The 55,709-nt window shown below is 66.2% G+C and carries 58 protein-coding genes (2 of these 58 running past the window's edge); 43 read left to right on the top strand and 15 right to left on the bottom strand.

From position 1 onward, the window contains the following. The 4 genes in view from prfA to CXQ90_RS00780 are tightly spaced (at most 20 nt apart) and all read left to right on the top strand, a layout consistent with a single transcriptional unit that may run on beyond the window. Positions 1-598, top strand: partial view of a peptide chain release factor 1 gene (prfA, locus tag CXQ90_RS00795; RefSeq protein WP_104136229.1) — the 3' portion only. The gene continues 476 nt to the left of window position 1, outside the view; 598 of the gene's 1,074 nt are visible here — the last part of the coding sequence; its start codon lies off the left edge, out of view; the stop codon is at positions 596-598. 20 nt (positions 599-618) lie between these two features. Next, positions 619-1,518: a peptide chain release factor N(5)-glutamine methyltransferase gene (gene prmC, locus CXQ90_RS00790; RefSeq protein ID WP_258064261.1), complete on the top strand. Its 900-nt coding sequence runs from the start codon at positions 619-621 to the stop codon at positions 1,516-1,518. Between the two features lie 15 nt (positions 1,519-1,533). Beyond that, positions 1,534-2,307, top strand: a complete 774-nt coding sequence (locus tag CXQ90_RS00785) for an L-threonylcarbamoyladenylate synthase (protein ID WP_104136228.1) — start codon at positions 1,534-1,536, stop codon at positions 2,305-2,307. Then, on the top strand, positions 2,304-3,062 hold the full coding sequence (locus CXQ90_RS00780; protein WP_104136226.1) for a WecB/TagA/CpsF family glycosyltransferase: 759 nt from the start codon (positions 2,304-2,306) through the stop codon (positions 3,060-3,062). Before CXQ90_RS00785 ends, CXQ90_RS00780 begins: the two co-directional genes overlap by 4 nt. 52 nt (positions 3,063-3,114) lie before the next feature. On the opposite strand, the gene CXQ90_RS00775 is transcribed toward CXQ90_RS00780, so the two are convergent. Beyond that, positions 3,115-4,011 (bottom strand): glycosyltransferase, encoded by an 897-nt coding sequence (locus tag CXQ90_RS00775; RefSeq protein WP_104136224.1) that lies wholly within the window; start codon positions 4,009-4,011, stop codon positions 3,115-3,117. 299 nt (positions 4,012-4,310) lie between these two features. Between CXQ90_RS00775 and CXQ90_RS00770 the strand changes: the two genes are divergently transcribed. The 12 genes from CXQ90_RS00770 to CXQ90_RS00715 all read left to right on the top strand — a co-directional run bounded on the left by CXQ90_RS00770 (position 4,311) and on the right by CXQ90_RS00715 (position 13,881). Next, complete coding sequence (locus CXQ90_RS00770) at positions 4,311-5,423, top strand: MraY family glycosyltransferase (RefSeq protein WP_104136223.1); 1,113 nt, start codon at positions 4,311-4,313, stop codon at positions 5,421-5,423. A 92-nt stretch (positions 5,424-5,515) separates the two neighbouring features. Further along, positions 5,516-6,001, top strand: coding sequence for a hypothetical protein (locus CXQ90_RS00765; protein ID WP_104136221.1), 486 nt, complete (start codon positions 5,516-5,518; stop codon positions 5,999-6,001). Beyond that, entirely contained in the window at positions 5,994-6,332 is a 339-nt protein-coding gene (locus CXQ90_RS22760; protein ID WP_104136220.1) for a hypothetical protein, read from the top strand. The genes CXQ90_RS00765 and CXQ90_RS22760 overlap by 8 nt, the downstream gene beginning before the upstream one ends. Before the next feature lie 81 nt (positions 6,333-6,413). Then, positions 6,414-7,214, top strand: coding sequence for a F0F1 ATP synthase subunit A (gene atpB / locus CXQ90_RS00755; RefSeq protein WP_104136218.1), 801 nt, complete (start codon positions 6,414-6,416; stop codon positions 7,212-7,214). Between the two features lie 77 nt (positions 7,215-7,291). Continuing rightward, positions 7,292-7,495: an ATP synthase F0 subunit C gene (gene atpE, locus CXQ90_RS00750; protein ID WP_009356484.1), complete on the top strand. Its 204-nt coding sequence runs from the start codon at positions 7,292-7,294 to the stop codon at positions 7,493-7,495. 54 nt (positions 7,496-7,549) lie between these two features. After that, complete coding sequence (locus CXQ90_RS00745; protein ID WP_104136217.1) at positions 7,550-8,101, top strand: F0F1 ATP synthase subunit B; 552 nt, start codon at positions 7,550-7,552, stop codon at positions 8,099-8,101. Continuing rightward, positions 8,101-8,928: a F0F1 ATP synthase subunit delta gene (locus tag CXQ90_RS00740; RefSeq protein ID WP_104136215.1), complete on the top strand. Its 828-nt coding sequence runs from the start codon at positions 8,101-8,103 to the stop codon at positions 8,926-8,928. The genes CXQ90_RS00745 and CXQ90_RS00740 overlap by 1 nt, the downstream gene beginning before the upstream one ends. Positions 8,929-9,011: 83 nt before the next feature. After that, complete coding sequence (gene atpA, locus CXQ90_RS00735) at positions 9,012-10,649, top strand: F0F1 ATP synthase subunit alpha (RefSeq protein WP_104136846.1); 1,638 nt, start codon at positions 9,012-9,014, stop codon at positions 10,647-10,649. Positions 10,650-10,725: 76 nt separating this feature from the next. After that, positions 10,726-11,616 (top strand): F0F1 ATP synthase subunit gamma, encoded by an 891-nt coding sequence (locus tag CXQ90_RS00730; RefSeq protein WP_104136214.1) that lies wholly within the window; start codon positions 10,726-10,728, stop codon positions 11,614-11,616. A gap of 82 nt (positions 11,617-11,698) precedes the next feature. Further along, positions 11,699-13,153, top strand: a complete 1,455-nt coding sequence (gene atpD / locus CXQ90_RS00725) for a F0F1 ATP synthase subunit beta (protein WP_104136212.1) — start codon at positions 11,699-11,701, stop codon at positions 13,151-13,153. Between the two features lies 1 nt (position 13,154). Continuing rightward, positions 13,155-13,439 (top strand): F0F1 ATP synthase subunit epsilon, encoded by a 285-nt coding sequence (locus CXQ90_RS00720; RefSeq protein ID WP_104136211.1) that lies wholly within the window; start codon positions 13,155-13,157, stop codon positions 13,437-13,439. 10 nt (positions 13,440-13,449) lie between these two features. Continuing rightward, positions 13,450-13,881, top strand: coding sequence for a DUF2550 domain-containing protein (locus CXQ90_RS00715; RefSeq protein ID WP_104136209.1), 432 nt, complete (start codon positions 13,450-13,452; stop codon positions 13,879-13,881). A gap of 140 nt (positions 13,882-14,021) precedes the next feature. On the opposite strand, the gene CXQ90_RS00710 is transcribed toward CXQ90_RS00715, so the two are convergent. Both CXQ90_RS00710 and nucS read right to left on the bottom strand, forming a co-directional pair. Next, complete coding sequence (locus CXQ90_RS00710; protein ID WP_011692441.1) at positions 14,022-14,225, bottom strand: cold-shock protein; 204 nt, start codon at positions 14,223-14,225, stop codon at positions 14,022-14,024. 288 nt (positions 14,226-14,513) lie between these two features. After that, entirely contained in the window at positions 14,514-15,209 is a 696-nt protein-coding gene (gene nucS / locus CXQ90_RS00705; RefSeq protein WP_104136844.1) for an endonuclease NucS, read from the bottom strand. Between the two features lie 116 nt (positions 15,210-15,325). Here nucS and CXQ90_RS00700 point away from each other — a divergent pair, with 116 nt between their 5' ends. Then, on the top strand, positions 15,326-15,682 hold the full coding sequence (locus CXQ90_RS00700) for an ATP/GTP-binding protein (protein WP_104136207.1): 357 nt from the start codon (positions 15,326-15,328) through the stop codon (positions 15,680-15,682). Between the two features lie 63 nt (positions 15,683-15,745). Continuing rightward, complete coding sequence (locus CXQ90_RS00695; RefSeq protein ID WP_104136206.1) at positions 15,746-16,546, top strand: alpha/beta hydrolase; 801 nt, start codon at positions 15,746-15,748, stop codon at positions 16,544-16,546. 70 nt (positions 16,547-16,616) lie between these two features. On the opposite strand, the gene CXQ90_RS00690 is transcribed toward CXQ90_RS00695, so the two are convergent. Then, positions 16,617-17,921 (bottom strand): AI-2E family transporter, encoded by a 1,305-nt coding sequence (locus tag CXQ90_RS00690; protein WP_258064242.1) that lies wholly within the window; start codon positions 17,919-17,921, stop codon positions 16,617-16,619. A 191-nt stretch (positions 17,922-18,112) separates the two neighbouring features. Between CXQ90_RS00690 and CXQ90_RS00685 the strand changes: the two genes are divergently transcribed. The 8 genes from CXQ90_RS00685 to CXQ90_RS00650 all read left to right on the top strand — a co-directional run bounded on the left by CXQ90_RS00685 (position 18,113) and on the right by CXQ90_RS00650 (position 27,586). After that, positions 18,113-19,870 (top strand): hypothetical protein, encoded by a 1,758-nt coding sequence (locus CXQ90_RS00685; RefSeq protein WP_104136203.1) that lies wholly within the window; start codon positions 18,113-18,115, stop codon positions 19,868-19,870. Positions 19,871-19,978: 108 nt separating this feature from the next. Then, the gene (locus tag CXQ90_RS00680) at positions 19,979-20,977 is read left to right on the top strand and encodes a tetratricopeptide repeat protein (RefSeq protein WP_104136201.1); all 999 of its coding nucleotides are present in this window, start codon (positions 19,979-19,981) and stop codon (positions 20,975-20,977) included. Further along, entirely contained in the window at positions 20,977-22,080 is a 1,104-nt protein-coding gene (locus CXQ90_RS00675) for an NADH:flavin oxidoreductase/NADH oxidase (protein WP_104136200.1), read from the top strand. The genes CXQ90_RS00680 and CXQ90_RS00675 overlap by 1 nt, the downstream gene beginning before the upstream one ends. 129 nt (positions 22,081-22,209) lie before the next feature. Then, the gene (locus CXQ90_RS00670) at positions 22,210-22,974 is read left to right on the top strand and encodes an ABC transporter ATP-binding protein (RefSeq protein ID WP_104136198.1); all 765 of its coding nucleotides are present in this window, start codon (positions 22,210-22,212) and stop codon (positions 22,972-22,974) included. Further along, positions 22,956-24,527, top strand: a complete 1,572-nt coding sequence (locus tag CXQ90_RS00665) for a transporter (protein WP_104136197.1) — start codon at positions 22,956-22,958, stop codon at positions 24,525-24,527. The genes CXQ90_RS00670 and CXQ90_RS00665 overlap by 19 nt, the downstream gene beginning before the upstream one ends. A gap of 79 nt (positions 24,528-24,606) precedes the next feature. Continuing rightward, entirely contained in the window at positions 24,607-25,389 is a 783-nt protein-coding gene (gene nagB / locus CXQ90_RS00660) for a glucosamine-6-phosphate deaminase (RefSeq protein WP_104136195.1), read from the top strand. A 77-nt stretch (positions 25,390-25,466) separates the two neighbouring features. Next, entirely contained in the window at positions 25,467-25,808 is a 342-nt protein-coding gene (locus tag CXQ90_RS00655) for a DUF3039 domain-containing protein (protein ID WP_104136194.1), read from the top strand. Continuing rightward, positions 25,808-27,586, top strand: coding sequence for a DEAD/DEAH box helicase (locus tag CXQ90_RS00650; RefSeq protein WP_104136192.1), 1,779 nt, complete (start codon positions 25,808-25,810; stop codon positions 27,584-27,586). Before CXQ90_RS00655 ends, CXQ90_RS00650 begins: the two co-directional genes overlap by 1 nt. A 12-nt stretch (positions 27,587-27,598) precedes the next feature. On the opposite strand, the gene CXQ90_RS00645 is transcribed toward CXQ90_RS00650, so the two are convergent. After that, complete coding sequence (locus CXQ90_RS00645; protein WP_104136191.1) at positions 27,599-28,234, bottom strand: isochorismatase family protein; 636 nt, start codon at positions 28,232-28,234, stop codon at positions 27,599-27,601. Further along, positions 28,234-29,562: a nicotinate phosphoribosyltransferase gene (locus CXQ90_RS00640; RefSeq protein ID WP_104136189.1), complete on the bottom strand. Its 1,329-nt coding sequence runs from the start codon at positions 29,560-29,562 to the stop codon at positions 28,234-28,236. Before CXQ90_RS00640 ends, CXQ90_RS00645 begins: the two co-directional genes overlap by 1 nt. 37 nt (positions 29,563-29,599) lie before the next feature. Here CXQ90_RS00640 and clpS point away from each other — a divergent pair, with 37 nt between their 5' ends. From clpS to rdgB, 6 genes are all read left to right on the top strand, one after another. Then, positions 29,600-29,980 (top strand): ATP-dependent Clp protease adapter ClpS, encoded by a 381-nt coding sequence (clpS, locus tag CXQ90_RS00635; RefSeq protein ID WP_104136187.1) that lies wholly within the window; start codon positions 29,600-29,602, stop codon positions 29,978-29,980. Continuing rightward, positions 29,973-30,539, top strand: coding sequence for a DUF2017 domain-containing protein (locus CXQ90_RS00630; protein ID WP_104136185.1), 567 nt, complete (start codon positions 29,973-29,975; stop codon positions 30,537-30,539). The genes clpS and CXQ90_RS00630 overlap by 8 nt, the downstream gene beginning before the upstream one ends. Positions 30,540-30,657: 118 nt before the next feature. After that, positions 30,658-31,665, top strand: a complete 1,008-nt coding sequence (gene murI, locus CXQ90_RS00625; protein ID WP_104136183.1) for a glutamate racemase — start codon at positions 30,658-30,660, stop codon at positions 31,663-31,665. After that, entirely contained in the window at positions 31,662-32,459 is a 798-nt protein-coding gene (locus CXQ90_RS00620; RefSeq protein ID WP_104136182.1) for an MBL fold metallo-hydrolase, read from the top strand. The genes murI and CXQ90_RS00620 overlap by 4 nt, the downstream gene beginning before the upstream one ends. Before the next feature lie 68 nt (positions 32,460-32,527). After that, positions 32,528-33,286 carry a ribonuclease PH gene (gene rph / locus CXQ90_RS00615; RefSeq protein ID WP_104136180.1) on the top strand — a complete coding sequence of 253 codons (759 nt, stop codon included), beginning with the start codon at positions 32,528-32,530 and terminating at the stop codon, positions 33,284-33,286. A 32-nt stretch (positions 33,287-33,318) separates the two neighbouring features. Further along, complete coding sequence (gene rdgB, locus CXQ90_RS00610) at positions 33,319-33,996, top strand: RdgB/HAM1 family non-canonical purine NTP pyrophosphatase (RefSeq protein ID WP_104136842.1); 678 nt, start codon at positions 33,319-33,321, stop codon at positions 33,994-33,996. A gap of 80 nt (positions 33,997-34,076) precedes the next feature. On the opposite strand, the gene CXQ90_RS00605 is transcribed toward rdgB, so the two are convergent. Next, entirely contained in the window at positions 34,077-34,853 is a 777-nt protein-coding gene (locus tag CXQ90_RS00605; RefSeq protein WP_104136179.1) for a DedA family protein, read from the bottom strand. A gap of 68 nt (positions 34,854-34,921) precedes the next feature. On the opposite strand from CXQ90_RS00605, the gene CXQ90_RS00600 reads away from it, so the two are divergent. Both CXQ90_RS00600 and CXQ90_RS00595 read left to right on the top strand, forming a co-directional pair. Further along, on the top strand, positions 34,922-35,926 hold the full coding sequence (locus CXQ90_RS00600) for an exonuclease domain-containing protein (protein ID WP_104136177.1): 1,005 nt from the start codon (positions 34,922-34,924) through the stop codon (positions 35,924-35,926). A gap of 38 nt (positions 35,927-35,964) precedes the next feature. Then, positions 35,965-36,501, top strand: coding sequence for a DUF4395 domain-containing protein (locus CXQ90_RS00595; protein ID WP_104136175.1), 537 nt, complete (start codon positions 35,965-35,967; stop codon positions 36,499-36,501). Here CXQ90_RS00595 and CXQ90_RS00590 read toward each other — a convergent pair. After that, a complete protein-coding gene (locus CXQ90_RS00590; RefSeq protein WP_104136174.1) occupies positions 36,488-37,618 on the bottom strand; it encodes an ADP-ribosylglycohydrolase family protein in 1,131 nt (376 codons plus the stop codon). The genes CXQ90_RS00595 and CXQ90_RS00590 overlap by 14 nt on opposite strands. Positions 37,619-37,824: 206 nt before the next feature. Here CXQ90_RS00590 and CXQ90_RS00585 point away from each other — a divergent pair, with 206 nt between their 5' ends. The 4 genes from CXQ90_RS00585 (at position 37,825) to CXQ90_RS00570 (ending at position 44,664) form a co-directional block, all read left to right on the top strand. Beyond that, a complete protein-coding gene (locus CXQ90_RS00585) occupies positions 37,825-38,808 on the top strand; it encodes an MIP/aquaporin family protein (protein ID WP_104136172.1) in 984 nt (327 codons plus the stop codon). 187 nt (positions 38,809-38,995) lie between these two features. Continuing rightward, positions 38,996-40,177: an exonuclease SbcCD subunit D gene (locus tag CXQ90_RS00580; protein WP_104136171.1), complete on the top strand. Its 1,182-nt coding sequence runs from the start codon at positions 38,996-38,998 to the stop codon at positions 40,175-40,177. Next, the gene (locus CXQ90_RS00575) at positions 40,174-43,203 is read left to right on the top strand and encodes an AAA family ATPase (RefSeq protein WP_104136170.1); all 3,030 of its coding nucleotides are present in this window, start codon (positions 40,174-40,176) and stop codon (positions 43,201-43,203) included. The genes CXQ90_RS00580 and CXQ90_RS00575 overlap by 4 nt, the downstream gene beginning before the upstream one ends. Positions 43,204-43,308: 105 nt before the next feature. Continuing rightward, the gene (locus CXQ90_RS00570) at positions 43,309-44,664 is read left to right on the top strand and encodes an MFS transporter (protein ID WP_104136168.1); all 1,356 of its coding nucleotides are present in this window, start codon (positions 43,309-43,311) and stop codon (positions 44,662-44,664) included. A gap of 67 nt (positions 44,665-44,731) precedes the next feature. On the opposite strand, the gene CXQ90_RS00565 is transcribed toward CXQ90_RS00570, so the two are convergent. Next, positions 44,732-45,466 carry an IclR family transcriptional regulator gene (locus CXQ90_RS00565; protein WP_104136166.1) on the bottom strand — a complete coding sequence of 245 codons (735 nt, stop codon included), beginning with the start codon at positions 45,464-45,466 and terminating at the stop codon, positions 44,732-44,734. A gap of 193 nt (positions 45,467-45,659) precedes the next feature. On the opposite strand from CXQ90_RS00565, the gene CXQ90_RS00560 reads away from it, so the two are divergent. The 3 genes from CXQ90_RS00560 to CXQ90_RS00550 all read left to right on the top strand — a co-directional run bounded on the left by CXQ90_RS00560 (position 45,660) and on the right by CXQ90_RS00550 (position 49,183). Beyond that, positions 45,660-46,190, top strand: a complete 531-nt coding sequence (locus tag CXQ90_RS00560; RefSeq protein ID WP_104136165.1) for a flavin reductase family protein — start codon at positions 45,660-45,662, stop codon at positions 46,188-46,190. Positions 46,191-46,246: 56 nt separating this feature from the next. Beyond that, positions 46,247-47,701, top strand: a complete 1,455-nt coding sequence (gene hpaB / locus CXQ90_RS00555; protein WP_104136164.1) for a 4-hydroxyphenylacetate 3-monooxygenase, oxygenase component — start codon at positions 46,247-46,249, stop codon at positions 47,699-47,701. 150 nt (positions 47,702-47,851) lie between these two features. After that, positions 47,852-49,183, top strand: a complete 1,332-nt coding sequence (locus CXQ90_RS00550; RefSeq protein ID WP_104136162.1) for an MFS transporter — start codon at positions 47,852-47,854, stop codon at positions 49,181-49,183. Positions 49,184-49,262: 79 nt separating this feature from the next. Here the strand turns inward: CXQ90_RS00550 and CXQ90_RS00545 are convergent, their stop codons facing one another. The 6 genes from CXQ90_RS00545 to CXQ90_RS00520 form a co-directional block, all read right to left on the bottom strand. Continuing rightward, positions 49,263-49,916 carry a phosphoribosyltransferase gene (locus tag CXQ90_RS00545; protein WP_104136161.1) on the bottom strand — a complete coding sequence of 218 codons (654 nt, stop codon included), beginning with the start codon at positions 49,914-49,916 and terminating at the stop codon, positions 49,263-49,265. An 83-nt stretch (positions 49,917-49,999) separates the two neighbouring features. After that, positions 50,000-50,827 (bottom strand): alpha/beta fold hydrolase, encoded by an 828-nt coding sequence (locus CXQ90_RS00540; RefSeq protein ID WP_104136839.1) that lies wholly within the window; start codon positions 50,825-50,827, stop codon positions 50,000-50,002. Positions 50,828-50,831: 4 nt separating this feature from the next. Beyond that, positions 50,832-51,161, bottom strand: a complete 330-nt coding sequence (locus tag CXQ90_RS00535; protein ID WP_018775751.1) for a biotin/lipoyl-containing protein — start codon at positions 51,159-51,161, stop codon at positions 50,832-50,834. Then, positions 51,154-52,146, bottom strand: coding sequence for an alpha-ketoacid dehydrogenase subunit beta (locus CXQ90_RS00530; RefSeq protein WP_258064336.1), 993 nt, complete (start codon positions 52,144-52,146; stop codon positions 51,154-51,156). Before CXQ90_RS00530 ends, CXQ90_RS00535 begins: the two co-directional genes overlap by 8 nt. 97 nt (positions 52,147-52,243) lie before the next feature. Continuing rightward, a complete protein-coding gene (locus CXQ90_RS00525; protein ID WP_104136159.1) occupies positions 52,244-53,281 on the bottom strand; it encodes a thiamine pyrophosphate-dependent enzyme in 1,038 nt (345 codons plus the stop codon). A gap of 149 nt (positions 53,282-53,430) precedes the next feature. Next, complete coding sequence (locus CXQ90_RS00520) at positions 53,431-54,828, bottom strand: amino acid permease (RefSeq protein ID WP_104136158.1); 1,398 nt, start codon at positions 54,826-54,828, stop codon at positions 53,431-53,433. A gap of 177 nt (positions 54,829-55,005) precedes the next feature. Here CXQ90_RS00520 and CXQ90_RS00515 point away from each other — a divergent pair, with 177 nt between their 5' ends. Then, a complete protein-coding gene (locus tag CXQ90_RS00515; protein WP_104136837.1) occupies positions 55,006-55,485 on the top strand; it encodes an Lrp/AsnC family transcriptional regulator in 480 nt (159 codons plus the stop codon). 116 nt (positions 55,486-55,601) lie between these two features. Then, a protein-coding gene (locus CXQ90_RS00510) for an NUDIX domain-containing protein (protein ID WP_104136836.1) crosses the window boundary here: on the top strand, positions 55,602-55,709 show its 5' portion. Its footprint extends 612 nt past the window's final position; the window shows 108 of its 720 coding nt (coding positions 1-108); the start codon lies at positions 55,602-55,604; its stop codon lies beyond the right edge, outside the window.

Here is a 55,709-nt window from a genome sequence, read left to right as displayed (position 1 = left end):
CAAGGGAAGCTCGAACGATCCCGCCGAAGGCGTCTATGCCCGGCTGAAGTTCGAAGGCGGCGTGCACCGCGTGCAGCGCGTCCCTGTAACGGAGTCCCAGGGGCGCATCCACACGTCGGCTGCCGGCGTTCTCGTGCTGCCGGAAGTGGACGAGCCCGAAGAGCTCGAAATTAACCAGAACGACCTCAAGATCGACGTCTACCGGTCCTCGGGCCCGGGCGGCCAGTCGGTGAACACGACCGACTCCGCCGTGCGCATCACGCACCTTCCCACCGGCATCGTGGTGGCCATGCAGAACGAGAAGTCCCAGCTGCAAAACCGCGAAGCTGGCATGCGCGTTCTCCGCGCCCGCATTCTGGCCCACCAGCAGGAGCAGATCGACGCCGAGAACTCCGCCCAGCGCAAGTCGCAGATCCGCACCATGGACCGTTCGGAGCGGATCCGCACCTATAACTACCCGGAAAACCGGATCGCGGACCACCGCACCGGGTACAAGGCGTACAACCTGGACCAGGTCATGAACGGCGACCTCGAGCCGGTCATCCAGTCGGCCATCGAGATGGACGAGCAGGCACGCCTGGACGCCATCGGCGACTAGCCAGGAACACTGAAAACTCCATGACGTCCGAGTACATGGCGGCAGGCACCGCCCAGTCCCTGGCCGATGCCGTCAGCGAGGCCACGGCGATTCTTGCCGATGCCGGCGTGCCCAGCCCGAGGGTCGACGCCGAACTGCTGGCCGAGCATCTGTTGGGGGTCGGTCTCGGACGGCTGCGCGCCATGCTGCTGGGCGATGCCCCGGCGCCTGCGGGCTACGCGGAGCTGGTGGCCGAACGGGCCCGCCGCATTCCGCTGCAGCACATCACCGGCATCGCGCATTTCCGCTATCTTCAACTCGCGGTGGGTCCCGGCGTCTTCATTCCCCGCCCGGAAACCGAGTCCGTGGTCCAGCTGGTCATCGACCGGCTCCGGGAACTTGTCCGCGCCGGCGTGGCCCGACCCAAGGTGGTGGACCTGGGCACCGGATCCGGGGCCATCGCAGGGTCCGTGGCGCACGAGGTACCCGAAGCGGTGGTCCATGCGGTGGAGCACAGCGAATTTGCCCATGCGTGGGCGGCAAAAAACCTCCAGCCGCTGGGCGTCACTCTCGTTAGGGGGGACCTGCGGGACGCGCTGCAGGAGCTTAACGGAACCTTCGACGTCGTCGTGTCCAACCCGCCGTACATCCCCGCCGAGGCAATTCCGAACGAACCCGAAGTGGCCCTCCACGATCCGCCGGAGGCCTTGTACGGCGGCGGAGCCGACGGCATGGAACTTCCGACGGCGGCCGTGGCTTCTGCTGCCAGGCTGCTGGTGCCGGGCGGCTACTTCGTGATGGAACACGCCGAAGTCCAAGCTGCCTGGATTTCCGCCACGCTGGCCGGAACTGGGCAGTGGTCAGAAGTGACCACGCACCGTGACCTCAACGGCAAGGAACGGGCAACCAGCGCCGTCCTTGCCTCACCGCCCGCGCAGTAATGAAAGAATGAGGCAGTGACCACTACGTATAACTGCACAGCCGATGACGAGCGCACCGCAGGACTGGCCCACGCACGGCGTGCCATCCTCGAGAAGAAGTGCGTGGTCTTCCCCACGGATACCGTCTACGGGATTGCGGCGGACGCCTTTTCGCCGCAGGCCGTCACCATGCTGCTGGTTTCCAAAGGCCGCGGCCGGAACATGCCCCCTCCGGTGCTGATTCCGCGCCTCAACGCCCTTGATGGCCTGGCCACGGACGTGTCTGCGGAGGCACGTCAGCTGGCCGAGGCCTTCTGGCCCGGAGGCCTGACGCTGATTTTCCACGCCCAGCCGTCCCTTGACTGGGACCTGGGCGAGACGAAGGGCACCGTGGCCCTCCGGATCCCCGCGGATGAAGTGGCCCAGGACTTGCTGACTCTGACCGGGCCGCTGGCCGTCTCGTCAGCCAACAGGACCGGGCAGGCTCCGGCCCAGACCGCGTTCGAGGCCCGCTCCCAGCTGGCGGAATCCGTCGAAGTTTACCTCGAAGGCGGCTTCCGCCCGGTGGAAGGAACAGACGCCCTGCCGTCCACGATCGTGGACGCGACCTCCCTGCCGCTGCGGGTTGTCCGCGAGGGCGCCGTGAGCCTGGAACGGCTCCGGGAAGTGGTCCCGGGGGTGCTCGATATCGCTGGCAACGCGTCGGAGTCGTCCGGCGGTGCAGGTAATGACAGCGCCGCAGAAACTGACGGCGCAGCAGAGACAGAGGGCGCAGCGGAAACCGGCGACAAAGCACCCGGCGCGGAATGAAACTGCAGCGGCAGCAAATTCCCGTCCTCGGTGTGGACGCCACTCCGCTGGACGTCGCCGGACTCACGGAAGTCCTCGACAAGTTCGTGGCTGACGGAGGCACCCGGACCGTCGTCGGCCACAACCTCCATAGCGTGACGCTCTTCCATTCCGAACCGGAATTCCGCACGTTCTACGAGAACAGCGACGTCGTGCTGATCGACGGCGCACCCGTCCTGTGGCTCTGGGGGAGGGGCCGAAAGCTGGCCGGGCCCGTCATGGACTACCGGCTGGGTTCGACGGACTGGATCCCCGCGCTGGGGCAGGTCAGCGGCCTCAGGCGCATCGCCGTCGTCGGGGCCGGCCCCGTGGCCAACGCCAGGGCCGTCGCCAAGCTTCAGGCTATTGCGCCCGCGGCGTCAGTGTCCGGCATGCCGGGGGAGGGCTGGGACGAGGAACTCGAAGAAGAGGTGACCGCCTGGCTGGCCGAACAGCGCCCGCAGCTGGTACTCATCGGGCTGGGAATGCCCTTGCAGGAAAAGGTGCTGCGCCGCCGCCTCGACTCCCTTCCTCCCGCGGTCTACTGCGCCGTTGGCGGGGCCATCGAGCAGATCGCGGGAATCCAGAAGCTGGCGCCGCGCTGGCTTGGCCGCCTCGGCCTGGAGTGGGCGTGGCGGCTTCTGCTGCATCCGCGGCGCGTGGCATACCGCGTCTTCGGAGAGCCCTGGGTACTGCTCGGGCTCCTGGTTCGGCGCCGGCTCCGCGGGCAGCGCTAGCGGCTACGAAGCCACGACCAGCAGCTGGCCCCACCCGACGCCGGCGCCAATGCTAGAACTTCTGGTCCTTCAGCGGACCAAACCCCTTGCCGCGGAGTCCTGCCGAAAATGCCCTGAACCAGTCGGACAGACCGCGGAAATCGCCCCGGCGCAGGAAATAGCCGAGATACCCGCCGACGTCGGCAATCAGTGACTTGACCCGGACGTGGCGCCGGATCAGATAGCCGCGGTTGCGGTAGTAGTAATAGCGCTTGAACGCCGTCTCGGGGACGATGACGTGCCACCGGGCGCCAAAGACGTGCTTGGTTTCGGAAAATGCGTGCGGATGCGTGATGGCTGCCGTGGTGACCGTGCCGAAGCGGATGCCCGCCTTCCGCAGCCTGATGGTGAAGTCCACCTCGTCGCCCCGGATGAACAGGCGCATGTCCGGCAAGCCAACCTTGAAGAAAACATCGGAGCGGATTAGCGCCCCGTTGAAGAAGTGGCCGTCGTTCGGAAGGAACCCCACCTTTTCCAGTGCGCCCCGATCGTGGGTCACTTTGCCGTCCAGGCGGAAGAAAAAGGAGAGCCTGTCCGGGTGGCCGGGCGCCACCACAAGCGGAACAACTGCCTCCAGGTTCCGTGCTTCCGCCTCGCGGATCAGCGTGGCGAGGCATTCGGGGTCTGCCGGCTCGGCGTCGTCGTCCATCATCCAGATCCAGTCGGCCCCGCTGGCCACCGCCTTGAGGACGGCCAGGGAAAATCCGCCGGCCCCGCCGAGGTTGGCTTCAGAGCGGATGTAGTCCACATTTTCGTGCTGTCCGGCAACGTCTGCTGCCGGCACGGTGCCGCTGTCAACAAGGCAAATGGATGCCACGGGCGCGGTCTGGCCATTGATGGCTTTCAGGAGGACGGCGAGCTCATGGGGACGGTCAAACGTCACGGCAGCAACTGCGACCGACACTGGCATTGCGGGTTCCTTTCAGCACAGCCGCCGGCAAGTTTCCCGCCGGCATGAGGCCGTGTGACGCGAAGCCATGTAGCCGTTGGCGTTAGTATCTTGACTAGAGTCCACTGTAATACAGCCCTGTCAGGCACTATGTACTGCCTGTCTGTGCGCGCATGGCGACGGAGAAGTTTCATTTATTGCACGTCAGATCTACAGCTATTGAGCCCCCACAGTCCCCCAAGCCTCGTCGCGAACCTGCGGCAGCCTGAAGCCCGGTGCCATGCTGCTCCACGGCGGGTCAGCGGAGCAGGTGACGCGCCGTGATCATGTACCTGCTCATGATGCTGACCGCAGCCGTCGTCTCGTACGCGGCAACATGGGGCGCACGCCTGATAGGCAACCGGCTCGAGCTGTTCACGCCGATCCGCAGCCGTGACATGCATTCGAGCCCGGTGTCCCGGCTCGGCGGCCTCGGGATCTTCGCGGGAGTGCTGGTGGCACTGGTGGTCGCGAACCAGTCTTTTTTCGTCAAGGACATCTTCCACGGCAATTCGGCCCCCTGGGGCGTGCTGGCGGGGGCAGGCGTCATCGTCCTCGTTGGCGTTGCGGACGATCTCCTGGATCTGCGGTGGTGGGTCAAACTCATCGGGCAAAGCATCGCCGCCCTGGTAGTGGCGGTCTGGGGCGTCCGGATGACCATCATTCCGTTCGTTCCCGAGCCCATCCGCTTCGATTCGGACCCAGTCAACGTCCTCCTCACCGCCGGACTTATTGTCACGACGATGAATGCCTTCAACTTCATCGACGGACTGGACGGGCTGGCTGCGGGCGTGGCGATCATCGGCGGTTCGGCCTTCTTCCTCACCGCGTACTGGGTGCACCGGAACGCGCCGCTGCTTGACCGTTCAGACCTTGCGACGCTCCTGACGGCGGTGCTCGTGGGCAGCTGTCTGGGGTTCCTGCCCCACAACTGGTTTCCCTCGAAGATCTTTATGGGTGATTCCGGGGCGATGCTCATCGGCCTGCTGATGGCTTCGGCGGGTGTGGTCTCGACCGGCCAAATCAGCTCGGGGCTCTATGACCGCGTGAACGGTATCCCCACGATCGTCCCCATCCTGCTTCCCTTCGCCGTGCTCTTCCTGCCGCTGCTGGATCTCGGCCTTGCCGTCGTCCGGCGCACGGCCGTCGGCAGGTCGCCCTGGTCCGCCGACCGCGGCCACCTGCACCACAAGCTGATGGACATCGGGTACTCCCACCGCACGGCTGTGATGCTGCTGTACATGTGGACCGCCGTCCTCTCCTTCGGCGGACTCGCCTTCGCCGTTTACCCCTGGCAGATAGTCCTCGCGGTCGACATCGCGGCCACCCTGGTGATGGGGCTCCTTACGGCGTGGCCTTATCTCAGCCGCCGCGGCGTAGAAACGCCGGAATAACCCGCTTTCCGGAATATTTCTATCTCGTGTAGAATTCAGGGGCAGGTCTTTCCTGCACCACTCCACCCCCAGACCCCAAAGATTGGGTTCGCATGACCTCCAACGCCGAGCCCGGACCAACGTCCGGCAAAGGATTCGTTGGCGTCTCCGGCCCCACGCGGTCGCTGTGGCTCGGCCTGCTGGGAATCAGCTCCGCCGTTTCGGCTGCCGCCCTTGTCCTTGCGGGCATTGTGGCAGTGGCTCTGAATGGCTGGCCCGGACTGCTTTCGAGCAGCTTCGGCGGGCTGCTGGTGATGGCATTCTTTGCCATTAGCCTTTTGATCGGCCACTTCGTCGGACGCAACAACCCGTCCGGTGCCATCGGCCTGTTCGTGGCAACCTACTTCGTCAAGGTCATCGGTTTCGCGGTGGTCCTGTTCGCGGTTGGTGCGCCCGAGTGGCTGCACGGGCGCTGGTTCCTTATCGGAGCGGTCGTCGCTGTGGTGACCTGGCAGGCGGCTGAAATCTACGGTTTCAGCAAGGCCCGGCTGCAGATCTACAACGACCCCGAACCGAACAAGGGCAACACCGATGTCTAAGCGAAACCACCCCGGCAAAACTTCCTCCGGCGACCCCTCCAAAAGGTCCGGCGCCCCCGGCGTCTCAGGCGAAAATGGTGACGGCGGTTACAACGCTGGAATTGCCGTCTTTAGCTACATTATTGGCGGAATCATCGTCTGGAGTTTGATAGGGTGGGGTCTGGATTATCTGTGGGGAACCCGCTGGATTGTGCTCCTAGGCGCTCTGCTTGGAGCTGCGGGAGGGTTCTATCTGTCCCATATGCACGGCCTCACCAGTTCAAGGAATACAGCTGGCGGGAACAGTGCAGCCAGCGGCCCGTCTGAGGATGGGAACAGTAATGCCAAATAACTTTACGAGGGGGAGGGCGAGCATGAAGCACGCCGGACCCCGACCAACGCCCAACGATGGACACTGCAGAGAGGAAACGCGTTGATCGCGCTTGCGCTCCCGGCCCAAAATTCAGGAGTCTTCACGCCTCCCGGAATTGAAGAAATGCACCTGCCGGCAATCCTGCCGTGGGGTGCAGCAGACGGATTCTCCAAGCAGATGCTGCTGGTCATCCTGTCCGTTGTCATTATCGCAACATTCTTTCTGCTAGCTGCGCGGAAGCAGCAGCTGGTTCCTGGCAAACTGCAGTTCGCAGGCGAAATGGCCTATGGCTTCGTCCGCAACAGCATCGCCAAGGACATCATCGGCGGCAGAGACTTCATGAAGTACGTGCCCCTGTTGTTCAGCCTGTTCTTCTTCATCCTGGTGAACAACATCTACGGTGCCATCCCCGTACTCCAGCTGCCGAGCTTCTCGCACGTCGGCGGAGCCTACGTGCTGGCCGGCATCGTGTACTTCACCTGGATCGGCATCGGCATCAAGAAGAACGGCCTGAAGTACTTCAAGCTGGCTACGGTGCCGTCCGGAGTTCCGTTCTACATCCTGCCCATCGTGGTTCCGATCGAGATCATCTCCAACTTCCTGGTACGTCCCGTCACGCACAGCCTGCGTCTCTTCGCAACCATGCTGGCCGGTCACTTGATCGTCATGCTTGCCGGCTCCGGCATCGAATACCTGGTCATGCAGGAGAACGTCCTCCTGAAGGGCACATCAGTCCTGGTCCTCGCAGGCGCAATCGCCATGTACATGCTGGAAGCGCTGATCATGGCGCTCCAGGCCTACGTGTTCACGCTGCTGACAGCGATCTACATCGAAGGTGCCCTGCACGCGGACAGCCACTAGGCGCCCACAAACTTCCCTTTACGGGATGAAGCAAACCAAACAACCTGCCACAAAGATGGCATCTTGAAAGGAATAAAATGGAAGGCAATCTCAACCTCGTAGGTTACGGTCTGTCCGCAATCGGCGGTGGTATCGGTGTTGGTCTCGTGTTCGCCGCTTACATCAACGGCGTCGCACGTCAGCCGGAAGCACAGCGTGTGCTTCAGCCGATCGCGTTCCTCGGCCTTGCGCTGACTGAAGCCCTCGCCATCCTCGGCCTGGTCTTCGCTTTCGTTCTCTAGTCACGCTTCAGAACCAAGCGAATCCAAAACCGAGTAGATAAGGACGGGTGAATTATGAATCAGCTGATCATCTCAGCCGCCACCGAAGGGGCGACTAGCCCGCTCGTGCCCAACGTCTGGGAGATGGGCGTCGTCCTCGTCGGCTTTGCTGTCCTCATGTACATCGTGGTCAAGTTCATTGTCCCGATGTTCGAGAAGACGTTCGCAGAGCGTGCCGAGGCCATTGAAGGCGGCATCGCCAAGGCCGAGCAGGCGCAGGCTGAGGCTTCCGCCGCACTCGAAGAGTACAAGCAGCAGCTCACCGAGGCTCGTGCAGAAGCCAACCGCATTCGCGAGGAAGCCCGTGCCGAAGGCGCCCAGATCCTTGCGGAGCTGAAGGAGAAGGCTGCAGCCGAGTCTGCGCGCATCACTGCGCAGGCACACGTGCAGATCGAATCCGAGCGCCAGGCCGCCGTAGTGGCCCTGCGTTCAGAGGTGGGCACCCTCGCCACCACGCTGGCTGGCCGCATCGTTGGCGAGTCCCTCGAGGACGACCAGCGTTCGGCACGTGTTGTTGACCGCTTCCTGGCTGATCTGGAGAACCAGAACGCAGGTGTAGCAAAGTAATGGCAGGTGTATCGAGCGAATCGCTGACCAAAGCGCTGACCGAACTGGAGGCCAAGCTTCCGTTTGCATCGCTGCAGTTGGCAAAGGAACTCTTCGGAATCCTGGGAGCGATAGACAGCTCGGCTGGCTTGCGCCGAGCCCTGACTGACCCGTCCCGCAGCGGTGACGAAAAGTCGGCGCTGATCAGGAAACTGTTCGGCGGAAAAGTCTCCGCTGAGGCTGCGGACATCGCAGCCGGGCTGGCCAGCTCACGCTGGGCATCGGCGCGAGACATCGGCGATGCACTCGAGACGCTTGCCGCGACGGTAGTAATTGCCGTTGCTGAAAACAAGTCGGCCGTTTCTGCCTCCGGAATCACGGGGCTGGAAGAACTCGAGAACGATCTGTTCTCCTTCAACCAGGCCGTGGCGTCCAGCCACGAGGTGCAGCGTGCTCTGTCTGAACCGCAGGCCAGCGCCGCAGCAAAGATTGCCCTGGCGGAGAGGCTGGTTCCTGGCGCAAGCGAGGAAGCCAAAGTCCTCATCGGCCAGGCAGTGTCGCAGCCACGCGGATTGAAGTCCACCAAGCTGGTCGGCCGTTTTGCCGAGCTTGCAGCCAAGCGCCAGCAGCGGTGGATTGCAACGGTCAGCGTCACGCGTCCCATCACGGAGACGCAGGCCAGCCGTCTGCAGGCGGGGCTCAACTCCCTCTACGGGCGAGATCTGAAGATCAACACCACTGTTGATCCGATGCTGATCGGTGGAATCCGCGTGCAGGTTGGTGACGAAGTGCTCGACGCTTCCGTCATCACCCGCCTCATGGAGCTTCGCCGCCAACTGGCCGGCTAGCCGGACAAGCACAACTTAACTGATAGAAACCCCGGTCATCGTGAGCAACGATGATCACGAAAACAGGAGAGCAGGGACTGCAGATGGCCGAATTGACCATCAACGCCGACGACGTCCGTAATGCGTTGAACGAGTTCGCGGCGTCCTACGAACCCGGAAACGCAGAGCGCGTAGAGGTCGGCCGTGTGACCACCGCAAGTGACGGCATCGCCCGTGTTGAGGGCCTTCCCTCGGTCATGGCGAACGAGCTGCTTCGCTTCGAAGACGGCACGCTGGGCCTCGCCCAGAACCTCGACGTCCGCGAAATCGGTGTCATCATCCTCGGTGACTTCACGGGCATCGAAGAGGGCCAGGAAGTGCACCGCACCGGACAGGTTCTGTCCGTGCCGGTCGGTGACGCGTTCCTCGGACGTGTTGTTGACCCGCTGGGCGTGCCCATCGATGACCTCGGCGAGATCAAGGCTGAGACCACCCGTGCCCTGGAACTCCAGGCTCCGGGCGTGACCCAGCGTAAGTCTGTGCACGAGCCGATGCAGACCGGTCTGAAGGCTATCGACGCCATGATCCCGATCGGCCGCGGCCAGCGCCAGCTGATCATTGGTGACCGCCAGACGGGCAAGTCCGCAATTGCCATCGACACCATCATCAACCAGAAGGCCAACTGGGCTTCCGGTGACGTGAAGAAGCAGGTTCGCTGCGTCTACGTGGCAATCGGCCAGAAGGCGTCGACCATCGCCGCCATCCGCCAGACGCTCGAGGACAACGGCGCGCTGGAATACACCACGATCGTCGCTTCCCCGGCTTCTGACCCGGCCGGCTTCAAGTACCTGGCGCCCTATGCAGGTTCGGCCATCGGCCAGCACTGGATGTACGGCGGCAAGCACGTCCTCATCGTGTTCGATGACCTCTCCAAGCAGGCCGAGGCCTACCGTGCAGTTTCCCTGCTGCTCCGCCGCCCGCCGGGACGTGAAGCCTACCCGGGCGACGTCTTCTACTTGCACTCCCGCCTGCTGGAGCGTTGCGCGAAGCTCTCCGACGAGCTCGGCGCCGGCTCGATGACCGGCCTGCCGCTCATCGAGACCAAGGCAAACGACGTTTCCGCCTACATCCCGACCAACGTGATCTCCATTACCGATGGCCAGATCTTCCTGCAGTCGGACCTCTTCAACGCCAACCAGCGTCCTGCTGTTGACGTTGGCGTGTCGGTGTCCCGAGTTGGCGGCGCCGCACAGGTCAAGTCGATGAAGAAGGTCTCCGGTACCTTGAAGCTGGACCTCGCACAGTACCGCGACATGCAGGCCTTCGCGATGTTCGCATCGGACCTCGATGCCGCATCCCGCCAGCAGCTCACCCGTGGTGCACGCCTTATGGAACTGCTCAAGCAGGGTCAGTACTCGCCGTTCCCGGTCGAGAACCAGGTTGTGTCCATCTGGGCAGGAACGCAGGGCCACCTGGATGACGTCCCGGTCGAGGACATCAGCCGCTTCGAGTCCGAGTTCCTGGAGCACCTGAAGCACAAGTCCTCCATCCTCACCACGCTGGCGCAGACCAGCGTTCTGGACGATGACACCGCAGAAGCACTGAAGACCGCGATCGTGGACTTCAAGAAGGGCTTCTTCGGCGAGGGAGACAACCATCTGGTAGGTGCCGGCCACGAGGAGCATGATGCTATCTCCGAGGGCCAGGTCGACCAGGAAAAAATCGTCAGGCAGAAGCGCTAGTTTCGTTGGCAGGGACTGCCGGCACCGCTCAAGGTTCCGGCAGTCCCGGCCATCGGGATCTTAGGAAAGGATAAGTATGGGAGCCCAGATTCGGGTCTACCGCCAGAAGATCGCCTCGACGACGTCGATGCGCAAGATCTTCAAGGCGATGGAACTGATCGCTACCTCGCGCATCGGCAAGGCCCGCGCACGCGTAGCAGCTTCACTGCCTTACGCGAACGCAATCACCCGCGCCGTTTCTGCTGTCGCAAGCCAGAGCGAAATCGACCACCCTTTGACCACCGAGCCGGAGCAAATCCGCCGCGCCGCAGTCCTGGTAATCACCTCGGACCGTGGCCTGGCAGGTTCCTACTCCGCGAGCGTCCTGAAGCAGGCCGAGGGCCTGAACGAGCTGCTCCGCGCCGAAGGCAAGGAAGTCAAGACGTACCTCGTCGGCCGCAAGGCACAGGCGTACTTCGACTTCCGGGGCCGCCCCTACGGGCGGGTCTGGACCGGCGGCACTGATGCACCGGAGTTTGCCACGGCGCAGGAAGTCGGCGCGGCATTGCTGGAGGACTTCGCAACGGACTTCGAAGAGGGCGGCGTGGATGAGATCCACGTCGTTTACACCCGATTCAAGTCCATGGTGACGCAGGAGCCGACGGTCATCCGTCTTCTTCCCCTCGAAGTTGTGGAAGAGCAGGCTGCTTCCGAATCGGAGCTGCTGCCCTTGTACGAATTCGAGCCGGAGCCGGAGCAGGTTCTCAATGCCCTGCTGCCCCGGTACATCGAAGCCCGTATTTTTGCGGCCATGCTGCAGGCAGCGGCTTCCGAGCTCGCGGCGCGCCAGCGGGCCATGAAGTCTGCCGGCGACAACGCCACAGACCTCATCAAGAAGTACACGCGTCTGCGCAACACCGCCCGCCAGGCTGAGATTACGCAGGAGCTTTCCGAAATCGTGGCCGGCGCCGACGCTCTCGCGTCGTAGCCGGGCGGATCTTGGATCCAGCCACACCTGCACCAAAGAACATAAACTTAACCCACGCCATCTACTGAGTGAAGTGAGAGAGATGACTGCCACCGCTACCGAACACGTAGCCGCAACGTCCGGTGCAACCGGCCGTATTGCACGTGTTATTGGCCCGGTTGTCGACGTCGAATTCCCGGCTGACGCAATCCCCTCGATTTACCACGCACTCACCACCGAGATCACTCTCAACGGTGAGACCAAGACCATCACGTTCGAGACGTCCCAGCACCTGGGTGACAACCTCGTTCGCGCTATTGCCCTGCAGGCCACCGACGGACTCGTCCGCGGCACGGCTGTAATCAACACCGGTTCCCCGATTTCCGTGCCCGTGGGCGACGGCGTCAAGGGCCACATCTTCAACGTCCTCGGCAAGCCGCTTGACGTTCACGAGTCCGAAATCCAGGCGTCGGATTACTGGCCGATTCACCGCAAGGCTCCGGCCTTCGCGTCCCTCGAGGGCTCCACGGAGATGCTCGAGACCGGCATCAAGGTCATCGACCTTCTCACCCCGTACATCAAGGGTGGAAAGATCGGCCTGTTCGGCGGCGCCGGCGTCGGCAAGACCGTTCTCATCCAGGAAATGATCACCCGTGTTGCCCGCAACTTTGGCGGCACCTCGGTGTTCGCCGGTGTCGGCGAGCGTACGCGTGAAGGTAACGACCTCTGGGTTGAAATGGAAGAGGCTGGCGTCCTCAAGGACACCGCCCTTGTCTTCGGCCAGATGGATGAGCCGCCGGGAACGCGCCTGCGCGTTGCACTGTCGGCCCTGACCATGGCGGAGTACTTCCGCGATGTCCAGAACCAGGACGTGCTGCTCTTCATCGACAACATCTTCCGCTTCACGCAGGCAGGCTCCGAGGTTTCCACCCTTCTCGGCCGCATGCCGTCCGCCGTTGGCTACCAGCCGAACCTTGCAGACGAGATGGGCCTCCTCCAGGAGCGCATCACGTCCACCAAGGGCCACTCCATCACCTCGATGCAGGCCATCTACGTTCCCGCGGATGACTACACCGACCCGGCACCGGCCACCACGTTCGCGCACCTCGACGCCACCACGGAACTTTCCCGTGAAATCGCCTCCCGTGGCCTGTACCCGGCCGTGGACCCGCTGACGTCGACGTCCCGAATCCTGGACCCGCAGTACATCGGCAAGGACCACTACAACACGGCTGTCCGTGTGAAGCAGATCCTGCAGAAGAACAAGGAACTCCAGGACATCATCGCCATCCTCGGTGTTGACGAACTGTCCGAAGAAGACAAGATCGTAGTGTCGCGTGCACGCCGTATCCAGCAGTTCCTGTCGCAGAACACCTACACCGCCAAGCAGTTCACCGGCGTTGAAGGCTCGACCGTTTCCATCAAGGACACCGTTGAAGGCTTCACCGCAATCTGCGACGGCGACCTCGACCACATTGCAGAGCAGGCGTTCTTCAACGTCGGCGGCCTGGATGACGTTGAGCGCCAGTGGGCCAAGATCCAGGAACAGACCAAGTAATATGGCTGAGCTTGAGGTTGAGATTGTCGCGGCGGACCACTTCGTGTGGTCCGGAGCGGCCAAGATGGTCAAGGCCCGCACCAGCGATGGTGAAATCGGAATCCTGCCCGGCCACTCGCCCGTACTGGCGATTTTGGCCGAGGGTGAACTGGCAATCGAGCCTGTTTCCGGTGACCGCATTGCTGTAGTTGTTGACGGCGGATTCTTCTCCGTGGACAACAACCGCGTGGTCATTGTTGCTGACAACGCCCAGCTGGGTGAAGCGGCCACTGCGGGGATCCGCTAGCACGACCTTGATGGACGTTACTGGTTTTCCGTTCATCGCAATAGCAACCGTCTTCGCGTTGCTGATCTTTACGCTGTGCCTTTTCGGGGTGCGCCGCTTCAACCTGCGGCGCGCCCTGGGCACGGTGGACGCCTCCATTTGCACAGCTGGTAAGAGCTGGCAGATGGGGGTTTGTCGTTATCAGGACAACGAGCTGGAGTGGTTCAAGCTGCTCTCGCTCAGCGTCCGTCCCCGGCACCGCTTCAAGCGCAGTTCGCTGGAGCTCCTGGGTCGGCGGCAGCCCACGGAGGCTGAGCTGGTCAAGGTCCAGCCGGATGTCGTCATCGTTGAGCTGCGCTATGAGGGCCAGGATGTCTTCCTGGCGATGAAGTTTGACGCCTACACGGGATTATCCTCGTGGCTCGAAGCCGGCCCGGTCATCGGGGTCGGTACTTGGCGCTGAATTCCCGACGCCTGATCAAACCGCCTGCCGGTGAATGTTTCAGGTCCTGAAAATATCCATGACACAAAAAATGATCCCCGGCACGAATGCCGAGGATCATTTGTTTTAAGGCAATTCCCGTCAGGGAAGTCCTCAATGAATTAGACGAGCGTTACGCCGGTGGCCTGAGGGCCCTTGGCGCCCTGACCGATTTCGAACTGAACGCGCTGGTTCTCGTCGAGGGTCTTGAAGCCACCCGTCTGGATCTCGGAGTAGTGAACGAAGACATCGCCATCGGAGTCGTCCGGGGTGATGAAGCCGAAGCCCTTTTCAGCGTTGAACCACTTGACGGTTCCCTGTGCCATTTATTTCTCCTCATTGTGGAACTAAATTAAGGCCAGCACACTTCGTACTGGTCTTGGTCACTCCGCGAGAAGAATCCTGGCTGCAGCCCCGGTAAGTCCGGAAATGCGTTGCAGGAGCTTCGCGCTCGCAACATGTCTTGCGAGCATGAAAAACACCTACACAAAGACTGATACAAGAATTTCATGACAGCACGATCTGGTCAACGGGCAAAACGCGGAATCGCATAAATTTTGGGCAAATCCAAAGTAAACGTGCGGTCTTGGACGTATTGCCTGGTCTGTGGAACGTCAGAACAGCCTGGACTCGATATCATCAACGCCGCGCATGGCATCGTAGTCCAGCGTGATGCAGTCAATTCCGCGGTCGGTTGCAAGCACGCGGGCCTGCGGCTTGATTTGCTGGGCCGCGAAGATCCCGCGGACAGGAGCGAGCAAGGGATCCCTGTTCAGCAGTTCCAGGTACCGCGTCAGCTGCTCCACGCCGTCGATGTCGCCGCGGCGTTTGAGCTCTATGGCCACTGTGGACCCGTCCGCGTCCCTGGCCAGAATGTCCACGGGACCGATGGCCGTGAAGTACTCGCGCCGGATGAGGGAGAAGCCCGCTCCGAGCCTTTCGATCTGGTCGGCCAGGAGGCGCTGCAGATCGGCCTCCACGCCGTCCTTGATCAGGCCGGGGTCCTGGCCCAGTTCATGCGAGGTGTCATGGAGCTGTTCATGGATGTTGATGATCAGCCTGTCGTCCGTCTTGGCGGACTGGACCGTCCACTGCTCGATGACGCCTACTTCGACGTCGATGTCTTCAGCAGAGGTCACGCGCAGCGTGGCGGGAGGGCTCATCCAGTTCAGCGGCTTGTACGAGCCGCCGTCGGAGTGGACCAGCACCGACCCGTCAGCCTTCACCAGCAGGAGCCTGGTGGCGAGGGGGAGATGGGCTTTGAGCCGGCCAACATAATCAACGGAACAACGGGCTATGACTAGACGCACGCCGTACACACTACCGCGTCGGCAGCGGGCACTGCGCACCGGGCTGCCGGCATGACTCCCGGGCCTGGGACTGGAGGCCGGCACCGGAGCCGTTCCGGCTGGGGCAGAATGGATGCATGCCCCGCTCGAACCGCCCCCGCCGTGCAAAGACGGGGCGTGCGGCCCCTGGCAACGCTGCGGGCGGAGGAAAGCACGGTTCGGGCCCGCCCCCGGAGCTTGACCTGGAGCGCGCCCGGGCCGGGATTGCGCGCCGCGAGAGCGCTCCGGATGGCGTCTGGATGGTTCGCACCATGACGGCGCGCAAGGCGGAGAAGGCCTACATCTGCCCCGGCTGTTCCACCGCCGTGCTGCCGGGAGTCGCCCACCTTGTGGTGTGGGCCGACGACCACCTCTTCGGCGCGGCCGCCGGCCTCTCCGAGCGCAGGCACTGGCACACGAACTGCTGGACGTCGCGCAACTTCCGCTACCGCTGATCGAGGGTAGGCGGCCAGCCGGCGCAACCTGGCCCAGCCGACGCGGCAGATAAGCTGATAGGCATGACTTTTGACCCGACGTCGTACGTTTTCAGCCAGCCGTCCGAAACGACTGCCATCCGCGCGTCCACGGTGCTGCCGGCCCGTCGCGAAAACATCGAAATCCGCACGGAGGACGGCCGCACCCTGGTGGGCGAGCTCGCTCTGCCGGAGTCGGGGCCGGTCGCGGCCACGCTGATAACGCTGCACCCGCTGCCCACGCACGGCGGCTTCATGGACTCCCACGTCTACCGCAAGGCCTCCTACCGGCTGCCGGCACTGGCCCGCGTGGCCGTGCTCAGGTTCAACACGAGGGGAACGTCGTCGCCCAGGGGAACCAGCGACGGCGAGTTTGAAGAGGGCATCGGGGAGCGGTATGACGTTGAGGCCGCGGTTCGGTTCGCCGTCCAGCGGGGGCTGCCCAACCGCTGGCTCGTTGGCTGGTCGTTCGGGACTGAGCTGGCCCTCATGTACGGTGCCGAGGAGCCGGTGGCGTCGCAGGTGGAAGGTGCTGTGCTGCTGTCACCGCCCCTGCACCGTGCCACCGACACCCACCTCCAGCAGTGGGCGGCCGCGGGCAAGCCGCTCACAGTGCTGGTGCCGGAACATGACGACTACCTCCGCCCCGCCGAGGCGGCCAAGCGCTTCAGTGTGGTCCCGCAGGCTCGCGTCGTGGGGGTCGACGGTGCCAAGCACCTTTGGGTGGGGGAGAAGCAGGCTGCGAGGGTACTGAACGAAATCGTGGACGACGTCACGAGCGCGGGTTCGGGTGCCGCCGGGCTGCCGCAGGAGTGGGCAGGACCGGTGGCCACGGCCAGCGCCTGAGCAGCGTCCGGCCCCCGCCGCAGGCCGCCTAAGCCGTGCTTCGTGTGCGCCGCTCCGGGCGGCCTTCCCGCTAGTGCTTGTCCTGGCGGACGATATAGATTTCCTTCACGAGGAGCAGGATGGCGGCCGCGGTGGGGATGGCGATCAGCGCCCCCAGAACTCCGAGGAGGCTGCCGCCGGCGATCACCGAGATCACGGCCACGGCACCGGGGACGGCCACGGCCTTTTGCATGATGCGGGGCGAGATGAAGTAGGCCTCGAACTGGAGGTACGCGAAGTAGCAAATGGCGTAGGCGACCGCCTGCTGCCACCCCAGGGTCAGGGTTATCAGGATGACCACCACTCCGGCGATCAGGCCGCCGACCAGGGGAATGAACGCCAGCAGCGCCACCACGAAGGTGAGAAGCACCGCAAAGGGCACGCCGATGATGGACATCACGATGAAGGCGAAGGTGGCGTTCAGCAGGGCAACAACAGCCTGGCCGATCACATAGTTGCCCACCGACCGGGTGATTGCCTCGGACAGTGCCTCCACCCGGGGCCGCCTGGACCGCGGGGCAAGCCGGTATCCCCACTTTTTCATGGCAGGCAGGGCGGCGAGGAAGTACAGGCTGAGCACCAGCACAATCAGGGTCCCGAAGAGGCCGTTCGCGACGGTGGAGCCGAAGCCCACCACGCCGCCGAAGATTCCGCCCATCGCCTCAGGGTTCTTGACGAACTTGTCCAGTTCCTCAGTGATGCGGTCGCGAACGCCGAACTGGCTGTCGAGCGTCCGGAAGAACTCCGAGTTGATGAAGTCGCGGACCCAGATCGGCGCCTGCTGGACGAGCTCCGTCACCTGCTCGACGATCGTGGGAATCAGGGTGGCAAAAAAGCCCACCACCGCAATGATCAGCACCGATACGGACAACAGGATGCCGGCGGGTCTGGGGAACTTGCGGGTTTCGAGCCACCCCACCACAGGGTCAAGGCCCAGGGCAATGAATAGTGCCGCCACGATCCACAGGAGAAGCTGGGTGGTGTTGGAGCCGATCCAGTAGACCAGGAGGGCGAGGCCGACGCCTACGGTGCCCATGAAGCCGACGTACACGGGATGCTGCGCAGAAAGGCGGGGTCCGGGGGCGCCGAAGCGGGTGGTGTCGCCGGCAGCGGCACCGGGCTCGAGGTTGTCCAGTTGTTCCGGCGGCATCTCAAAGCGGAGCCGGGGCTGTGCCCCCGGGATGGGCTGGCGAAGCCTCCTCAGCACGGCAACGAGCGCTGCGGGGCGGGCGCGCGCTGCGGGCACCTTGGCTGGCGGCGCCGACGGAGTCTCGGGAGAGCCGGCGTCGGGCAGGTTTTCCGGGCCGTGCGTGGACGGATCCGTCTGTTCAGTCACTGCTTTTCGATGCCTTTTCCGTCCATGGCGCCGCGGCTGCGGGCCGGATGTGATGATCATCGCAAACACTATCAGCCGCCTTGTCAATAGACGGATGGAAGCCGGTTAAGGGAGTGGCTGGAGGCGTCGTTCGGGACCCGAACTGACCGATTGGTAACAAAACGGTTACTATTGAAGGCAAACCCCCGCTGATGATAGGTATACCTTTGCGTTTCAAGACTGCAGTTGCACTTGTGCTGCTCGGCCTCCTGACACTGCTGGCCGGAATCGGGCAGAAGACGATCTGGGCTCCGGCCGAGACCGTCACGGCCACGGCTCCCGCTGATTCGAAAGCCGCGCCGCTAACCGTTATTGACCACAAACTGCGCACCCTCGAGGGGGGCACAGTCACCATCAAGGTCAAGGGCGAGGGCAGTTTCCTGCTCGCCGCCGGCCGCCCGGATGACGTCACCGCGTGGGTGGGCAAGACCGCCCACAACACCGTGACCGGACTCTCGGAAGACAAGAAGGCGCTGCAGGTGGAACGCGCCGACGGTGAAGCCAAAGCGCCGAGTCCGGCAGGGTCGGATCTCTGGGTCTCTTCGGAAACCGCCAGCGGCGAGCTGGACTACACGTGGTCCGCGCCGGCGGACGGCGACTGGTCGCTGCTGCTGGCCAGCGACGGCACCAAGCCTGCGCCGTCGTCGATTTCCATGACGTTCCCCAATGACACGTCCACGCCGTGGGCTGTGCCGCTCATGATCATCGGCGGGCTCCTGATGCTTGCAGGCGCTGCGCTGCTCGTCCTGAAGCCCAAGGGAAGGACGCCCGGGCAGGGCGGTTCCGCCGGCGGCCTGGGAAACCAGTTCGCCAAGCGGGCCCGCGCCAAGGCCACCGCGCGGGCTTCAGCCAAGGCCGGCACCGGGTCAGGCACGCGGCTCAGCATGCTGGTCGCGCTGTCCACGGCCGCTGTTCTCGCCGGTACAAGCGTGGCGGCCCAGGCCAGCCAGACGCCGGAGCCGGCCGCCACGGGCGCTTCCTCCGGTGCGGCTCCTTCCGGGTCCGCTTCAGCACCCGCCGCCGGTGAGTCGCCGGTTCTCCTGGACGCTCAGTTCCGCCGCATCCTGGAGCAGGTAGCGAGCGCCGCCGATGCCGGCGACGCCGCGAAGGACGCGAAGAAACTGGCAGCCCGCGTTGCCGGAACGGAGCTCGAGGTCCGGACGCAGAATTACAAGATCCGCTCGCGGGTGGCCTCCTATGATGCACGCATGCCCGTGCGCTCCACGAAGCTCCTGACCACCGTCGTGACGGGCAAGCGCGCCTGGCCACGGTCCGTCCTGGCCGTCACCCAGGGCGAGGGCAACGTCGTGCCGCAGCTTCTCACCCTCGTGCAGAGCTCCCCGCGCGAGAACTACAAGCTCGTTGGCACCACGCCGCTGCAGCCGGGCACCACCTTCCCGTCGATCGAACGCAGCGGCACCCAGACCCTCGCCGAGGATGACAAGTCCGGGCTGCTGTACAGCGGTGAGGAAGCGCTCGCCGGGCTGGCGGACCGCCTGACCAAGGCCAACTCGACGTTCAAGGACAAGCTCGTCGAAGGGGAGTCCTCGCCGTACATCGCGGACACCCTGTCGTACCAGGCTGATGTGGTGAAGGAAGGCGTGAACGGCAAGTTCTCCTTTAGCCACAAGGTGGTACCCGGAAGCACCGTGGTCTTCCGGACGGCAGACGGCGGCGCACTGGTACTTGGCCGCCTCACGTTCAACTTCGACGGCACGCCGAAATCCGAGGGCGACAAACTCTCCATCGGAAGCGACGCGGCTGTCCTTGCCGGCGGCAAGGAAACCACCAGCGGAATGGTGCTGGACTTTGCGGAGTCCATGGCCGTCTACGTGCCGCCCGCCGGCTCGAAGGACCCGATGAAGCTCGTGGCTGCCACCCGGGGACTCGTCGGAGCCAAATTCAAGTAAGTACGGCGCCAAGTAGGAGGCCCCGGCCCGGGACCAGTTCATGACCCGGGCCGGGGCCTCCTGCGTCCGCCGTGCTTCCCGGACGCAGGAGTGGCTAGAGTGGACGCTATGAGTTCGCCAGCATCCCGTCCTGTCCCTCCAGCCGCCGCCAGCCAGCTCAACCTCCGCGGCGCCGTCGATCTTTCCTCGCTTAAGCAGCGGCCTGCGCCGCCGGCGGCTGCGGCCGGAAACGGCCCCGTAAATGGTGCGGCTGGCACTCCGGCAGCCGGGCAGCCAGGCGCCGAGGGTCCCGCGCTCCGGGTGGAGGTCACGGAAGGAAACTTCCAGGACCTCGTGGAGTTGTCGGCACAGGTGCCGGTCGTGTTCGCCCTTTGGGCGGCGTATTCGCCCGAATCCGCCGGCGTGCTGGACGCGCTGGAGCGGATCGTCCAGAGCTATGCCGGGCGGCTGGTCCTGGGCACGGCCGACATCGACGCCTTCCCCCAGCTGGCCCAGGCCTTCCAGGTCCAGGCCGTGCCCACGGCGATGGCCGTGCTCAAGGGCCAGCCCGTGCCCCTGTTCCAGGGCGGAGCGGACGAACAGCAGATCCGCGCCCTGCTTGACGAACTGCTCAAGGTTGCCGCCGCCAACGGCGTGTCCGGCAACGTGGGAGGCGGGACGCCGGGCGAGCCCGCCCCCGCTCCCTTGCCGCCGCTGCACCAGAAGGCGTTCGATGCCATTGAGGCCGGGGATTTTGCCGCTGCCGCCGCGGCCTACCGGCAGGCGCTCACGGAGATGCCGGCAGACGCCGAGGCGAAGGCCGGACTGGCCCAGGTGGAGCTCATGGATCGCCTGCAGAAGCTGTCCGGACCTGACGGCGATGCCCTCCGCCAGCTTGCTGCGGACGAACCTGACAACCTCGCGGCCCAGCTCGGTGTCGCAGACCTGGACATTGCCGGCGGCCATGTGGAAGATGCCCTGAACCGGGTGGTCGGCTTCATCGGCAGGAACTTCGGTCCCGAGCGCGAGTCCGCCCGGATCAGGTTGCTGGAGCTCTTCGACGTCGTCGGCGCAACCGACGAACGCGTCGCGAAGGCCCGCCAGGCGCTGGCACGGGTGCTGTTTTAGTGGCAACGCCCGCACTGTTCAAGCCACTGTCCCTGCGGTCACTGGAAGTGCAGCACCGCGGCTGGGTCTCGCCCATGTGCCAGTACAGCTGCGACCCCGTAGCGGCGCCCGGAGTGCCGCACGACTGGCACCTGATGCACCTGGGCTCGTTCGCCGCCGGGGGAGCCGCCCTCATCCTGACGGAAGCCGCTGCCGTCAACGCTGCCGGGCGGATCAGCCCGCGGGATGCTGGCCTCTACAACGACGAGCAGGCGGCGGGCTGGGAACGCATCGTCAGCTTCGTGCACCGACACGGCGTGGCGGACACCAAGATCGGTGCCCAGCTCGCCCATGCAGGGCGCAAGGCCTCCACCTACTGGCCGTTTTCCGGTGAGAAGGGTTCCGTACCCGTTTCCGACGGCGGCTGGGGCACCGTGGGGCCGGGCACCGCCGCCTTTGACGGCTTTGCCCCGCCGGCGGCCATGACCGACGAGGACATCCGGGCCGTCATCGCGGACTTTACCGCCTCCGCCGTCCGGGCCGTCGATGCAGGCTTCGACACGATTGAAGTGCACGGGGCCCACGGCTACCTCCTCCACCAGTTCCAAAGCCCGCTCGTGAACGACCGCACGGATACCTGGGGCGGGGATGCGGCGGGCCGGAACAGGCTGACGCTGGCCGTTGTCGACGCCATCCGGAATGTGATCCCCGATTCCATGCCGCTGCTGCTGAGGATCTCCGCCACTGACTGGGCCGAGGGAGGAATCGGCATCGAGGACTCGGTGCACCTGGCGTCGCAGGCCGCCGAACACGGCGTAGACCTCATCGACGTTTCGAGCGGCGGAGCCGTGGCGCACCAGCGGATCCAGCCGGGGCCGGGGTACCAAACGGGATTTGCCGCCCGCATCCGGCGCGAAACCGGAATCGCCACGGGTACTGTCGGGCTGCTGACATCGCCCGGCCAGGCAGAGCATGTGGTTGCCACCGGCCAGGCCGACGGCGTTTTCATCGCCCGCGCAGCCCTCCGGGACCCGCACTGGTGGCTCCGTGCGGCCTTCGAACTGGGCCATGACATGCGGTGGGCTCCCCAGTACGAACGGGCAGTTCCGCGCCACGCGTTCTGAACGCTGGCTGCCGGGCGTCGGCTGCTGAGCGTCGGCTGCCGAGCGTCGGCTGCTGAGCGTCGGCGGTCATCCCGCTTCTACTCCTTCCGGAGGATCCACATTGGAGGGTGCGCGGCTTAGGGTAAGTTCATGACCCTTCCCGTTACAGCCCTGTCGATCAGGGGCCTTGCCAAGCGCTTCGGCAGCAAGATCGCCGTGGACGGAATCAGCCTGGAGGTTCCGGCGGGTTCGTTCTTCGGAATCGTCGGACCCAACGGTGCCGGAAAAACCACCACGCTGTCCATGGCCACGGGCCTCCTCCGGCCGGATTTCGGCACAGCGGTGGTGCACGGCGTGGACGTCTGGGCCCAACCGCTGGAGGCCAAGAAGCTGATGGGCATTCTGCCCGACGGCGTGCGCCTCTTCGACAGGCTGAGCGGTGAACAACTTGTCACCTATGCCGGGCTGCTCCGCGGCATGGACAAGGAGGTTGTGGCGTCCAGGGTGGGGGAACTGCTGGCCGCGCTTGACCTGAGCCAGGACGCCGGCACGCTTGTGGTGGACTATTCCGCCGGCATGACGAAAAAGATCGCGCTCGCATCGGCGCTCATCCACGCCCCGAAAGTCCTGGTCCTGGACGAGCCCTTCGAATCCGTGGATCCCGTCTCCGCCGCCAACATCCGGGACATCCTGGACAGGTACGTGGCCACCGGCGGCACGGTCATCGTGTCGAGCCATGTCATGGACCTGGTGCAGCGGATGTGCGATCACGTGGCGGTGGTTGCGGCCGGGCGGCTCCTTGCTGCCGGGACGGTGGACCAGGTCCGTGCCGGCGCGAGCCTGGAGGAGCGCTTCGTCGAGCTGGTGGGCGGCCGAAGCCAGACAGAGGGGCTGGAATGGTTGCGCACCTTCTAAGGCTCAAGCTGACGCTGCTGAGGAACGGCCTGCGCCGGAGTCCCTGGCAGCTGGTGGGCCTGGCGATCGGCGGACTCTATGCGCTGGGGATCGTGGGCCTGTGTGTCACGGCGTTGCTCCTGCTCCGGCAGGAGGATGCCGGCCTGGCCCAGACCGTGGTGGTGCTGAGCGGTTCGGCCGCCCTGCTCGGCTGGGGCATTGTGCCGGTGGTAGCCTCCGCAGCGGACATGACGCTGGACCCGGCCCGGTTCACCACGGCGGCTGTCCCCATGTCGCAGCTTCTGGCCGGGCTGACCCTGGGCGGCCTCATCGGCATTCCGGGGCTCGCCACCGTCATTGTGGCGCTGGCAACTGTAGGCACCTGGTCACGCGGCATCGTCCCCGCCGTGGGCGCCCTGGTGGGGGCCGTCCTGGGGGTGCTGAGCTGCGTCGTGCTGTCCAAGGTGGTCACCACCGCCACGGCGAGCCTGGCGGCCTCCCGGCGATTCAAGGATGTCAGCGGAACGGCGTTCATGGTGCCGCTGGTCCTGCTTGGCCCGATTCTGGCGGGAATTTTCCAGGGAGTGTCCGGTTCGGGCGCCTTTCTGGCCGACCTCGCCCGGAGCCTGTCCTGGACGCCCTTGGGTGCGGCGTGGTCGCTAGGCGGCGACCTCGAAGCGGGGTATGCGGGCCACGCGGTGCTCAAGCTGCTCATTGCCGCTGCCACGCTTGCAGGCCTCGCCTGGTGCTGGAAGCTACTGCTGGAGCGGGCCCTCGTGACTCCGCCCTACGCGGGAAGCAGCCGCAGGAAGGGCGGGCGCATGGGTCTGTTCTCGCTGTTGCCGGCCACCCCGGTAGGCGCCGTCACGGCCCGCTCGCTAACGTACTGGTTCCGCGATCCCCGGTATTCCGGATCGCTCGTCGTCATACCGCTGCTGCCGGTGGTGCTCGCGTTCCAGGGCAGCCAGACGAATGACTTCGGCATCCTACTGATCGTCGGACCGTTGACCGCCTTCCTGCTGGCGTGGTCCATTTCGTCCGATGTGTCCTACGACAACACGGCATTTGCGCTGCACCTTGCTGCCGGAGTGCGCGGAGTCCACGACCGGCTCGGGCGGGCATTGGCCTGCCTGGCCTTCGCGTTGCCCGCCGTGCTGATCCTGGCGACCGTGCCGTTCTTCATCACCGGGGGCTGGGAAAAGCTGCCCGGCATCCTTGGGCTGTCTGTGGGAGTCCTGCTCACCGGGCTTGGATTGGCGTCCGTGGTTTCCGCCCGCTACACCGTGGCCGTTCCGCTACCCGGTGACAGCCCGTTCAAGAAACCCCCCGGCAACGTGGCTCAGACCCTGGCCGTACAGTTCGGCGGAATGGGAGTCCTCCTGGTGCTCATCCTCCCCGAGGCAGCCCTTTTGATCGCCCAGCTCCTGACCGGGGAACAAGTCTTTGGCTGGATCAACCTCGCGCTGGGACCGCTGCTCGGAACGGCGCTGTTCATTGTCGGAGTGAGGGTCGGCGGGCGCTGGCTGGATGCCCGCGGACCCGAGCTGCTGGCACAGCTGACCGTGAACCGGTAAGAGTCCTGCCAAGGCGGCGCGGACCGTGGTTGACTAGGCACACAAGGGCAGGGCAGGGACTAGGAAAGGGCCGTGGACCATGGAGGTCGTCATCCTTCCGGGCATCCGCCAGATCGCCTCCGTGGCGGCGGATGCGGTGGAAAGCCTCTTGCGGCGCAAGCCCGATGCCGTCCTGGGACTGGCCACGGGCTCGTCACCCCTTCCCGTCTACGACGAACTGGCCCGGCGCCACGAACAGGCCGGCCTGGATTTCAGCAGGGCGCACGGATTCACCCTGGACGAGTACGTAGGGCTGGAGCCCGGCCATCCGGAGTCCTACCGTGAGGTCATCCGCCGCGACTTCACGGACCGCGTCAACTTTGCCCCGGGAAACGTCCTGGGGCCCGACGGCAATGCCGCGGACATTCCGGCCGCCTGCCGGGCGTACGAGGATGCCATCCGGGCGCGCGGCGGTGTGGACCTGCAGTTTCTGGGCCTTGGCACGGACGGGCACATCGGCTTCAACGAGCCGGGGTCCTCCCTTGCGTCGCGCACGCGCATCAAGTCGCTCATTGAACAGACACGCCGGGACAACGCACGTTTTTTCCGCAGCCTCGATGAGGTACCCCATCATGTGGTGACACAGGGGCTGGGCACCATCCTGGACTCGCGCCATGCGGTCCTCATAGCCACCGGCGCCCAAAAGGCGCAGGCTGTCCATGATCTCGTGGAGGGGCCCCTGGCCGCGATCTGCCCGGCATCGGTCCTTCAGCTTCATCCTCACGCAAGCATCCTCGTGGACGAAGCCGCGGCGTCGTCGCTGAAACTCGCGGACTACTACCGCCATACGCACGACCACAAGCCGGCCTGGCAGGGCCTGTAGCGCCCAGGGCCGCGGCCGTGGCGCCGGGCAGTCCGGCCCGTCCCGGCGTCCGGTGCCCGCTGTCCGGAACAGCTAAGATGGATGGCATGACTAGCATGACGGATCCTCTCGACAACGACCCCATGCGTGAGCTTTCCGGAGCCGGATCGTCCACCGCAACCATTGAGCGCGAGGAACTCCGCCAGGAAGTGGAGCCCGGGGACCGCGAGCGCTTTTCACACTACGTCCGCAAGGAAAAGATCATGGAGTCCGCGCTCACCGGCGAGCCGGTCATCGCACTGTGCGGCAAGGTCTGGACGCCGGGACGGGATCCCCAGAAGTTCCCCGTGTGCCCCGAGTGCAAAGAGGTCTATGACGGCCTGCGGCCCGGCAATGACGGCGGCAAGGGGTCCGGCGGGGACTCAGGCAACAACAAGTAGTGACGGAGACACTCTTCGGCGGACCCACCCTGCCTCCGGCTTATCCGGAACGCGCAGCCTGGGGAACCGCCCCAAAGCTGCGCGCCTGGCAGCAGGAGGCCCTGGACCGTTACTTCAGCACCGGGCCGCGCGACTTCATGGCCGTGGCGACGCCCGGCGCCGGCAAGACCACCTTTGCGCTGCGGGTGGCATCCATGCTCATCGAGGCCGGCACGGTCAACCGCGTGACGATCGTCGCGCCCACTGACCACCTCAAGCGGCAATGGGCCGACGCCGCGGCGCGGGTGGGCATCGCCATTGATCCGAACTTCAAGAACTCCGACGGCCAGCACGGTCGCGGGTTCATCGGGGTCGCCGTGACGTACGCGCAGGTGGCCAGCAAGCCGATGCTGCACCGGGCCAAGACCGAAGCCGCCCGCACGCTGGTGATTCTCGACGAAATCCACCACGGCGGCGAAGCGTTGTCGTGGGGCGACGGACTCCGCGAGGCGTTCGATCCTGCAGCCCGGCGGCTGTCCCTGACGGGTACGCCCTTTCGCTCGGACACCTCGCCCATCCCGTTCGTGGAGTACGCGGAGGACAGGGACGGCATCAGGCGTTCCAAGGCGGACTACACCTACGGCTACGGCAGCGCGCTGCGCGACCACGTGGTGCGTCCCGTCATGTTCATGGCGTATTCGGGGCAGATGCGCTGGCGCACCAGCGGCGGCGAGGAGATGGCGGCTTCGCTCGGCGAATCGGCAGTCACCAAGGACATCACGTCCCAGGCGTGGCGGACGGCCCTGAACCCCACGGGCGAATGGATTCCGGCAGTGCTGGCCGGCGCGGACAAGCGCCTTAGTGAAGTCCGGCGCTCCGTCCCGGACGCCGGTGGCCTCGTGATCGCCACGGACCACGACGACGCCAGGGCGTACGCGGGGCAGTTGAAGAGGATCACCGGTGAATCACCCACGGTGATCCTTTCCGATGACGCCAAGGCCTCAAGCAAGATCGAGGAATTCACCGCAAGCGACAAACGCTGGATGGTGGCCGTCCGCATGGTGTCCGAAGGCGTGGACGTTCCACGGCTGTCCGTCGGTGTGTACGCGACGTCGACGTCCACGCCGCTGTTCTTCGCCCAGGCCGTGGGCCGCTTTGTGCGTGCCCGGAAGCGGGGCGAGACCGCCTCGGTATTCCTGCCCTCGGTTCCCCAGCTGATGGCGCTGGCCAATTCCATGGAAGCCGAGCGCGACCATGCCTTGGACCGGCCGGAGAAGGAGGACGGCGACGGCCTCTTCAATCCGGAAGACTCGCTGATGGACGAAGCCAACCGCGAGGACAAGGCCTCGGACAGCCTGACCAAGGGCAAGTTTGAGGCCTTGGATTCCCAGGCGTCGTTCGACCGCGTGCTGTTCGACGGCGGCGAGTTCGGCACCGGCGGTGACATCGGTTCCGAGGACGAACTCGACTTCCTCGGCATTCCAGGCCTGCTGGATGCGGAGCAGGTGGGCACCCTGCTGCGCCAGCGCCAGCACGAGCAGCAGAGCCGCAAGAAACGCCAGGCACCGGCGGCTGCGCCTGCGGCCCCGGCAGTTCCGGACCACCGGATGCTGATGGAACTGCGCAACGAGCTGGCCAAGAACGTGGCCGCGTGGTCGGCGCGGACGGGGACGCCGCACGGCGTGGTGCACACGAAACTGAGGACGGTCTGCGGCGGTCCGCCGGTGGCGCAGGCGAACGAGGAGCAGCTGCAGTCCCGGCTGAAGAAGCTCCAGGACTGGTTCGTCGGGCGGAAGTAGGCCGGGCAGCGGCTACTCGAGGTCGACGCCGCCCAGTTCCATTTCGGCGTACGTGTCATCAAGGTCTTCGGCTATTCCGGCCGTTAGGCGCTTGATCACGGTGACGGAGTAGCCGGCCTGCACCGCGTCCAGGGAGGTTGCCATGACGCAGTGGTCCGTGGCCAGTCCCACCACCACGACGTCCTCCACATCGTGGCTCTGGAGCCAGTCGTCCAGCCCGATGGAGTCCTCCTCGGGAGCGTAGTCCGGGTCTGCGGCCACGGGCAGGGCACCGGGCTTCCGGTCCCCGGTGGGGACGGCATCCTCGGGCGCCAGCAGTCCTTCAAAGCCGGAGTAGGCGGCCGTGTGGAGGCCCTTGTGGAAGTAGGCCTGGATGTGTTCGGTGTCGAGGTCCGGATGCAGCTCGGCGCCCTGCGACCCTGCGATGCAGTGCGGCGGCCAGCTGTCCTTAAAGTCCGGGCTCTCGGAGAAGTGTGCGCCGGGATCGATGTGCCAGTCCTGGGTGGCCACAATGTGGTCAAACTGCCCGTGGTGCGCCTCGACGAACTCGCTGATTGCGCCCGCCACCGCCGCACCGCCCTCGACCGGCAGCGCGCCGCCTTCGCAGAAGTCGTTCTGGACGTCGACAATGATCAGTGCACGTGACATCAGTTCTCCTCGTAGATGGTGGGGATGGCCGGCTCACCGCGCTGCAGGCGGTGGACGACCGCCGGCAACTCGGCCATTGAATCGGCGTGGCGCTGGCGGGCGCGGAGCACGCCTTCGTGGCCTGTCCAGCCCGGCAGCAGCTCTCCGTTCTTGATGAATTGCTGAAGCAGGGGGCGGTCATCGCCGTCGTCCATGGGACGGTGGCCGACCCCGACGATTTCGTGCGTCGCCGTGCCGTGCTCGTTGAGCCTGCGGAGGGCGTATTTCCGCCCGCCCTTGCTGGTCTTGTTCTTGGCCGCCTTGGCTACGGGCACGAATTCCCCGGTGTCGTCAGTGCGGCTCACCAGCTTGTAGACCATGCTCGCGGTGGGGGCCCCCGAGCCCGTCACGAGGGAGGTGCCCACGCCGTACGCGTCTACGGGGGCGGACTGCAGCGCCGCAATGGCGAACTCGTCCAGATCCGACGTCACCATGATCCGGGTGTTCTCGTTGCCCAGTTCGTCCAGCAGGCGCCGCACCCACTGGGCCTGCTCCACCAGGTCGCCCGAGTCCAGCCGGACGGCACCCAACTTGTCTCCGGCGATGTCCACGGCCGTACGGACGGCCGTTTCGACGTCGTACGTGTCCACGAGCAGCGAGGTGGCGGCGCCCAGGGAGGCGACCTGCGCCTCAAAGGCGTCGCGTTCGGTGTCGTGGAGGAGCGTGAAGGAGTGGGCTGCGGTGCCCACGGTCTTGATCCCGTAACGGAGGCCGGCTTCGAGGTTGGAGGTGCTGGCGAACCCTGCGATGACGGCGGCGCGGGCGGCGGCCGTTGCCGATTCTTCCTGGGTCCGCCGGGAGCCCATCTCGATGCAGGGCCGGTTGCCGGCCGCGGTGATCATCCGGGAAGCCGCGGAGGCGATGGCGCTGTCGTGATTGAGCACGGACAGCACGTAGGTCTCCAGGATGCATGCCTCGGCGAATGTCGACTCGACGATCAGGATGGGGGAGTTGGGAAAGTAGGCCTCTCCCTCGGCGTAGCCCCAGATGTCTCCGGTGAAGCGGAAGTCGGCCAGGTAGTCCAGCGTCTCCTTGTTGACCACGCCGGTGCGCCCCAGGAACTCGAGCTCGGCGTCGCCGAACCGGAACGCCGCAATGCCGTCCAGGAGCCGGCCGGTGCCGCCCACGATGCCGTAACGGCGGCCGTCCGGGAGCCTGCGCGCGAAGGCCTCGAACACGGACTTCCGGTGCGCGGCGCCGGAATGGAGCGCTGCCTGCAGCATGGTCAGCTCGTAGTGGTCGGTGAACAGGGACGTGCGTGGCTGTTCCCAGCCGGCGGAGGTACTCACAAAATCACTCTAGTGCGCATCCCCATAGAATGGACAGATGACCCTTAGCGTTGCGCTCGGCCCTGACACCCAGGAGAGCACCCAAACCGGAACAGCGGTGTCCACCGACGCCCTGACCGCCCCGGACATCCCTTGGAACCTCGTGATCTGGAATGATCCGGTCAATCTCATGAGCTATGTCAGCTACGTTTTCCAGAGCTATTTCGGCTATTCGGAGACCAAAGCCAACAAGCTCATGATGGAGGTCCACAAGAAGGGCCGGTCCATTGTTGCCCACGGCAGCAAGGAACAGGTGGAACAGCACGCCGTCGCGATGCACGGCTACGGCCTGTGGGCAACGGTCGAGAAGGCCGCCGGCGGAAACAGCGGAGGCGGCAAGAACGGCGGCCCGGGCAAGGGCAAGGGAAAACGTGGCTAAGGCTTTCAAATACGGACTCAAGGGCATCACCGGATTCCTGGAACCGGCCGAGCGGGAATTGCTGCGCAGCCTCTTCGACGACGTCGTTTCGATGCTGCAGCCCGAAGAGAGCAGCAGCCAGGATCCGCTGGCCGCGCTGATCGGACTCGACATGGACGTCCGCGAGCCCTCGGACCGCGCCCTCCGGCGGCTGCTTCCCAACGTCATGAAGGACGACGGCGCCGCGTCCCTTGAGTTCCGCCAGCTCACCGAACGCTCCCTGCGCGAGACGAAGATCGGCGCGCTCCGCGCCGCCGCGCTAGATCTGGACAAGGACGAACTGGTCCTGGCTGCGGCGGACGCCAAGCACTGGTCCATGGCGCTCAACGACGTCCGACTGGTGCTCGCCGAACGGCTGGACATCCAGGACGAGGCGGATGCCGACCACGTCCACCAAATGCAGGACTGGTCGCAGGCGGAGGACGTGGAAAGCTACCTCGCCCTCGTCTACAACTTCACCACCTGGCTGCAGGAATCCCTGGTCCAGGCCATGCTGCAGTCGATGGAGCCGCGGCCCTGATCCGTGAGTCCGCAGAGCCGGTGATGTGACAAATTAGACATGAGGCGGACGCCACAATGTGATGGCCGCACCCACACGGAAGACCTATCCTCGAATAATCATGACTTCAGCATCGAGCATGGATCCGGCAGCAGACGCTGCAGCGGAGTCCGCAACGGCCGTTGGCATCAACCTGGGATCTCGGCCGATCGGGGTCTTTGACTCCGGCGTGGGCGGGCTCACGGTGGCACGGTCCATCATCGATCAGTTGCCCAACGAGTCCATTCTCTACGTGGGCGACACCGCGCACGGGCCGTACGGCCCACTCCCCATCGCAGAGGTGCGTGCCAACGCCCTTGGCGTCATGGACGAACTCGTGGATTCCGGCGTCAAGCTCCTCACGATCGCCTGCAACTCGGCGTCGGCGGCGGTGCTCCGCGATGCCCGCGAACGCTACACCGCCCGTTACGGGATTCCGGTGATCGAAGTGATCCAGCCCGCCGTCCGCCGTGCGGTGGCCGCGACCCGCACCGGCCGCGTGGGCGTGATCGGCACGTCCGCCACTGTCGGTTCGCGGGCGTACGAAGACACCTTCGCGGCGGCCCCGGACCTGGAAATCACCTCAGCGGCCTGCCCCGCCTTCGTCAGCTACGTGGAAGCGGGCATCACCACGGGCCCGGAGCTGCTCGCGGTTGCGGGGGAGTACCTTGAACCGCTCAAGGCCGCGGGCGTGGACACCGTGGTTCTGGGCTGCACGCACTACCCGCTCCTGACGGGCGTGATCTCCTATGTCATGGGCGAAAATGTCACCCTGGTGTCCAGCGCCGAGGAAACCGCCAAGGACGTGTACCGCGCGCTGGCCAGCCGGGGCCTGGAGCGGACCGCCGCCGCGCCGCCGGAACACAACTTCATTGCGACCGGCGACGCCGGCCAGTTCGAAGCCCTGGCCCGCAGGTTCCTCGGACCCGAGGTTCTCAGCGTCCGACACGTCGACCACGTCGCGGCTCAGTACCCGACCGGCAGTCTCGCCCGCATCACGCCGGAAATGATTGCCGCCGCGCAGGGCACCGCCGCTCGGCCCCGCATCTCGAACTTTGTGGGCGAGGCCATGGCGAGCGGCCACGCTCCCGGGGGTTCCGCCCTGTGAAGCTCACAATCGTCGGCTGCACCGGGTCCTTCCCCGGTCCCGGTTCCCCGGCGTCCTGCTACCTGCTGACGGCGAACGACGGCGAACGCACCTGGAAGGTGGTCATGGACCTGGGCAGCGGTGCCCTGGGCGCCATCCAGCGCTACACGGACCTCGAGGACATCGACGCCATTTTCCTCACGCATCTGCATCCGGACCACTGCATGGACCTGTGCGGACTGCACGTGGCGGTGCGCTGGAAGCCGGGCGGGTGGGACCGCGGACGGATCCCGGTGTGGGGTCCAGCGGCCACGGCCGACAGGATGGCCACCGCGTACGGCCTCGAGCTGGACCCCGGGATGCACGAGGAATTCGACTTCACCAACTGGGCCGAGCGCCAGTCCGTCTCCGTGGGACCTTTCACCGTGACGCCGTTCGCGGTGAACCACCCCGTGGAAGAGGCCTATGCGCTGCGCGTGGAAGTGACCGAGCCCGACGCGTCCGGAGCAGCCGTGACACGCGTCCTGACCTACTCCGGTGACACCGATTCGTGCCGGGGACTCGAGGAGGCGGCCAAGGACGCCGACCTCTTCCTGTGCGAGGCGGCCTTCGAGGAAGGCCGTGACGACGGCATCAAGGACGTCCACCTGACCGGCAAGCGGGCAGGGGAAGCCGCCACGGTGGCCGGCGCCCGCCGCCTCCTCCTCACCCACATTCCGGTATGGACGTCCCCGACAACCGTCATGGCCGAGGCGCGCCCGGTCTTCGCCGGTGATGTCGCCGTCGCCGTGGCCGGCGTGCACTACACCGTGTGAGGGCCGGCTTCTGCCGGGGGCTGTCCGCCGACGGAAGCCTGCAGCCGATAAATCGCTAAGCTAAAGGCATGACTTCCGAAGCAACCACAACTCCCGTCATCCGTGCCGACGGCCGCACCCCGGACCAGCTCCGCCCCATCAGCATCACCCGCGGCTGGTCCAAGCAGGCGGAAGGGTCCGCCCTGATCGAGTTCGGCAACACCCGGGTGCTGTGCACGGCTTCCCTCACCGAGGGCGTGCCCCGCTGGCTCAAGGGCGAAGGCCGCGGCTGGGTCACCGCCGAGTACGCCATGCTGCCGCGGGCCACCAACACGCGCTCCGACCGCGAGTCGGTCAAGGGCAAGATCGGCGGCCGCACCCACGAGATCTCCCGGCTGATCGGCCGCTCGCTGCGCTCCATCATCGACACGAAGGCGCTCGGGGAATACACCATCGTGCTGGACTGCGATGTCCTGCAGGCCGACGGCGGCACCCGGACTGCGGCGATCACCGGCGCCTATGTGGCGCTCGCCGAAGCCATCCGCTTCGCCAGGGAAAACAAGATGATCGCCCGGAACGCCCAGCCGCTGGTCGATACCATCGCCGCCGTGTCCGTGGGCATCATCGACGGCATCCCCATGCTGGACCTTCCCTACATCGAGGACGTCCGCGCCGAGACGGACATGAACGTCGTGGTGACCGGATCAGGCAAGTTCGTGGAGGTGCAGGGAACCGCGGAGGGCGCTCCCTTTGACCGCGACGAGCTCAACAAGCTGCTGGACCTGGCGCTGCTCGGGACGGAGCAGCTCGCCGCGATCCAGCGCGAGACGCTGGCCGAAGCGCCGTGAGCGGGACCGGCTCCGGGAACGGGAGCAGCGCCGTGAGTGAGACCAACTCCCTTACCGGAGGCGCCGACGCGCCGGCTCCGCGGCTGGTGCTCGCGACGCACAACAAGGGGAAGCTGCGGGAACTGCGTGAGCTGCTGCGCGGGCAGGTTCCCGGGCTCGACGTCGACACGCAGGTGGTGGACGCGTCCGCCGTCGGAGGTCCCGACGTCGCCGAGACAGGGGTGACCTTTGCTGAGAACTCGCTGCTGAAGGCGCGGGCCGTGGCCGAGGCGACCGGTCTGGTGGCGATAGCCGACGACTCCGGGCTTTCCGTTGACGTGCTCGGCGGCGCGCCGGGCATCTTTTCTGCCCGCTGGTCTGGGCGGCACGGGGACGATGCCGCCAACCTCCGGCTGCTGCTGGCGCAGCTCGCCGACGTACCCGATCCGCACCGCGGCGCCGCCTTCGTGTGCGCAGCGGCGCTGGCGGTTCCGGCGTCCGCCTCTGAGGACGGGGTGCGCGAGGTGGTGGAATACGGCCAGCTCGCCGGAACGCTGCTGCGGGAGCCGCGCGGGGAAGGCGGCTTCGGCTATGACCCCGTGCTCCAGCCCCTCGGCCTGGACCGGAGTTGCGCCGAGCTGAGCCCGGATGAGAAGAATGCCATCAGCCACCGCGGCCAGGCCTTCCGCGCCTTGCTGCCGGCCATCGTGGAAGCCCTCCGCAGGCACTGACGGAAGCAGCCGGCAGCAAGTGCAACAAAGGCACCCCCACGGCCGTGGGGGTGCCTTTGTCCTGGTCGGGGGACCGGTGATCAGTTGTCCAGGTTGGTCTTGCGCTCGGCCTCGGGCTCGTGCTCCTCAATGAACTCCTCCACCGGATCGGTGCCGAAGACGGCCGCCTGGCGCTTGGCGGAGATGCCGCGCAGGACCTCGACGCCGATCGGAATGACCGACAGCAGGACAATCACGATGAAGATGATGTCCAGGTTCTCCCGGACCCACGGAATCCTGTCACCGAGCAGGTAGCCGAGGAGTGTCACGCCGCCGCCCCACAGGAGTGCGCCGATCACGTTGAAGAGGAAAAACTTCCGCCTGTCCATCTGGGCCACGCCCACAATGACCGGAACGAACGTCCTGATGATGGGAACGAAGCGGGCCAGAATCAGCGCCTTGCCGCCGTGCTTCTCGAAGAAGTTGTGGGCGCTTTCCACGTTCTCGTGCTTGAACAGCCTGGAGTCCGGCTTGTTGAAGATCGCCGGGCCTGCCTTGGACCCGATGAGGTATCCGGTCTGGTTGCCGATGATGGCGGACACGATGATGAGCGCCGCGAATAGCCAGATGTTGAACTTGATGGTGTCCGTGGCCACGAGCAGGCCTGCCGTGAACAGCAGGGAATCGCCGGGGAGGAAGAAGCCGACCAGCAGGCCGGTTTCGGCGAAAATGATCCCGCACACCAGCAGCACCACCCAGGGCGCCAGGGCGGGGTCGGCGAGGAAGACCTGGGGGTTAAGCCAGTCGGGCAGGAAGGACGCCAGATGCGGCTGGACCGGTCCGGCTCCTCCCAGTGCGGGCACGGCAAAGTCGCTCATTGCATTAAAGTTCACGTTTCAAGGGTACTTGACCGTCCTCGGCGTTCCGCGGCGCTACAGTTGTCCCCGTGAGTTTGGACTTTACGGCGATCGACTTCGAGACCGCCAACGGCTTCCGCGGTTCGCCGTGCGCTGTTGGCCTCACCAAGGTCCGCGGCGGTGTCATCGTCGAGGAGGCTTCCTGGCTGATGCGGCCGCCGAAGAACCACGATGCCTTCGACTACCACAACGTCCGGGTCCACGGGATCCGTCCGGCGGATGTGGCGGGCCGGCCCCGCTTCGGGGAACTGTTCCCGGAGATCGGAGCGTTCATCGGCGGTGACATCCTGGCCGCCCACAATGCCGCCTTCGATCTTGGCGTCATCCGCTCCGGCCTGGAGGTCTCTGGCCTGCCCGGGCCCGCCTACGACTATGTCTGCACGGTGATGCTGTCCCGGCGCTGCTATTCGCTGGTTTCGAATTCCCTGCCCTTCGCCGCCGAAGAGGCAGGCGTGCCGCTGGTCAACCATCACGACGCCGCCGAGGACGCCCGGGCCTGCGCAGGGATCCTGATCGACATCGCGGCGAGGAACCAGGCCAACAGCATCGCGGAACTGTACTTCTCCCTCGGCCTTGCGCTACCGCAGCAGCCCGCCTTTCACCCGGAGCGTGACAACCTCTCAAAGCCGACGCTCTCGGCACTGGCAGCCCTGGGCGGCACGTCGGCCACGCGCCCCTTCCTCAGCGGCTGGCCGGAGGAAGGGGACAACCCGCAGCCGAATCCGGAGGCCGAGCCCGGCAACCCGCTCTTTGGCCAGACGGTCGTGTTCACCGGCCAGCTGGCCATGCCGCGGCCGGAAGCCAAGGTGCGTTCCGCGGAGATGGGGGCGCGTCCGGAAAGCCGGGTCACCGCCCGGACCAGCGTCCTGGTGGTGGGTGACGGCTTCGTCGCGAACGATCTGCGGTCCGGGCGGCTGACGGGTAAGGCCAGGCGCGTGCTGGAGCTGCATGACCGCGGGCAGCCGATCGAGGTCATCTCCGAGGGCGAGTTCCTGCAGATGGTGGGCGGGGTTCCCGTTCACATGGCGCAATAAAGCTTTCCCGCGCCTCCCTGCGCTCCTAGCCTTGCACCATGAGCAGACAGAGCACCCCGCGTACGTCCGGAACCGCCGCGCCGACGGGGGTCAACTGGCGGGCCCTGTTTGCCTTCCCCAATCCAGTGAATGAATACGCGGCCAGGATCACGGCAGGGCTGGTGGTGGTGCTCGCTGTGGCCACACTGCTGACCGGCTTCGGCTGGGGCCTGGCAATCATCGCCGCCGGGTTCTGGCTCCGGGTGCTGTTCGGCCCCAGGATATCGCCGCTGGCGCTCCTGTCGGTCAAGGTTCTCGCCCCGCGGCTGGGACGCGCCAAGCTGGTTCCCGGTCCGCCCAAGCGGTTTGCCCAGGGGATCGGCGCCGCGGTGTCCACCGGGGCAGCTGTGCTGTTCGCGGCGGGCCTCGCCCCGGCGGCGTGGGCTCTGCTGGCCGTGCTCATTGTCGCCGCGTCCCTGGAGGCGTTCGCGGGATTCTGTCTCGGCTGCGTGATTTTCGGCTTCCTGCAGCGCCGGGGGATGATCCCGGACGACGTGTGCGAAGCCTGCAACAACGTGTCCCTCAGGCAGTTGTAACGGACACCAGCTGACTGGCCATGCCGCGGATCACGTCGGGCGCTTCCAACGCTCCGAGCCAGTCAGCCGGCAGGCACTCCTCGCCGTAGTACGCGCCCAGAATGTTGCCAGCGATGGACCCGGTGGAATCGCTGTCCCCGCTGTGGTTGATTGCCAGGGCGATCGCGGCCTTGAAGTGCTCCTCGGGATCTGCCGCCTGTTGCGGGGCGGAAGTCCCGGCCGGGGAGGCGCCTGGCGCCGTCGCGAGGACAGCGTAAAGCCCGACGGCGAGGGCTTCTTCCGCCACCCAGCCCTCTCCCAGCTCGCTGACGAGGTCCTCCGGGCTGAGTACCGGCCTCGTCGCGGCGTCGGCGCCGCCGTGGCCTGCGAGGCGGACGGCGGCGGCCAGGCGCTCGCGGAGTTCCGGCGCCGCTTCGGCGTCGGACTCAACGTGCTGGACGGCGGCCTGTGCGGCCTCCGCCAGGCTGTGGCCCTGGATCAGCGAATGGATCAGCAGGCTGAAGACGCCCGCGCTCTGCCGTGCGGACGGATGACCGTGCGTGAGCGACGCCGCGTCCGCGCTCAACTTGTACACCGACTCGGCCGGGATGTGCGGAATGAGCCCGAACGGAGCCGAGCGCATCACGGTTCCGCAGCCCTTCGATTCCGGATTGACAGGGCGGTACACCGTGCCCATCTCGCCGGTTGCGAGCCCGCTCAGGCACGCGTTGCCGGGCGCCCGGCGGTGACGGAGCACCGGCTGCTCGTCGATCCAGCGCGGTTGCGGCCTGGGAGCCTGCTCCGGGGCAGGCACGCCCTGGGTGTCGAGCCAGCGCAGGTACGCCAGCCACAGGCAGGCGTTTGCGTCCGCGCCCACGCCCGAGTTCGCCCACTCCAGCGCTTCGACGAGCCCGTCCACTGTGTAGAGCGTCATCTGCGTGTCGTCGGAGAAGTGGCTTCCGCCGTCGAGCGCTTCAAAGTCCCGGAGCCCGGCCTCGCCGAAGCGGCCGCGGATGGCGGTGATCGAATCGAACTCGATGGCGTAGCCGAGGGAGTCGCCCAGGGCGCCTCCCAGCAGGCAGCCATGGATGCGGGACTCCGGGGACGGCGGCGCGGGGGGGCCGGGAACGTTGCTCATGCCACCAAATTTACCCGCCGGCAGGGCCGGGCAGCGCAGCGGCTCGTTCCCAGGGGAACGGCACGCTCCGGCGGCGGGCATCTGCACGGCCGGCGGGAGACTAAGCTCGAATTCAGCAACCGTCCAGAATCTGCTGCCAGAATGCAGAGGCTGACCCCCGCAGGTGCCGGTGTCACCGGCTCACCGAAACAAAGGATTTCCTGAACATGACCACCCCTGTGCCCGTACCCCCGACCGCCGACGCCGAGCACCCCTCCGGTGACGACGGATTCCGGCCCGGACTGGTTGCCAGGCTGGGGGCCGAAGCGTTCGGAACCTTGTTCCTGGTGATCGCAGGGCTGGGCGTGCCGCTCTTCACCCTTCCGCAGTCCAACCCGCTGCCGGCCGCCCTTGCCGGTGGCCTGGCCGTGACGGCTGCCATGCTCGCGTTCGCCTACATCTCCGGCGGGCACTTCAACCCGGCCATCACCCTGGGCCATCTCGTGGCAGGAAAAATCCGGATCGCCCATGCCGGCGCCTACATCGGCGCGCAGATCGTGGGCGCCGCCGCCGGTGCGCTGACGCTGTTCGGCATCCTCCGCACCGTGCCCAACATTCCGGACACCCGCGCGGCCTTCGATACCGTGACTGCCGGATTCGGCGAACACTCGGTCATTCAGACGCCGATGGCGGGCGTCCTGCTGGCCGAAGTCCTCGGCGCAGCCCTCCTGGTCGCCGTGTTCCTGGGCACCACCTCACGCCGCAACGTCCATGCGGCAGCGGCCCCGTTCGCCGTCGGCCTGGCCTTTGCCGTGTTGCTGCAGTTCGGACAGGCCATCGGAAACGCGCCGTTTAACCCCGCCCGGGCCACGGCGTCGGCGCTGTTCAGCAACGGCTGGTCGCTCGAGCAGCTCTGGCTCTTCTGGGTGGCCCCGCTGGTGGGTGCGGCCATCGCGGGCCTTGCTTTCCGGGGTTTCTCCGACAGCAGCGCCGCTGCGGGTGCCGCTCCGCGTCCGGCCGGCGAAGACCGGGACCGTGCAGATGCTCTTGAGTCCGATGACGACCGGCACGGCGGGTCGGACGACGACGGCGCGGTGAACGACGGCGCGGTGAACGACGGCGGTTTGAACGACCGCAGCGCGGACACCGACGGTGCGCCCGCCGCCGACGCGGAAGCCCGCGACTTCTTCGACGGCCCGCGCACCAAGTAGGCCCACACCGAGGAGCTCGCACAGCAGTCGGCAGCGGGCAACAGGCAGTACCGGGCGTCAGCCCGGTCACAAAGCAGGCGGCGCAACCACCCGCATGACGGCCGGCACCGACACCCGCCCCAGCGTGTCTCCGGACGCGCCGGGCGGGGTCGGCAATACTGTCAGTGCCTACGGTTAGCGTAAGAATATGCGGTTATTGCACACCTCCGACTGGCACCTGGGCCGGTCCTTCCACGGCGTTGGCATGCTCGATGCCCAGCGCTCTTTTGTCGATCAGCTGGTCGCCCGGGTCCAGGAACTGTCCGTCGATGTAGTCCTCATTGCCGGCGATGTCTATGACCGCGCCCTTCCCGGCGTCGACGTCGTCAGGCTGCTGGACGACGCCCTCGTCCGGCTGACCGGCGTTGGGGCCCGCGTCGTACTGACCAGCGGCAACCATGACTCCGCCATCCGGCTCGGATTTGCCTCGAGGCTGCTGGAACGCGGGGGCGTCCATCTGCGGACCAGGCTCCAGGAACTGGACGTGCCGCTGGTGTTGCCGCTGGAGAGCGGGCCCGGACGTGACCAGGGCCCGGCCGTGGCCATTTACGGCATTCCCTGGCTCGAACCGCGCCTCGTGGCCGAGCAACTCGGCGTCGCCACGCCCAGCCATTTCGAGGTCACGCGTGCTGCCACGGAGCGCATCCGTGCGGACCTGGCCGCACGCAACGAATCCCGGACCGTCCATTCGGTGGTTCTGGCACACACCTTCGCGAGCGGCGGAATCAGCTCGGACAGCGAACGTGACCTCAGCATCGGAGGAGTCGGCGCCGTTCCTCTGGATCTCTTTGCGGGGTTCAGTTACACCGCGCTGGGCCACCTCCACGGGCGGCAGGCACTCGCCCCGGACGTGAGATATTCAGGCTCGCCGCTGGCCTATTCGTTTTCTGAAGCCAAGCACCAAAAAGGCGCCTGGCTCGTTGACGTCGATGAGGCCGGAGTGAGCTCCGTGCAGGAGGTCCTGTGGGAGGCACCGCGGAAACTCGCTGTCCTCCGAGGAACCATCACGGAGCTGCTCGAGTCGGCTGACCACGCGTGGGCGGAAGGCGCATACTGCCAGGTGACCATTACGGACGCCCAGCGGCCGGCCCAGGCCATGGAACGGCTGAGGGCGCGGTTTCCGGACACGCTCGTGCTCGGGTTCGATCCCGAGGGCGCTTCCGCTTCTGCGAAGACCAGCTACAGCAGCCGGCTGGCCGCGGCGACCGACGATCTCTCGGTCTGCTGCGGCTTCCTGGAGCATGTCCGCGGCCGCGAGCCCGACGAGGCGGAGCGGGCGGCCCTGACCGAAGCCCTGGAAACCGTGCGCCTGCAGGGAGTATCACTATGAGAATCCACCGTTTGGAGATCTGTGCTTTCGGTCCGTTCGCCGGTACCGAGGAAATCGATTTCGACCGTCTCAGCGGGCACGGGCTGTTCCTGCTCAACGGAGCCACCGGCGCCGGCAAGACCAGCGTGCTGGACGCCATCTGCTACGCCCTATACGGTTCCGTGCCCGGCGCGCGGCAGCACGGCAAGAGGCTGCGCAGCGATCACGCCGAGTCCGCCACCGAACCCCGGGTGAGCTGTGAGTTTTCCGCCCGCGGCAGGCGGTTTGAGGTCTCCCGCTCCCCGGCCTGGGAAAAGCCCAGCGCGCGCAGCCGGAACGGGTTCACCACGCAGCAGGCAAAAACGCTGCTGCGCGAGCGCGTGGGCGGTGAATGGATCGAAAAGTCCGGCAGGAATGACGAAGCCGGGGCCGAGATCGCCGCGATCCTCGGCATGGACCGGGAACAGTTCACCAGGGTGGTCATGCTCCCGCAGGGGGACTTCGCGGCATTTCTCCGGTCGAAGGCCTCCGACCGCCTGGAACTCCTGCAGAAACTTTTCGGGACCGAGCGCTTTGAAGCGGTGGAGCGCGAACTGGCCCTTAAAGCCGCCGAAGCCGCCAAGGAAGTTGCGGGCCACAACGGCAAGCTGGCGCTGATCGTAGCGAGGGCCGACGCCGAGGCCGCCGCACTGGACCTGGATCTCACCGGCGCCCCGGACTCCAACCACGCCGGCGATCGGCTCGGCTGGCTCGAATCCGCGGCATCGGCCGGGGCCTCCGCGCTGGCCGCCAAAGCTGAGGCGTGTGAGGCACTGCACCGGGAATGCGCAGCCCGGCGTGATCAGGAACTGGCCCGCGAAGGCAGGCGGCTGAAGCTTGCCGCCGCGCTGCGCCGTAAAGCGGACGCTGAGGCGGCTGCTACCGCACTTAACGCCACCGCGGGCAGGCTGTCGCTGCACCGCAAGGCCGAGATCCTCGGCGGACAGCTCCAGGCTGTGGTGACGGCCGATGCGCTCCTGTCACGAGCGGCCGGGGCCATGGAGCGCGCCGCGGCAGAGGTGGAGCAGGCTGCCAGGGAGCATCCCGAACTGGCTGCCGCCGACCCTTCCGCCGTCGACGCCGGCGCGGAGCTGGGGCGGCTGCGGTCGCTGCTTGCGGTGGTGAACGAACGCGTGGCGGACGAGGTCAGCCTGGCTGGCCTGCGGTCCCGGTCCGCCGGGCTCACAGGTGAGCGCCGGAGACATTCGGACGCCATCCAGTCCTACGAAACCACCCTTGTTTCGCTGCGCTCAGAGATGGCGGACCTGCAGTCAGGCCTCCAGACGCTGGAGTTGTTGGCAGGCGAATCCGTGCTCCGCACCAAGGAAGCCGCGGCGGCCGACGAACTTGTGGACGTTGTCCGGCGCTATGGAGCAGCAGCCGTGGAACTTGCAGCAGTAACGGAGCGCCATCTCAGCGGCAGGGAAAAACACCAGGAGCTGCGCACACTGTGGCTTGACGTCCGGGAGGAGCGCCTGGCCAACGCGGCAGCCGAGCTCGCGGCTCGCCTGGAACACGGCGAGCCGTGCCCGGTCTGCGGCAGCGCGGAACATCCGGCGCCGGTTCCAACAGCTGAATCCGCTTTGGAACTTGCCGACAAAGAGGAGCAGGCAAAGGCCAACTATGAGCGGGCGGAGAAGGCGCTCGCCGCGCTGGATGCGGAACTCTCCGCCGCCCGCCAGTTGGTCGCCGTGCTGGCCGGGCAAGGTGGCGACACTGATCCCGCCGAAGCACACGAGGCGGCACTCTATGCGAGGGAAGCGGCGGCCGAGGCCGCGGCCGCCGAGGTGGAACTGGCGGAGAGCCGGGAGCGGCAGGCGCAGCTTGCGGACCGCGTTGACTCCACGGAGCAGTCGCGCGTGGAGGCCATGTCGGGCTTGGCCCAGGCAGAATCCACCATGGCGGAAATCGAACAGCAGGCGGCCCTGCTCGAGTCGGCCCTGACCGCGCTGCGCTCCGGCTACGGCAGCCTCAGCCTCCGCTGCGGCGGCATCGGGGAAGCGATCGACATCCTGGAACGGGCGGCTTCGGCCCGTGCCCAACTGGACCAGGCGACGGCGCGGCTGGCCGACGCACAGGCCCAGCTGGACCGCGCGCTGCCGGAAGCGGGCTTCGATTCGGCCGCTGATGCGCAAGCGGCGCTGCTGACGCCGTCGGAGTCGGCGCGGCTGGATGCGGCGGTCCGTGCCGGACACGACGAACTGGCCCGGCTGGACGAGCTGTTCGCCAGCGAAGAACTCGTGCTGGCCGGCCAGGAACGCGAAGCCGGCAGCGCACTGGAGGCCGCCGAGCTGGAGCAGCTGCGGGCCGAGGTTGACCAGGCCGAGCGGACGGCGAAGGACGTGGCAGTGGCCGCCGGCCTGGCCCAGCAGGCCTGCGCGACCCTCGGCCGGTTGCGGCGCGAATATGCGGAACTGGCAGAGGCCGGCCGGGTGCCGCGGGAACGCGCCGAACTGCTGACGGCACTGGCGGACTCCTCCCGGGGCACTGGCGACAACAGCTACCGCATGAGCCTCAACAGTTACGTGCTGGCGGCTCGGCTCGAACAGGTTGCCATGGCCGCGTCCGAAAGGCTCGTCGCCATGAGCGACGGGCGGTACACGCTGCAGCACACGGATGCCAGGGCCGCGAGGAACGCAAAGTCCGGGCTCGGCCTGGAAGTCGTGGACGAATGGACCGGCCAGCGGCGCGATACGTCCACCTTGTCCGGCGGGGAGTCCTTCATGGCGTCACTGTCGCTCGCCCTGGGCCTCGCGGACGTCGTACAGCAGGAGGCAGGTGGCGTGGACATCGAAACCCTGTTTGTGGACGAAGGGTTCGGAAGCCTCGACGAACAGGCGCTGGAGCAGGTGATGGACGCGCTGGAGGGCCTGCGCGACGGCGGCCGGGTGGTTGGCCTGGTCAGCCACGTGGCGGAGATGAAGCAGCGGATCGGCACCCAGCTCCAGGTCGTGAAGGGACGCAACGGCTCCACCCTGCACGTCTCAGACGCTGCCGCTGCAGCCTGACGCCTGTGCAGGCAGAGCCGTTGGGCGTCCAGTAGAATCGGATAGTTACCGGGTCGCGCGCATCGGGAGGAGGGACGATGCGCACTACTGAACGAGCCCGGATACATGACAACCTCTACGGCGCCGCAGCGCCCTTCGCAGCACTCTCCCGCCGACACAACCGGCCTGTCCTCCGAATCGCCGCAGGCCCGCTCGGGAAGCAGGTATTCCCGGCTGCCTGAACTGGCCGGCAGGGGCTTTATTCCGCTGGGCCTGTTCGCCCGGCTGCCGCTGGCCATGCTGACCGTTGGCACGCTCACGCTCGTCACGTCCGTGAGCGGCTCATATGCCGCGGGCGGAACGTCGGCCGGCGCAGTCGGCATCGGATCGGCCATCGGCGCGCCCGTCCTGGGTGCCCTGGCGGACCGTTTCGGCCAGCGCCCGGTCCTCGTGGTTGCAGCCATCCTGAATGCCCTGGCGGTCCTCGTGCTGATTGCCGCGGCCTATATGGTGCCCGGCGCGGAAGGCAGCGCGGTCCCCATCCTCGCGGCAGCCTTCGTCGCCGGTGTCAGCTGCCCGCAGGTCGGTCCGCTGGCGCGGGTCCGCTGGATGGCGCTGACGTCGGCCGGAAACCGCAAGGGCGGCGGCAAGGACCTGGACACGGCACTCTCGTACGAGAGCACGGCCGACGAGCTGACCTTTGTCCTCGGCCCGGCCCTCGTGGGCATCCTGGCCAGCCTGATTGCGCCGTGGCTGCCGCTTGCCCTCGCAGCGGCCCTGACCATCACGCTGGTGCCTGCCTTCGCCGTGCACCGGACGCATCTTGCGGTTCCGCGCAGGGCTGTTCAACCACGCACCGTTCACCGCACAGCCGTTCAGCGCAGCGCCGGGCAGAGCAGCCCGCCGCGCGCGGGACTCATGTCCTTCGCCGCCGTGACGCTGCCGGTGATGGCCATGGTTTGCATGGGCAGCTTTTTCGGCTCCACCCAGGCTGCCCTCAGTTCGTTTTCGGCCGCGTTTGCAACGTCCGAGGTCGCCGGGCTCCTCTATGCGGTCATGGGGCTCAGCTCGGCAGCGGCAGCCATTTCGGTGGCCTACTGGCCGGCCCGCTTCACCCTGGCGGCGCGCTGGCTGGCCGGGGCGGCCGCCATGGCCGGCCTGTCAACACTCCTGCTGCTGCCGGGCGACGGCTGGGCAATGGTCCTGGTGCTCCTGGTCCTGGGGCTGCCGGTGGGACCTGTCATGGTCACCGTGTTCGCCATTGGCGGCATCGTCGCGCCGGCGGGCAGGCTCGGAACCGTCATGACGGCGCTGGCCAGCGGCATCGTCGCGGGCACGGCGATCGGTTCATCGGTGGCGGGCCAACTGGCGGAGGGCAGCGGATACTCGGCGGCGTTCCTCGTACCGGTGGCCGCCGCAGCGGCGCTGTTCGTGCTCGGTGCGGCAGCCGCCGTCGTCGTCCGCCGGAACCAGCCCAAGTAAGTCGCGGCACGCGCCGTTCCCGGCGCTGGGAACGGCGCGAGCTGCGACTCGCTTGGGCGGGACCGCGTCAGGCGAGCTGGCTTTCGATCCTCGCCGCGCCGGCGGTCAGCGCCTCGGCGAGTTCGGCCGGGTCCTGTGAGGCACGGATATAGACGACGGCGACCGCCGCGGGCCGTCCGCCCGGCACCCTGATCGGGGCGGCCAGCGAGGAAACCCCCGCGATGACTTCGTCGTGGCTGGCCGCGTAGCCGCGCCTGCGCGCTTCGGCAGCCTCGGCACGGTAGGGCACGCCGGGCGCCAGCTGGTTCCAATCGTGTTCCGACACGGCCGACTGGATGGCGATGCCGGGCGCGCCCGTGCTGATGGGATGCCGCGATCCGGGATGCTGGACCACCGTGGCGGCCGAATGACGGGGTTCCACCGTGACCAGCGTGACGCAGTCCTGGTGGTCCCAGACGGCGACGAAGGCAGTCATGTTCAGCGAGTTGGCCAGCTGCGTCAGTTCCGGCAGGGCGGCCGTCTGCAGGCTCCGTGATACCCCCCTGGCCAGCACGGCAAGGCCCGGACCGGGCTGCACCCGGCCCGCGTCGTCGCGCACCAGGAGCGAATGGTCCTCCAGCGTGCGGAGAATCCTGTACGCGACCGAGCGGTGGACGCCCATGGCATCGGCGAGCTCGGCTATGGTCAGTGCGCGGTCAGCCTCGGCCAGGATTTCCAGGGCCCGGATGCCCCTGGAGAGAGTCTGCGACGGGGAAGCCTGGGCGGGCGCAGCCTGTGCGCCGGCACTGGCGATTGGATTCATGCTGTCCATCCTAGGCGGGGGAGAGGCGCGTTTTGCCGGAGGGTCTTGTGTTGCGGGTTCCCTTGGGCTAGCGTTCCATATAGGAATTTTGCGTTCAACTATAGAACAGCTCAACTATAGAACAGCTCGCAAGAGCACGCCAGAGGCAGCCGCCGGGCAGCGGTCAGCCTCAGCGACCGAAGGAAAATCGACGATGATTGCGAAGCCAGAAGCGGCGCCGAATGTCCCCGGCCGGACATCCGTTCCGCGGGCCCATCACTTCCGCGGCAGCCTGGGCAGGTTCGCGACCGGCGTAGCGATCGTCACCTTCGACGGCGTCACCAAACGCCACGGCATCACCGTAAACTCCTTCACGTCGGTTTCCATGGAGCCGCCGCTGGTCTTGGTCAGCATCGCCCGCGCCGCCAAAGCACACGATGAGCTCGCGGGCCGGCCCTTCACCGTCAACATCCTGGGCGCCGAACAGCGGCAGCTGGCCATGCATTTCGCCGGGCGCCCCGGACCCGAGCCTTTGTGGGTGGAGAGCCCGACGGCGCCGCGGCTGTCCAATGTGCTTGCCTACTTTGAGTGCAAGCCCTGGGCCGCGTACGACGGCGGCGACCACACGCTTTATCTCGGCGAGGTGGTGGACTTCAACTACCGTAACGGCGACGCCCTGGCGTTCGCGAACAGCGCCTTCACCACCATCCCGGAGAGCCAGCTGGGCATGGAGGACCTTCTCTAGGAGCACTTCAACAATCACCAATCCATCCTGCAGTTCAACGACGACTGGAGATAGCAATGGGCATCCGAACCGGCCAGCAGTACCTGGACAAGCTCAATGCCATGACGCCCCATATTGTGATTGACGGCGAAGTGGTCAGCGAGAAAGTCGCGGAACACCCCGCCTTCCGCAACGTGGCGCGGTCCTACGCCAAGCTCTTCGACATGCAGCATGATCAGCAGTACCAGGAGGCGCTGACCTTCGCATCGCCCACCACGGGGGACCTGGTGAACGCATCCTTCCTGGTGCCCAGGACCGTCGAGGACCTGCAGCACCGGCGCCGGGCGATCTCCACCTGGGCGGAAGCCACCAACGGATTCCTGGGCCGCACGGGGGACTACATGAACTCCGCCCTCACGGCACTGGGGACTGCCGAGAAATGGTTCTCCCAGGCCGACCCCAAGTTTGCCGAGAACATCCGGAACTACTACGAGTGGGCGCGCGAGAATGACGTTCTGGCCACCCACACGCTGATCCCGCCGCAGGTCAACCGGTCGGTGTCAGGCTCCGAACAGCTCGGCGGCCAGCTGACCGCCCACATCGTGGAGGAGCGCGAGGACGGCATTGTCATCCGCGGCGCCCGCATGCTGGCGACCATCGCGCCCATTGCGGACGAACTTCTGGTCTTCCCGTCCACCGTGCTGCGCGGCACTCCTGAGGATGCGCCCTATTCCTTCGCTTTTGCCATTCCCAACGACGCGCCGGGACTGCGGTACCTGTGCCGCACGTCGCTCTACAACGGGGGCAGCACCCACGACGAGCCGCTGGCCTCCCGGTATGAGGAAATGGACGCGGTGGCCGTGTTCGATGACGTCCTCGTCCCGAGCGACCGCATCTTCATGCTCGGGAACCCCCAGCTTTGCAACTCGTTCTACGCCGAGACCGGAGCGGGGGCCCTCATGACCCACCAGGTGGTCACCCGCACGATCGCGAAGAGCGAATTCTTCCTGGGGCTTGCGTCCGAACTGGCAGAGGCCATCGGGATCGACGGGTTCCAGCACATCCAGGAGGACATCGCGGAGCTGATTATCGACGTCGAAATCGGCAAGGCCCTGGTGCGCGCCTCCGAAGCGGACGCGGAGCTCAATGACGCCGGCGTCATGCTGCCGAAGTGGAGCACCCTCAACGCCGCGCGGAACTGGTATCCCAAGATGGCCCAGCGCTTCCCGCAGATCATCCGGAAGTTCTCTGCTTCGGGACTCATGGCGCTCCCCGGGGAAGCGGACGTGAACAGCGACGCGAGGGCCGACATCGACCTCTACCTGCAGGGAAAAACGCTCACCGGCCCCGAGCGCGTGCGCCTGTTCAAGCTGGCCTTCGACGCCTCGATCTCCGGCTTCTCGGGCCGCCAGTCCCTCTATGAATACTTCTTCTTCGGTGACCCGGTGCGGATGGCAAGTGCCCTCGTCAACACCTATGACCGCGAACCGGTCAGGGCCAGGCTCCGGGAATTTTTGAACCGGCAGGACTGAACCACGCCGGCTGAATGCCAGTGAGCCATAAATTAAGTGCGCTCCATCACAATTTCATAGTATCCTTCATGCTAACTGACCGTTCGATCAGTAAATCGTGCGGCATCACCCCCACCCCGGCAGTAACTCTGCCCCAGCCACGGAGTTCCAATGACAGCAACTTCTTCCGTTGATTCCGAGACGGGCCCCAGCAGTAAGCACGAGGAACGCAAGGTCCTCGCGGGGACGCTGGTCGGCACCACCATTGAGTGGTACGACTTCTTTATCTTTGCCCAGTTGACGGGAACCCTGCTGTCCCCGCTCTTCCTGACCCCGCTGCAGCAGTCCAATCCCGGCCTTGCGCAGATTCTCTCCTTCGCACTCATCGGCATCAGCTTCCTCTTCCGCCCGCTCGGTGCCGTCATTGCCGGCCATCTCGGTGACCGGCTCGGACGCAAGGCGATGCTGGTGTTCACCCTCGTCATGATGGGGGCCGCAACGTCCCTGATCGGCATCCTGCCCACCTACAGCCAGATCGGCCTTTGGGCTCCGGTCCTGCTTATCACCCTCCGGATCATCCAGGGCTTCTCAGCCGGCGGTGAGTGGGGCGGAGCAGCGCTGATGGCAGTGGAGCACGCGCCGATGAGCAAGCGCGGAATCTTCGGCGCATATCCCCAGATCGGCGTGCCCATCGGCATGATTCTGGCCACCGGCCTCCTGTTCTTCCTCAACAGCAGCATGTCCAGGGAGGACTTTGCCGCCTGGGGCTGGCGGGTTCCGTTCCTGCTGTCCATCGTGCTGATCGTCGTCGGATACCTGATCCGGCGGGCCGTGGCGGAGAGCCCGGTCTTCCGCGAGATGGCCGCCCGCAAGGCCGAGAGCAAGGCCCCTCTTGGGGAGCTCATCCGTCACCACAAGAAGCCGGTCCTCTACTCAACGCTGATCTTTATCGCCAACAACGCTGCGGGTTACCTGCTGATCGCCTTCTTCATCTCCTATGCCACCAGGTCGCTGCAAATGCCCGCGCCGCAGGTCCTGCTCGCCACGACCCTTGCCTCATTTGGCTGGCTGATATTCACGCTGGCTGGCGGCTGGCTGTCGGACCGCATCGGCCGCGTCAAGACCTTCCTGACCGGCTACGCCATCATCTTCGTCTGGATGATCCCTATGTTCGCGCTCATCGACACCAGGAACATCTGGCTTTACGGGGTGGCGCTGTTCGTCCTGACGATCGGGCTGGGCCTTTCCTACGGCCCCATGTCCGCCATGTACGCCGAAATGTTCCCCGCGAACGTGCGGTATTCCGGGATTTCCATCGGCTACGCGTTCGGCGCCATCCTCGGCGGCGCCTTCGCTGCCACGATTGCGGAGTACTTGCTCCAGAGCACCAAGTGGACAGGTTCCATCGGCATTTACATTATGGTCCTGTGTGTGATCTCCGCCGTCGGCGTTTTGCTCGCCAAGGAAACCAAGGGAAACTTGCTCGGCGTCAGCCGGCACTGACGGATCTGCGTCAGCAGTCAGTTTGAGAATGCGGGTCCGGGCTTAGGTCCGGGCCCGTATTCGTCCTGAGCTGGTGCCCTCAGGGCTGGGCGCCCTGCAGCAGGCCGATGGCGTCGTCGTCGGTCAACTGATCAAAATGCCGGTAGAAACTGCCAACAGCCCGGAACTTGCCCGGCAGGTGCAGGCACAGGACGTCGCAAACCCGGGACAGCGATTTTTCGGCCTCGATGGATCCGACCGGAGCGGCAGCCACAACGCTCGCGGCCCCCGATGAACGCACGGCCTCGACGGCGGCCCGCATGGTGGCGCCGGTGGCCAGACCGTCGTCAACCAGCAACGCGGTCTTCCCGCGGACTTCGTGGTTGATGCCGGGGTACTTTTCGACGCGCCGCAGGAGTTCATCCCGTTCACGGCTCTCCACCTCGTCCAGCCAGGCCTGCCGGACACCGTTCTCCAGGATGCGCGCCACGAGCGGTCTGTTGAGCAGCCGGACTATCCTGCCTCCCGAGTAGGCCAGGGCGCCGAAGGCAGTCTCGTCATGGCCTGGAATGCCGAGTTTCCTGACCAGGACCGCACCGAACGGAAGATGCAGGACCTCCGCCGCCGCGGCCGCCACGGGAATGCCCCCGCGCGCGAGTCCGAGCAACACGGTGTCCGGCCGTTCGCGGAACTGCGGAAGCGCCGCTGCAAGCCGCTTTCCCGCTTCATCCCGGTCTTCAAAAACCATGCCCATGGGTTCCTCTTCCGGAGTCTCCGCCCGTCAAATCCAGCCTACCGCCGACCGGCCGCGGCGCGCCGGGGCAGGTCTGCCGGGAGCTAGCTGCCGAGGAACGCGATGGCCGCCTGCTTGAAGGCGCGGCTGGTGATGGCGTTCGTGTGGTTCCGGCCGGGAAGCACCAGCTGTTCGGCCATGGATCCGGCCGCCGCGGCCAGTTCCGCAAGCCGCGGCATCGAGGCTGCGCGATCATCCTTTTCGCCGGCCACCAGCAGCACGGGCATGTGCGGAACAGCCTCGGCGGGGTCGTAGGGCTCGCCCTTGATGGCCTCGACCAGGGACAGGAGCGCGAAGATGTTGTTGCTCGGCAGCGCCTGGGCCATCTTGAGGAGCCCGGCCGTGGATTCGTCGGCAATGGGCGAGCCGTCGGCGAGGTAGCGCTGGGCTGCCACGAGGTCGAACTCGGCCAGCGGGTCAGCCATGTTGGGCCCGCCGAGGACAATCCGGTGCACAATTTCCGGCTGCGTGGCGCCGAACTCCCAGGCGAGCCGGGAACCGAGCGAGTAGCCGATTACGTCCAGACCGCTGGAAGGGTCACCGGCACGCAAGGGCCGCGCACCGGCGTCGAACGCTATCTGGAGGAGGTCCGCCCGGATCCGGCTGGGCGAGTAGGAGTCCATGTCTTCCGGGGCGCCGCTGCGGCCGTGGCCCGGCAGGTCCACCGCGATGACCCGCCTTCCCGCCGCGAGCAGGGCCGAGATCCAGCCGGAGTCCTCCCAGTTCAGCTTGCTCGAGGAGGAAAAGCCATGGATCAGCAGGATGGGGCGGAGGCCGGCGTCGGCCTCGGGATCGTGCACCTCGACGTACAGCTGGGGATCGGTGCCCTCCACAGTGTGGGAGTGCTGTTCGCCGGTGTGCCTGCCGCTCATCATGTCAGTCCTCATCAAGTACGGCGCTCAGGCGGACCCGGCGCTTCGGTGCCTCTTCCTTCGGGACGGTGCCCACGATGCCGGCGGTGTTGTCCGGCACCTCAAACACAATCAGGGGCTCGCCGACATTGATTTTGTCGCCGGGCCCGCCGTAGATACGCACTACCTTACCTGCCTGCGGGCTGGGCAATTCAACCGCGGATTTGGTGGTTTCCACCTCCACGAGCGGCTGGTTGCGCTCCACCTGCTCGCCCGGTGAGACCAGCCATTCCAGCACGGTGGCCTCGATCAGGCCCTCGCCGAGATCGGGGAGCGGGAAGGATATTTCAGCCACGTTTGTACTCCAATACTCGCTGGATGCCGAAGAGGATCCGGTCAATGTTGGGAATGTACTCGTCCTCAAGGTCCCCGGAGGGGTACGGGACGTCGAAGCCCGTCACCCGCTCCACCGGCGCCTTGAGCGTGTCGAAGCAGCCCTGCGTCACCAGCTGGGCCACTTCGGCTCCAAGCCCGGAGGTCAGCGGCGCTTCATGGACGACGACGGCGCGCCGCGTCTTGCGCACGGACGCCACCAGTGCGTCGGCGTCGATCGGCTTGATCCAGCGCAGGTCCAGGACCTCGACGTCGATGCCGTCCTCGGCGGCGAGGCCTGCCACCTGCAGGCAGCGGGACACCATGGCGCCCCAGGCAATGAGCGTCAGGTGGCGGCCTTCCCTCATCACCTTGGCACCGGTGGGGGCGCCGGCGGGCGATCCGGCACCGGGGGCATCCGCGGCGCCGAAGTCGACGTCCCCCTTCTGCCAGTACCGGGACTTCGGCTCCATGAAGATCACCGGGTCCGGGCGCGTGGCTGCGTACTTGAGGAGGTGGTAGGCCTCGTGCGGGTTCGACGGCGACACCACCTTCAGCCCCGGCACGTGCGCGAACAGGGCCTCGAGGCTCTCCCCGTGGTGCTCGGGGGCGCGGATGCCGCCGAAGCTGGGCACGCGGAGCGTGATGGGCATCGGCAGGGTGCCGCGGCTGCGGTAGTTCATCCGGGCGATCTGGCAAATGATCTGGTTGACGGCGGGGTAGGCGAAGCCGTCGAACTGTACTTCAGGAATGGGGTGGAACCCGGCCATCGCGAGTCCCACGGACATGCCCAGGATGCCGGATTCGGCCAACGGGGTATCGAAGACGCGCTTTTCGCCGTGTTTGGCCTGCAGCCCGTCGGTGATGCGGAAGACGCCGCCGAGGCGGCCGCAGTCCTCGCCGAAGATCACCGCCTTGGGGTTTTCCGCCAGCACTTCATCGAGCGCGCGGTTGAGCGCCTGCTGCATAGACAGCTGTTCCGTGCGCTTGCCGGGTGCCTCCGGATGGGGTGTTGGCGCGTCCGGTGATTGGGCCTGCCGAAATCCCGTCATGGGTCCTGCGCTCCTAGACATGTTCGGACTCCTCTCGCCAGCTGGCGGCCTGGTTCTGCAGTGCGGGGGTGGTTTCCTGGAAGACGAGGTCAAACATCTCGCTGCCCGGCCGCGGGCCGAGCGCTTCGATGCCTTCGCGGACTGACGCTTCCTCGGCTGCCGCGGCGGCCTGCGCAGCGGCGAAGAAGGCGTCGTCGGCGATGCCGTCATCCAGCAGCCGCTGGCGAAGGCGGCCCAGCGGATCCTCGCCCGCTCCGGACCGCTCCTCGTCCAGTGAGCGGTAGCGTCCGGGGTCATCGGACGTGGAGTGCGGGCCGCGGCGGTAGGTCATGGCCTCGACCACCACGGGCCCCCGGCCGGAGCGGCAGTGGGCGATGGCCCGCCTGGTGGCATCAAGCACGGCGATAACGTCGTTCCCGTCCACTTGGAGGCCGGGAATGCCGTAACCGGCTGCGCGGGCGGCAACGGAACCGCCGGCAACCTGGCGCTCGGTGGGAACGGAGATGGCCCAGCCGTTGTTCTGCACGAAGAAGACCACGGGGGCCTTCATGACGGCCGCGAAGTTCATCGCCTCATGGACGTCGCCCTGCGAGGAGGCGCCGTCGCCCAGGTACGCGAGCGCAACGCCGTCGTTCTGTTCCAGCGTCTGGCCGTGGGCCCACCCCACCGCATGCAGCACCGAACCGGCCACCACCGCCTGGATGGGCGCGAGGCGCGAGGCCACCGGGTCGTAGAGGCCGCCGTGCCAGGTGGCCTTGTGGGTGGACATGTACGCCACCATGTCCACGCCCATGGCCCGGGCCACGCCCATCTCGCGGTAGGTGGGGAAAACAAAGTCGCGGGCGGTATCGACGGCGTAGCCGCTGCCCACCTGGGCAGCCTCCTGGCCCAGCTCGGGGGCGTAGCCGGGGATGATGCCCTGACGCTGCCATGCAACGGCCGCGGCGTCGAGGTGGCGGACCGCAGCCATCAGCGAGTAGAGCTCACGCAGCTGGTCAGGGGTGGGCGGGGGAGCGGCGGTGCCGCCGTCCGGAAGCGGCAGGGTGTCCATAGCTGTGACCCTAGTCACCGCCAAGTCGGCGGGCAATCAGCTGCGCGGACGCTGATCAGACTGTCAGTTCTGCACAGTTAAACGCGGGAGGGGCTGCACAAACTGTGCAGCCCCTCCCCAGGGTGTTGGGCCGGGCGTCCGGCCGGGTGCTAGTCCCTTGCGGAACCGGCGCGGACGGCGTCACGGGAAGCCGTGAACCTGGCCCCCGCCCAGCAGGCTGCGGCAATGCCGGCAATCAGCAGGACGGTGCTGATCAGCTGGATCCGGCTGCTCTCGGCGCTCAGTCCAACCGCGAAGATCACGCCAAGGAGCACCAGGCCGAACACCGTCAGGCCGGGGAAACCCTTCATCCGCAGGGGCAGGGGAGTTCCCTCGCGGTCCGCGCGCCGGCGCAGGATCAGCTGGGAGACGAGGGCGGTGCCCCACACCACCAGGCAGGTTGAACCGACGAGCTGGAACAGCGCCGGCAGGATCTTCTCCGGAAACAGCAGTTCCAGGACGGTGGCGATGAAGCCGAAGGCAACTGACACGCCGACGGCGACCATGGGCACCTTTGCGCCGCTGAGCCGCGACAGGATGGCCGGCGCCTCGCCGCGTTCAGAGAGCGAGTAGACCATGCGGGACGCCCCGTAAAGGTTGGCGTTCAGTGCGGACAGGAGCGCGACGACGGCCACGAGGGTGATCGCCGTGCTGGCGCCGGGAATGCGCGCGGCGTCCAGGACACCTGCAAACGGCGACGCCAGCGCGCCCGAGGTGGCGGGAAGGACCGCCGCGATGACGAACACGGACCCGATGTAGAACACCAGGATCCGCCACACCACGGTCCGGATGGCCTTGGCCACGCTGTGCTCCGGGTCCTCTGTTTCGGCGGCGGCGACACTGACGATTTCCGTCCCGCCGAACGCGAAAATCACCACGAACAGGGCCGTCGCTATGCCGCCCAGGCCTGCCGGAGCGAAATCCGTGGCGATGTTGCTGAGGCCGGGCGAGGCGACGTCGGGCAGGAGCCCGAAGAGCAGGGCGCCGCCGATGCCCAGGAAAATCACGATCGCGGCGACCTTGAGGATGGCGAACCAGAATTCAAACTCGCCGAAGTTCTTCACGCCAACCAGGTTGATGGCCGTGAACACCACCATGAACACCAGCGCGAGCGCCCAGACCGGGATGACCGGCCACACCGAGAACAGCAGCCCTGCGGCGCCGAGGGCCTCGGCGGCGATGACCACCACGAGTTGGAGCCACCACAGCCAGCCCACCGTGGCCCCGGCCGTCTTGCCCATGGCCCTCTCGGCATAGACGGAGAAGGCGCCGCTGTTGGGGTTTGCCGCCGCCATCTCGCCGAGTGCCCACATCACCAGGATGATCAGTGTGCCGGCAACGAGGTAGGAGATCAGGACGGCCGGGCCGGCGGCCTGGATGCCGGCCCCGGATCCCAGGAAGAGACCGGCGCCGATTGCGCTGCCCAGTCCCATCATGGTCAGTTGGCGGGGTTTCATGTTGTGGCTGAGTTCTACTGCCGGTCGCTCCGCCGTGGACTTCATCGTCATGCTGCGTACCTTCTTGGGGTTGGTGAAAACAGGGGGTCCTTTTGGGACCATTCGAATCTACCGCCTCGCCGGGAATGCCACAGCCCGGGCACGTGAGAAACTGGATTCAGTTTGCTCAAGGCATGGCCCAGGTGGCAGCACTTTGTGTTGACGGATATCCAAGGACGGGAAAAGCTGATGAACGTGGATGCACTGGACGCCAAAATTGTCCGATTCTTCACCGATGCGCCGCGTGCTTCCGTCCTGGAGGCCTCCCGGGTGCTCAAGATCGCGCGGGCCACCGTCCAGTCGCGGCTGGACCGGATGGCGGAAGGCGGCGTGATCGGTTCCTGGGTGCCCCACCCCGACCCCTCCCATTTCGGCTTCCCGGTGGTTGCCTTCTGCTCGCTGACCATCAACCAGGACCTGGGGCACGATGCCGTGGTGGCGGCGCTCGCCGAGATTCCAGAACTGATCGAGATCCATACTGTCTCCGGCAGTTCGGACCTGATGGCGCGCATTGCCGCCCGCTCCAACCCGGACCTCCAGCGCGTGCTCGATGCGATGATCGCCACCAGGACCGTGCTGCGGTCGTCCTCGGTGATTGTCCTCAACACCCATTTCGAGGGCAGGACGCTTCCCCTGCTGGAGGCTGTGGCTGCCCGGGGCCGCGCCTAAGTCCGGTATCGGCGAAACATTTTGTTCCGCGGGCGGCGGGCCGTAGAATCAGTTTTAGTCATTTTGACTATAACTAGCGGAGGGTCAGCAGGACCCCCGAATGCGCAGTGAAGCGGGTGAAGAGCGTGTACACCAACTCAGCCAACGTCGCCGAGCGGCAGGCCGCTCCGCCGTCGCTCGCCATTTCCACGGTGATCTTCGCGCTTCGGCCCAGCGAGGCCTCC

Source organism: Arthrobacter sp. ZGTC131 (assembly GCF_002929275.1).
Lineage (GTDB): Bacteria > Actinomycetota > Actinomycetes > Actinomycetales > Micrococcaceae > Arthrobacter.
The sequence above is the reverse complement of the archived record's forward strand: the minus strand, read 5'-3'. Positions and strand labels throughout refer to the sequence as shown.

Coding starts and splice junctions, on each gene's coding strand:
- CXQ90_RS00515 (WP_104136837.1), top strand. CDS start 55,006: ATGAACGTGGATGCACTGGACGCCAAAATTGTCCGATTCTTCACCGAT.
- CXQ90_RS00550 (WP_104136162.1), top strand. CDS start 47,852: ATGACAGCAACTTCTTCCGTTGATTCCGAGACGGGCCCCAGCAGTAAG.
- atpD (WP_104136212.1), top strand. CDS start 11,699: ATGACTGCCACCGCTACCGAACACGTAGCCGCAACGTCCGGTGCAACC.
- CXQ90_RS00525 (WP_104136159.1), bottom strand. CDS start 53,281: ATGGACACCCTGCCGCTTCCGGACGGCGGCACCGCCGCTCCCCCGCCC.
- CXQ90_RS00560 (WP_104136165.1), top strand. CDS start 45,660: ATGATTGCGAAGCCAGAAGCGGCGCCGAATGTCCCCGGCCGGACATCC.
- CXQ90_RS00700 (WP_104136207.1), top strand. CDS start 15,326: ATGCCCCGCTCGAACCGCCCCCGCCGTGCAAAGACGGGGCGTGCGGCC.
- CXQ90_RS00540 (WP_104136839.1), bottom strand. CDS start 50,827: ATGAGCGGCAGGCACACCGGCGAACAGCACTCCCACACTGTGGAGGGC.
- atpA (WP_104136846.1), top strand. CDS start 9,012: ATGGCCGAATTGACCATCAACGCCGACGACGTCCGTAATGCGTTGAAC.
- CXQ90_RS00605 (WP_104136179.1), bottom strand. CDS start 34,853: ATGAGCGACTTTGCCGTGCCCGCACTGGGAGGAGCCGGACCGGTCCAG.
- nagB (WP_104136195.1), top strand. CDS start 24,607: ATGGAGGTCGTCATCCTTCCGGGCATCCGCCAGATCGCCTCCGTGGCG.
- CXQ90_RS00745 (WP_104136217.1), top strand. CDS start 7,550: ATGAATCAGCTGATCATCTCAGCCGCCACCGAAGGGGCGACTAGCCCG.
- CXQ90_RS00645 (WP_104136191.1), bottom strand. CDS start 28,234: ATGTCACGTGCACTGATCATTGTCGACGTCCAGAACGACTTCTGCGAA.
- CXQ90_RS00685 (WP_104136203.1), top strand. CDS start 18,113: ATGATAGGTATACCTTTGCGTTTCAAGACTGCAGTTGCACTTGTGCTG.
- CXQ90_RS00740 (WP_104136215.1), top strand. CDS start 8,101: ATGGCAGGTGTATCGAGCGAATCGCTGACCAAAGCGCTGACCGAACTG.
- CXQ90_RS00765 (WP_104136221.1), top strand. CDS start 5,516: ATGACCTCCAACGCCGAGCCCGGACCAACGTCCGGCAAAGGATTCGTT.
- CXQ90_RS00565 (WP_104136166.1), bottom strand. CDS start 45,466: ATGAATCCAATCGCCAGTGCCGGCGCACAGGCTGCGCCCGCCCAGGCT.
- CXQ90_RS00570 (WP_104136168.1), top strand. CDS start 43,309: ATGACAACCTCTACGGCGCCGCAGCGCCCTTCGCAGCACTCTCCCGCC.
- CXQ90_RS00715 (WP_104136209.1), top strand. CDS start 13,450: ATGGACGTTACTGGTTTTCCGTTCATCGCAATAGCAACCGTCTTCGCG.
- rph (WP_104136180.1), top strand. CDS start 32,528: ATGACTTCCGAAGCAACCACAACTCCCGTCATCCGTGCCGACGGCCGC.
- CXQ90_RS00585 (WP_104136172.1), top strand. CDS start 37,825: ATGACCACCCCTGTGCCCGTACCCCCGACCGCCGACGCCGAGCACCCC.
- clpS (WP_104136187.1), top strand. CDS start 29,600: ATGACCCTTAGCGTTGCGCTCGGCCCTGACACCCAGGAGAGCACCCAA.
- murI (WP_104136183.1), top strand. CDS start 30,658: ATGGATCCGGCAGCAGACGCTGCAGCGGAGTCCGCAACGGCCGTTGGC.
- CXQ90_RS00590 (WP_104136174.1), bottom strand. CDS start 37,618: ATGAGCAACGTTCCCGGCCCCCCCGCGCCGCCGTCCCCGGAGTCCCGC.
- CXQ90_RS00595 (WP_104136175.1), top strand. CDS start 35,965: ATGAGCAGACAGAGCACCCCGCGTACGTCCGGAACCGCCGCGCCGACG.
- CXQ90_RS00580 (WP_104136171.1), top strand. CDS start 38,996: ATGCGGTTATTGCACACCTCCGACTGGCACCTGGGCCGGTCCTTCCAC.
- CXQ90_RS00730 (WP_104136214.1), top strand. CDS start 10,726: ATGGGAGCCCAGATTCGGGTCTACCGCCAGAAGATCGCCTCGACGACG.
- CXQ90_RS00695 (WP_104136206.1), top strand. CDS start 15,746: ATGACTTTTGACCCGACGTCGTACGTTTTCAGCCAGCCGTCCGAAACG.
- CXQ90_RS00575 (WP_104136170.1), top strand. CDS start 40,174: ATGAGAATCCACCGTTTGGAGATCTGTGCTTTCGGTCCGTTCGCCGGT.
- hpaB (WP_104136164.1), top strand. CDS start 46,247: ATGGGCATCCGAACCGGCCAGCAGTACCTGGACAAGCTCAATGCCATG.
- CXQ90_RS22760 (WP_104136220.1), top strand. CDS start 5,994: ATGTCTAAGCGAAACCACCCCGGCAAAACTTCCTCCGGCGACCCCTCC.
- CXQ90_RS00720 (WP_104136211.1), top strand. CDS start 13,155: ATGGCTGAGCTTGAGGTTGAGATTGTCGCGGCGGACCACTTCGTGTGG.
- atpE (WP_009356484.1), top strand. CDS start 7,292: ATGGAAGGCAATCTCAACCTCGTAGGTTACGGTCTGTCCGCAATCGGC.
- CXQ90_RS00655 (WP_104136194.1), top strand. CDS start 25,467: ATGGATGGCATGACTAGCATGACGGATCCTCTCGACAACGACCCCATG.
- CXQ90_RS00670 (WP_104136198.1), top strand. CDS start 22,210: ATGACCCTTCCCGTTACAGCCCTGTCGATCAGGGGCCTTGCCAAGCGC.
- CXQ90_RS00530 (WP_258064336.1), bottom strand. CDS start 52,146: ATGCAGCAGGCGCTCAACCGCGCGCTCGATGAAGTGCTGGCGGAAAAC.
- CXQ90_RS00775 (WP_104136224.1), bottom strand. CDS start 4,011: ATGCCAGTGTCGGTCGCAGTTGCTGCCGTGACGTTTGACCGTCCCCAT.
- CXQ90_RS00710 (WP_011692441.1), bottom strand. CDS start 14,225: ATGGCACAGGGAACCGTCAAGTGGTTCAACGCTGAAAAGGGCTTCGGC.
- CXQ90_RS00780 (WP_104136226.1), top strand. CDS start 2,304: ATGAAACTGCAGCGGCAGCAAATTCCCGTCCTCGGTGTGGACGCCACT.
- CXQ90_RS00665 (WP_104136197.1), top strand. CDS start 22,956: ATGGTTGCGCACCTTCTAAGGCTCAAGCTGACGCTGCTGAGGAACGGC.
- prmC (WP_258064261.1), top strand. CDS start 619: ATGACGTCCGAGTACATGGCGGCAGGCACCGCCCAGTCCCTGGCCGAT.
- CXQ90_RS00680 (WP_104136201.1), top strand. CDS start 19,979: ATGAGTTCGCCAGCATCCCGTCCTGTCCCTCCAGCCGCCGCCAGCCAG.
- CXQ90_RS00520 (WP_104136158.1), bottom strand. CDS start 54,828: ATGACGATGAAGTCCACGGCGGAGCGACCGGCAGTAGAACTCAGCCAC.
- CXQ90_RS00545 (WP_104136161.1), bottom strand. CDS start 49,916: ATGGGCATGGTTTTTGAAGACCGGGATGAAGCGGGAAAGCGGCTTGCA.